General features: G+C 71.7%; 43 protein-coding genes and 1 pseudogene (2 of these 44 running past the window's edge). 8 read left to right on the top strand and 36 right to left on the bottom strand.

Annotation, left to right across the window (positions count from 1 at the left end; genetic code table 11):
• Positions 1–1,478: the 5' portion of a dihydroxyacetone kinase family protein gene (locus tag ACIBK8_RS02705; RefSeq protein ID WP_399039684.1), read on the bottom strand. 304 nt of this gene lie to the left of the window's left edge; the window shows 1,478 of its 1,782 coding nt (coding positions 1–1,478); it begins with the start codon at positions 1,476–1,478; the stop codon falls past the left edge of the window.
• Between the two features lie 301 nt (positions 1,479–1,779).
• Here ACIBK8_RS02705 and ACIBK8_RS02700 point away from each other — a divergent pair, with 301 nt between their 5' ends.
• Positions 1,780–3,069 carry an MFS transporter gene (locus tag ACIBK8_RS02700; RefSeq protein WP_399039683.1) on the top strand — a complete coding sequence of 430 codons (1,290 nt, stop codon included), beginning with the start codon at positions 1,780–1,782 and terminating at the stop codon, positions 3,067–3,069.
• Positions 3,070–3,428: 359 nt separating this feature from the next.
• On the opposite strand, the gene ACIBK8_RS02695 is transcribed toward ACIBK8_RS02700, so the two are convergent.
• The 3 genes from ACIBK8_RS02695 to ACIBK8_RS02685 form a co-directional block, all read right to left on the bottom strand.
• Positions 3,429–3,641 (bottom strand): acyl-CoA carboxylase epsilon subunit, encoded by a 213-nt coding sequence (locus tag ACIBK8_RS02695; RefSeq protein WP_393687581.1) that lies wholly within the window; start codon positions 3,639–3,641, stop codon positions 3,429–3,431.
• A 47-nt stretch (positions 3,642–3,688) separates the two neighbouring features.
• Complete coding sequence (locus ACIBK8_RS02690; RefSeq protein ID WP_399039682.1) at positions 3,689–5,272, bottom strand: acyl-CoA carboxylase subunit beta; 1,584 nt, start codon at positions 5,270–5,272, stop codon at positions 3,689–3,691.
• Between the two features lie 238 nt (positions 5,273–5,510).
• On the bottom strand, positions 5,511–7,928 hold the full coding sequence (locus ACIBK8_RS02685) for a polysaccharide lyase 8 family protein (protein WP_399039680.1): 2,418 nt from the start codon (positions 7,926–7,928) through the stop codon (positions 5,511–5,513).
• 196 nt (positions 7,929–8,124) lie between these two features.
• Here ACIBK8_RS02685 and ACIBK8_RS02680 point away from each other — a divergent pair, with 196 nt between their 5' ends.
• A complete protein-coding gene (locus ACIBK8_RS02680) occupies positions 8,125–8,751 on the top strand; it encodes a YceI family protein (protein ID WP_399039679.1) in 627 nt (208 codons plus the stop codon).
• Between the two features lie 87 nt (positions 8,752–8,838).
• Here the strand turns inward: ACIBK8_RS02680 and cimA are convergent, their stop codons facing one another.
• From cimA to ACIBK8_RS02640, 8 genes are all read right to left on the bottom strand, one after another.
• Positions 8,839–10,494, bottom strand: coding sequence for a citramalate synthase (gene cimA / locus ACIBK8_RS02675; protein WP_399039676.1), 1,656 nt, complete (start codon positions 10,492–10,494; stop codon positions 8,839–8,841).
• A 350-nt stretch (positions 10,495–10,844) separates the two neighbouring features.
• Positions 10,845–12,188 carry an MFS transporter gene (locus tag ACIBK8_RS02670; RefSeq protein WP_399039675.1) on the bottom strand — a complete coding sequence of 448 codons (1,344 nt, stop codon included), beginning with the start codon at positions 12,186–12,188 and terminating at the stop codon, positions 10,845–10,847.
• A gap of 106 nt (positions 12,189–12,294) precedes the next feature.
• Positions 12,295–12,912: a TetR/AcrR family transcriptional regulator gene (locus tag ACIBK8_RS02665; protein ID WP_399039674.1), complete on the bottom strand. Its 618-nt coding sequence runs from the start codon at positions 12,910–12,912 to the stop codon at positions 12,295–12,297.
• A 39-nt stretch (positions 12,913–12,951) separates the two neighbouring features.
• The gene (locus ACIBK8_RS02660; RefSeq protein ID WP_399039673.1) at positions 12,952–13,992 is read right to left on the bottom strand and encodes an agmatine/peptidylarginine deiminase; all 1,041 of its coding nucleotides are present in this window, start codon (positions 13,990–13,992) and stop codon (positions 12,952–12,954) included.
• A gap of 53 nt (positions 13,993–14,045) precedes the next feature.
• Positions 14,046–15,770 (bottom strand): urease subunit alpha, encoded by a 1,725-nt coding sequence (locus ACIBK8_RS02655; RefSeq protein WP_399039672.1) that lies wholly within the window; start codon positions 15,768–15,770, stop codon positions 14,046–14,048.
• A complete protein-coding gene (gene ureA / locus ACIBK8_RS02650) occupies positions 15,767–16,456 on the bottom strand; it encodes an urease subunit gamma (RefSeq protein ID WP_399039671.1) in 690 nt (229 codons plus the stop codon). Before ureA ends, ACIBK8_RS02655 begins: the two co-directional genes overlap by 4 nt.
• Positions 16,457–16,708: 252 nt before the next feature.
• Positions 16,709–17,794: a branched-chain amino acid aminotransferase gene (locus ACIBK8_RS02645; RefSeq protein ID WP_399039669.1), complete on the bottom strand. Its 1,086-nt coding sequence runs from the start codon at positions 17,792–17,794 to the stop codon at positions 16,709–16,711.
• A 353-nt stretch (positions 17,795–18,147) separates the two neighbouring features.
• Positions 18,148–19,188: a 3-isopropylmalate dehydrogenase gene (locus tag ACIBK8_RS02640; protein ID WP_399039667.1), complete on the bottom strand. Its 1,041-nt coding sequence runs from the start codon at positions 19,186–19,188 to the stop codon at positions 18,148–18,150.
• Between the two features lie 128 nt (positions 19,189–19,316).
• Between ACIBK8_RS02640 and ACIBK8_RS02635 the strand changes: the two genes are divergently transcribed.
• Positions 19,317–20,912: a fibronectin type III domain-containing protein gene (locus ACIBK8_RS02635; RefSeq protein WP_399039665.1), complete on the top strand. Its 1,596-nt coding sequence runs from the start codon at positions 19,317–19,319 to the stop codon at positions 20,910–20,912.
• Positions 20,913–20,922: 10 nt separating this feature from the next.
• Here the strand turns inward: ACIBK8_RS02635 and ACIBK8_RS02630 are convergent, their stop codons facing one another.
• The 6 genes from ACIBK8_RS02630 to ACIBK8_RS02605 all read right to left on the bottom strand — a co-directional run bounded on the left by ACIBK8_RS02630 (position 20,923) and on the right by ACIBK8_RS02605 (position 26,912).
• Entirely contained in the window at positions 20,923–21,963 is a 1,041-nt protein-coding gene (locus ACIBK8_RS02630; RefSeq protein WP_399039664.1) for an NAD(P)-dependent alcohol dehydrogenase, read from the bottom strand.
• 46 nt (positions 21,964–22,009) lie between these two features.
• Entirely contained in the window at positions 22,010–22,801 is a 792-nt protein-coding gene (locus ACIBK8_RS02625) for an SDR family NAD(P)-dependent oxidoreductase (protein ID WP_399039663.1), read from the bottom strand.
• A gap of 6 nt (positions 22,802–22,807) precedes the next feature.
• The gene (locus tag ACIBK8_RS02620; protein WP_399039662.1) at positions 22,808–23,500 is read right to left on the bottom strand and encodes a TetR family transcriptional regulator; all 693 of its coding nucleotides are present in this window, start codon (positions 23,498–23,500) and stop codon (positions 22,808–22,810) included.
• A 195-nt stretch (positions 23,501–23,695) separates the two neighbouring features.
• Positions 23,696–23,827: a hypothetical protein gene (locus ACIBK8_RS02615; protein WP_399039660.1), complete on the bottom strand. Its 132-nt coding sequence runs from the start codon at positions 23,825–23,827 to the stop codon at positions 23,696–23,698.
• A 387-nt stretch (positions 23,828–24,214) separates the two neighbouring features.
• Positions 24,215–25,846, bottom strand: coding sequence for an L-glutamate gamma-semialdehyde dehydrogenase (pruA, locus tag ACIBK8_RS02610; protein ID WP_399039659.1), 1,632 nt, complete (start codon positions 25,844–25,846; stop codon positions 24,215–24,217).
• Positions 25,847–25,985: 139 nt separating this feature from the next.
• Positions 25,986–26,912, bottom strand: coding sequence for a proline dehydrogenase family protein (locus tag ACIBK8_RS02605; protein ID WP_393682228.1), 927 nt, complete (start codon positions 26,910–26,912; stop codon positions 25,986–25,988).
• A gap of 254 nt (positions 26,913–27,166) precedes the next feature.
• On the opposite strand from ACIBK8_RS02605, the gene ACIBK8_RS02600 reads away from it, so the two are divergent.
• Complete coding sequence (locus tag ACIBK8_RS02600) at positions 27,167–28,510, top strand: PucR family transcriptional regulator (RefSeq protein WP_399039657.1); 1,344 nt, start codon at positions 27,167–27,169, stop codon at positions 28,508–28,510.
• Positions 28,511–28,594: 84 nt separating this feature from the next.
• Here the strand turns inward: ACIBK8_RS02600 and ACIBK8_RS02595 are convergent.
• Positions 28,595–30,117 (bottom strand): annotated as a pseudogene (locus ACIBK8_RS02595) (alpha/beta hydrolase).
• A 42-nt stretch (positions 30,118–30,159) separates the two neighbouring features.
• The gene (locus tag ACIBK8_RS02590) at positions 30,160–30,495 is read right to left on the bottom strand and encodes a DUF4190 domain-containing protein (protein ID WP_399039656.1); all 336 of its coding nucleotides are present in this window, start codon (positions 30,493–30,495) and stop codon (positions 30,160–30,162) included.
• Positions 30,496–30,678: 183 nt separating this feature from the next.
• On the opposite strand from ACIBK8_RS02590, the gene ACIBK8_RS02585 reads away from it, so the two are divergent.
• Both ACIBK8_RS02585 and ACIBK8_RS02580 read left to right on the top strand, forming a co-directional pair.
• Positions 30,679–31,908 (top strand): sensor histidine kinase, encoded by a 1,230-nt coding sequence (locus tag ACIBK8_RS02585; protein ID WP_399039655.1) that lies wholly within the window; start codon positions 30,679–30,681, stop codon positions 31,906–31,908.
• The gene (locus tag ACIBK8_RS02580) at positions 31,905–32,621 is read left to right on the top strand and encodes a response regulator (RefSeq protein WP_399039654.1); all 717 of its coding nucleotides are present in this window, start codon (positions 31,905–31,907) and stop codon (positions 32,619–32,621) included. Before ACIBK8_RS02585 ends, ACIBK8_RS02580 begins: the two co-directional genes overlap by 4 nt.
• Before the next feature lie 229 nt (positions 32,622–32,850).
• On the opposite strand, the gene ACIBK8_RS02575 is transcribed toward ACIBK8_RS02580, so the two are convergent.
• The 7 genes from ACIBK8_RS02575 to ACIBK8_RS02545 all read right to left on the bottom strand — a co-directional run bounded on the left by ACIBK8_RS02575 (position 32,851) and on the right by ACIBK8_RS02545 (position 44,069).
• Entirely contained in the window at positions 32,851–33,894 is a 1,044-nt protein-coding gene (locus tag ACIBK8_RS02575) for a PRC and DUF2382 domain-containing protein (protein ID WP_399039653.1), read from the bottom strand.
• 323 nt (positions 33,895–34,217) lie between these two features.
• Positions 34,218–35,810, bottom strand: coding sequence for a phosphoglycerate dehydrogenase (gene serA, locus ACIBK8_RS02570; RefSeq protein ID WP_393682241.1), 1,593 nt, complete (start codon positions 35,808–35,810; stop codon positions 34,218–34,220).
• A gap of 278 nt (positions 35,811–36,088) precedes the next feature.
• Positions 36,089–37,087: a ketol-acid reductoisomerase gene (gene ilvC, locus ACIBK8_RS02565; protein ID WP_393682243.1), complete on the bottom strand. Its 999-nt coding sequence runs from the start codon at positions 37,085–37,087 to the stop codon at positions 36,089–36,091.
• A gap of 148 nt (positions 37,088–37,235) precedes the next feature.
• Positions 37,236–37,760 carry an acetolactate synthase small subunit gene (ilvN, locus tag ACIBK8_RS02560; RefSeq protein ID WP_393682245.1) on the bottom strand — a complete coding sequence of 175 codons (525 nt, stop codon included), beginning with the start codon at positions 37,758–37,760 and terminating at the stop codon, positions 37,236–37,238.
• 44 nt (positions 37,761–37,804) lie between these two features.
• Positions 37,805–39,670 (bottom strand): acetolactate synthase large subunit, encoded by a 1,866-nt coding sequence (locus ACIBK8_RS02555; RefSeq protein ID WP_399039651.1) that lies wholly within the window; start codon positions 39,668–39,670, stop codon positions 37,805–37,807.
• 209 nt (positions 39,671–39,879) lie between these two features.
• Entirely contained in the window at positions 39,880–42,801 is a 2,922-nt protein-coding gene (locus tag ACIBK8_RS02550) for a putative bifunctional diguanylate cyclase/phosphodiesterase (RefSeq protein WP_399039649.1), read from the bottom strand.
• Positions 42,802–43,091: 290 nt separating this feature from the next.
• Positions 43,092–44,069, bottom strand: coding sequence for a 2-hydroxyacid dehydrogenase (locus ACIBK8_RS02545; RefSeq protein ID WP_399039648.1), 978 nt, complete (start codon positions 44,067–44,069; stop codon positions 43,092–43,094).
• Positions 44,070–44,157: 88 nt separating this feature from the next.
• Here ACIBK8_RS02545 and ACIBK8_RS02540 point away from each other — a divergent pair, with 88 nt between their 5' ends.
• Positions 44,158–45,189, top strand: a complete 1,032-nt coding sequence (locus ACIBK8_RS02540) for an aldo/keto reductase (RefSeq protein ID WP_399039647.1) — start codon at positions 44,158–44,160, stop codon at positions 45,187–45,189.
• Between the two features lie 117 nt (positions 45,190–45,306).
• Positions 45,307–46,467: a PQQ-dependent sugar dehydrogenase gene (locus ACIBK8_RS02535; RefSeq protein ID WP_399039646.1), complete on the top strand. Its 1,161-nt coding sequence runs from the start codon at positions 45,307–45,309 to the stop codon at positions 46,465–46,467.
• 100 nt (positions 46,468–46,567) lie between these two features.
• On the opposite strand, the gene ACIBK8_RS02530 is transcribed toward ACIBK8_RS02535, so the two are convergent.
• From ACIBK8_RS02530 to ligA, 9 genes are all read right to left on the bottom strand, one after another.
• Positions 46,568–47,224 carry a hypothetical protein gene (locus tag ACIBK8_RS02530; protein WP_399039645.1) on the bottom strand — a complete coding sequence of 219 codons (657 nt, stop codon included), beginning with the start codon at positions 47,222–47,224 and terminating at the stop codon, positions 46,568–46,570.
• Positions 47,225–47,358: 134 nt separating this feature from the next.
• The gene (locus ACIBK8_RS02525) at positions 47,359–49,473 is read right to left on the bottom strand and encodes a phosphocholine-specific phospholipase C (RefSeq protein ID WP_399039644.1); all 2,115 of its coding nucleotides are present in this window, start codon (positions 49,471–49,473) and stop codon (positions 47,359–47,361) included.
• Positions 49,474–49,687: 214 nt separating this feature from the next.
• The gene (locus tag ACIBK8_RS02520; RefSeq protein WP_399039643.1) at positions 49,688–50,587 is read right to left on the bottom strand and encodes a TIGR03620 family F420-dependent LLM class oxidoreductase; all 900 of its coding nucleotides are present in this window, start codon (positions 50,585–50,587) and stop codon (positions 49,688–49,690) included.
• A 181-nt stretch (positions 50,588–50,768) separates the two neighbouring features.
• Entirely contained in the window at positions 50,769–52,280 is a 1,512-nt protein-coding gene (gene gatB / locus ACIBK8_RS02515; protein WP_399039642.1) for an Asp-tRNA(Asn)/Glu-tRNA(Gln) amidotransferase subunit GatB, read from the bottom strand.
• A gap of 16 nt (positions 52,281–52,296) precedes the next feature.
• The gene (locus ACIBK8_RS02510; RefSeq protein ID WP_393683001.1) at positions 52,297–52,530 is read right to left on the bottom strand and encodes a hypothetical protein; all 234 of its coding nucleotides are present in this window, start codon (positions 52,528–52,530) and stop codon (positions 52,297–52,299) included.
• A gap of 5 nt (positions 52,531–52,535) precedes the next feature.
• Positions 52,536–54,029 carry an Asp-tRNA(Asn)/Glu-tRNA(Gln) amidotransferase subunit GatA gene (gene gatA, locus ACIBK8_RS02505; protein WP_399039641.1) on the bottom strand — a complete coding sequence of 498 codons (1,494 nt, stop codon included), beginning with the start codon at positions 54,027–54,029 and terminating at the stop codon, positions 52,536–52,538.
• Between the two features lie 5 nt (positions 54,030–54,034).
• Positions 54,035–54,331, bottom strand: coding sequence for an Asp-tRNA(Asn)/Glu-tRNA(Gln) amidotransferase subunit GatC (gene gatC / locus ACIBK8_RS02500; protein ID WP_345085978.1), 297 nt, complete (start codon positions 54,329–54,331; stop codon positions 54,035–54,037).
• A gap of 404 nt (positions 54,332–54,735) precedes the next feature.
• Positions 54,736–56,844: a putative bifunctional diguanylate cyclase/phosphodiesterase gene (locus ACIBK8_RS02495; RefSeq protein ID WP_399039640.1), complete on the bottom strand. Its 2,109-nt coding sequence runs from the start codon at positions 56,842–56,844 to the stop codon at positions 54,736–54,738.
• A gap of 156 nt (positions 56,845–57,000) precedes the next feature.
• Positions 57,001–57,671, bottom strand: the end of a protein-coding gene (gene ligA / locus ACIBK8_RS02490) for an NAD-dependent DNA ligase LigA (protein ID WP_399039639.1). The gene runs 1,546 nt beyond the window's last position; only the last 671 of its 2,217 coding nucleotides appear in the window; its start codon lies beyond the right edge, outside the window — the gene reads right to left on this strand; the stop codon is at positions 57,001–57,003.

Below are 57,671 nucleotides of genomic sequence, written 5' to 3'. Positions count from 1 at the left end.
TCGGCGAACAGCGCGGTGTCACAAGGCCGTTCGGCGTACGCGCCGCCCGGCCTGGCCGCGGCCTTGCACAGGACGGCGCCGGTCTCGGTGAGCAGCGCGCCGTACAGGGCGCCCGACGCGCCGCCTGACGCGTCGGCGAGGGCGAGGCCCGCGGTCATCAGGGCGCCGCCCGCCGCACGCGGGTCGCCCGGCGCTCCCGCCTCGGTCGCGCGGGCCGCGGCGACGGCGGCGCGCAGCCCGCGGACGATGCCGATGCCGTGGTCGCCGTCGCCCGCCACCGCGTCCAGCCTGCCCAGCTCGTCCTCGTTGGCGGCGACGAGGTCGAACGCGGCCTGGAGCGCGGCGGTCGCCGGCAGGTCGCTGTCACCGGCCGCTGTTTCCTGCGCCTCGGCCACGACGGCGGTGTCCGTGCGGTCGTCGTCGGCGGTCACGTGGGTGCCCGGCAGGCTGCGGAAGGCGGGGGTGTCGCAGGGGGCGTCGTACAGCTCGGTCAGTTCCTCGTCGAGGACCATCACCGACAGCGAGACGCCTGCCATGTCGAAGGAGGTGACGAACTCACCCACCTCGGGGCGGTGCGGCTGGAGTCCGGCGGCCCGCAGGCGCCGGTTGACCTGCCGGTAGACGACGAACATCTCCTCGTACTTGGTGCGGCCCAGGCCGTTGAGCAGGACGGCGACGCGGCCGGTGCCGCCTACGGGCCTGGGCAGTTCGTCGAGGAGGTTGTCGACCAGTTCGTCGGCGAGTTCGGCGGCGGTCAGGCTGCGGGTGGTGCGCAGGCCGGGCTCGCCGTGGATGCCCATGCCCAGTTCGGTGGTGCCGGCGTTGACGGTGAACAGCGGCTCCGCGGCGCCGGGGAGTGTGCAGCCGGCGAAGGCGGCGCCGAAGGTGCGGGTCATGGCGTTGGCGTGGGCGGCGGCCCGTGCGACGCCTTCGAGGTCGTCGCCGCGCTCGGCAGCCGCGCCCGCCACCTTGAAGACGAAGAAGTCGCCCGCCACCCCGCGGCGGTCACGGGACGGGTCGATCTCCTGGCCGTCGACCGGCGGCGGTCCGCTGGCGACGTCGTCGGTGACCAGCACCGTGCGGGTGTCGATGCCCTCGGCCGCGAGACGGCGGGCGGCGAGGCCGAAGTGCATGACGTCGCCCGCGTAGTTGCCGTAGCTGAGCAGCACACCGGCGCCGCTGTCGGCGGCCCGCGCGGTGCGGTAGACCTGTTCGGCGCTGGGGCTGGCGAAGACGTCGCCTATGGCCGCGGCGTCGGCGAGGCCGGGGCCGACCAGTCCGGCGAAAGCGGGGTAATGACCGGAACCGCCGCCGATGACGACGGCGACCTTACCTGTGCGGGGTGCGTGGCGCCCGACGACGCCGAAGGCGCCCGGCACCCGGCGGACCGTGCGCGCGTAGGCGTCGGCCAGTCCTTCCAGCCAGTCCTCACGGAAGGTCTCGGGGTGGTGTCCGAGGCCGGCGGGGGTGGTGGTCATCAGGGCACACTCCTTTTGTTTCGTGCCTGTTTGATTTAACACGCACATCACAGATTCGTCACCCCTTGCGGCGTAAATCTCACCACTGCTTGGGAGAATGGCCCGCAAAAATCCCTGGCATCACATCTTGCATGTGAAGTTCTCAGGATTCATGATGCTCGCATCACCCTTGTTCACGCCCGCGATACCGGAGCGTCACCGCACCCCCGCCTACCGCATCACAGCCCCCCGTCCCGACACCACCCCCTCCCCGACCCGCCGTCGGCCCCTGGCGACGGCACCTGCCCCACGGAGGCGCGACATGGCCCCACCACCCTTCCTCGACCGGATCGGCATCCCCAAGCCGCTGGTCTTCGGCTACATCGGCGTACTGCTGTTCATGGTGGGCGACGGCGTCGAGTCCGGCTTCATCGCGCCGTACATGGCCGATCACGGCGCGGGCACCGAGGTGCACGCCTCGTACGTGATCACCGCGTACGGCGTGACCGTGATGCTCGCGTCCTGGCTGTCCGGCGCGCTCTCCGACCTGTGGGGCCCGCGGCGGGTCATGCAACTCGGCCTGGCCGTCTGGGTCGTCTTCGACATCCTCTTCCTGACCCTGGCGCTCGGCCCGCAGAACTACACGCTGATGCTGGTCTTCTACGGTCTGCGCGGCTTCGGCTATCCGTTGTTCGCCTTCGGCTTCCTGGTCTGGATCACCGCCACCGCGCCGAAGGCCCGTATGGGCACCGCCGTCGGCTGGTTCTACGTCGCCTTCACCGGCGGTCTGCCCACCCTGGGCTCGCTCGTCGCCGGCGTCACCAACCCGATGTTCGGCCGCTTCGGCACGCTGTGGGTCGCGCTCGGCATCATCGCCATCGGCGGTGCGTTCTGCATGCTGGGCGTCCGTGAGCGCACCGGCTACTCGCGGCTGGCCCCGGCCGAGGTCCGGCCCGTGCAGTCGCTGCTCTCCAGCCTCTCGATCGCCTGGACGCACCCGAAGGTCGCCGTCGGCTGCGTCGTACGGATCATCAACACCGCGCCGGAGTTCGGGTTCCTGGTCTTTCTCCCCACCTTCTTCTCCAAGGAGTTGGGCTTCGGGGAGGGCCGCTGGCTGACCCTGCTCGCCGTCATCTACGGCACCAACGTCTTCTGCAACCTGCTCTTCGGCGTGATCGGCGACAAGATCGGCTGGCGTAAGACGATCGCGACCTTCGGCGGCGTCGGCTGTGCGGTCACGACGTTGACCCTGTACTTCGTGCCGAAGGCGGTCGGCAGCCACTACTGGGTCGCCATCGTCGTCGGCATGCTCTACGGCGTGACGCTGGCCGGGTTCGTGTCCATCTCCGCCCTCATCCCGGCGCTCGCCCCCGAGAACAAGGGCGGGGCGATGGCGCTGCTGAATCTGGGGGCGGGTGGGGCGGCCTTTGTCGGACCTGCCATCGTCAGCATTTTCCTGGGGCCGCTCGGGCCGTCCGGTGTCGTGATCATCTTCGCGGCGTTGTATGTCGTTGCTGCGCTGCTGACGCTGTATCTCAAGATTCCCGATGAGGGGGAAGGGGGCGCTGCGGAGCCGGGGCCGGGGGTGGCTGCGGAACCGGTGCGTGCCTGACGGGTCCTGGTCGGCCGGGGGGCGTGTGTACGGAGGTCCATCTGCCTTGTGCGGGTGGGCCTTCGGTGTGTGCGGGCGGTTGGTGGGGGTGGGGTGGGTCGGAGGGGCCGCACCGGGTCGTCTCCTCGACGCATGTGCCCTCGGCTACGTGTCAAGAATCCTGCCGGTGTTGGCACCTGTCGCTGCGGGGAGCGACCCGGTACGGCCCCTCCGACCCACCCGGGCCTCGTACGCGACTGACCGCCGGTGGACGGCCCCTGCGCCTCGCCCTTCGGGCCTCGTTGGCGGGTGCGGGTGGGAGGGAAGGACGAAGGCCCCGCGTCCTCAGGGGGTGCGGGGCCTTCGTGCGGGTGTGTGGGTCAGCGCTGCCAGCTGGTGGCGCCGTGGAAGCCGTACTGGCGCTCCAGGCGGCGCCAGCGGGCGGCGGTGGCGCGGGGGCCGGTCGGGGTGGTGGCCGGCTGGTGGGCGGCGCGGGCCAGGAGTACGGCGGTCAGGGCGGCGAGTTCTTCCTCGCTGGCCTGGCCCTTCTCCACGCGGATCGGGTCGTTCCTGAGAGTGTCGGCAGGGTTCACGTTCGTGTGTCTCCGTGGTCGCGGTGGGCGCAGTGCGGGTGCGGTGGCTACTGCGGCGGGTTGCCGTGCTTGCGGGCGGGCAGGTCCGCGTGCTTGGTGCGCAGCATGTCCAGGGAGCGGATGAGGGTGTGGCGGGTCTCGGCGGGGTCGATGACGTCGTCGACCAGGCCGCGCTCGGCCGCGTAGTACGGGTGCATCAGCTCGGACTTGTATTCCTTGACCATGCGCAACCGCATCGCCTCGGAGTCGTCGGCCTCGGCGATCTGCTTGCGGAAGATGACGTTGGCCGCGCCCTCCGCGCCCATCACCGCGATCTCGTTGGTGGGCCAGGCGTAGGTGAGGTCGGCGCCGATGGACTGCGAGTCCATGACGATGTAGGCGCCGCCGTACGCCTTGCGCAGCACGATGGAGATGCGCGGGACGGTGGCGTTGCAGTAGGCGTAGAGCAGCTTGGCGCCGTGCCGGATGATGCCGCCGTGCTCCTGGGAGACGCCGGGCAGGAAGCCGGGGACGTCCAGGAGGGTGATGATCGGGATGTTGAAGGCGTCGCAGAGCTGGACGAAGCGGGCCGACTTCTCGGACGCCTCGATGTCCAGGACGCCGGCCAGCGACTGCGGCTGGTTGGCGACGATGCCGACGACGCGGCCGTCCAGGCGGGCCAGCGAGCAGATGATGTTGGTCGCCCAGCGCTCGTGGACTTCGAGGTATTCGCCGTCGTCGACGATCTCCTCGATGACCTTGCGCATGTCGTAGGGGCGGTTGCCGTCGGCCGGGACGAGGTCCAGGAGGGCGTCGCCGCTGCGGTCGACGGGGTCCTCGCAGACGACCGACGGCGGGTTCTCGCGGTTGTTGGACGGCAGGAGGGAGAGGAGGTAGCGGACCTCTTCGAGGCAGGTCACCTCGTCGTCGTAGGCGAAGTGCGCGACACCGGAGGTCTCGGCGTGCACGTCGGCGCCGCCCAGGCCGTTCTGGGTGATCTCCTCGCCGGTGACGGCGCGGACGACGTCGGGTCCGGTGATGAACATCTGCGAGGTCTCGCGGACCATGAAGACGAAGTCCGTCAGCGCGGGGCTGTAGGCGGCGCCGCCCGCGCAGGGGCCGAGCATGACGGAGATCTGCGGGATGACGCCGGACGCCTTGGTGTTGCGCTGGAAGATGCCGCCGTAGCCGGCCAGGGCCGAGACGCCTTCCTGGATGCGGGCGCCGGCGCCGTCGTTCAGCGAGACCAGGGGCGCGCCGGCCTGGATGGCCATGTCCATGATCTTGTGGATCTTGGTGGCGTGGGCCTCGCCGAGCGCGCCGCCGAAGATGCGGAAGTCGTGGGCGTAGGTGAAGACCGTCCGCCCGTGGACGGTGCCCCAGCCGGTGATGACACCGTCGGTGTACGGCTTCTTGGACTCCAGCCCGAAGCCGGTCGCACGGTGCCGCCGCAGCGGCTCGACCTCGTTGAACGAACCCTCGTCCAGGAGCAGCTCGATCCGCTCCCGGGCGGTCAGCTTGCCCTTCGCACGCTGAGCTTCGGTGGCACGCTCGCTGGGGCCTCGCCGAACCTGCTCACGGATGGCGTGCAGCTCGGCGACGCGCCCGCGGGCGTCGGTCGCGCCGGCGGGCACATCTTCGACAGTGGTCATGTATCGACGGTACGTGGCTGAGGGCCCGGGGACCGATGTCGGTTTCTCACAACGTCGGGTGCGATTTGGTGGGCAGGCAGCACAGAAGTGGGAGGGAAGCGTCCTGTACGTGGGGGCGGGCACTCGTCCGATCGGGTGTGCCGGGGGCGTGTGGTCTGTATGGGGCCGACAAATCCGGGGATGGAGATGTGGTGGTCTCGCGGGTTGTGCGGGCGCCGTCGCCGGGTGGCCGGGGCGGTCAGGGCAGGGTGACGGTGCAGCTGTGGGTCGCGCAGGCGGTGCCGGGGGTGACCCGTAGCCGCAGGGTGCGGCCGGTGGCCAGTACCTCGACGGCCGGGTCGTGGGCGGGCACCGCGCGCACCGGGTGGTGCCAGGTGATCTCCAGCGGTGCGCCGGAACGGTCCGGGGCGGCGAGGTACAGGCGGGCGGAGCGGGCGTCGCCGCGGCGGGTTCCGCGCAGCAGGATGCTTGCCGGGCCGTCGGTGGTGAGCGGGCCCGCGTGGCCCGGCTGCCAGAAGTTGGCGGCGGTCAGGCCGAGGGTGGGGACGTGAATGGCCTGCTGGGCCCGTGAGTTGGCGAGGACGGTGAGCCAGTGGCGGTCGGCGGCGCGGGCTGCGGTGGCGTGCGGGGTGGCGCCGGGCATGAGGAGGTACGCGTAGCTCGCGTCGGCGGGGTCGGTGCCGTGGTCGTGCCAGAGGGTGAGGTAGCGGCGGGTGAGGGGGGCGGTGGACGAGCCGGTGTTGATGTCGTGCCAGGAACCGGTGCGGTCCTCGCGGAGGGTGTGCAGCGGGGCGCCGTCGGGGAAGACGTAGCCGCCGTGGCCGGCGAGGTGGGCCCAGCGGGCGGCGGGGAAGGTGACGGTGCGGCCGGTGCGGGGCGGCTGCACGCGGCCGTCGACGGTGAGGGTGGCCTGGGGGTCGGCGCCCAGTGCGCGGTTGTCGACGACGGTCTCGGCCGGGACGCCGTCCTGTGCGGTGATGCCGGCGCCGAGGCAGACGACGGTGTCGGCGAGGAAGAACCAGGATTTCCTGGCGGTGAGGGTGGAGGCGAGGCCGCGCAGGTGCTGTCCGACGGCCGCGTAGGTGCCGTCGGTGGTGCCGCCGACCCAGCGCACGTCCGGTTTCGGCTCGCCCCAGCCGCCGCCCTCGTCGTCGGCGAGGCGCTTGGTGGAGACGGTGGTGCCGGGCAGCCGGTAGGGGTCGACGGTGGGCCAGTACGCGTCGGTGTACTGGCCGCCGCCGAAGTCCGCGCCCCACCAGGAGAGCATTCCGGCGCCGGTGTGCCAGCCGCGGCGGTTCTCTCCGTTGCCGTTCTCGTAGTACGTGATGCGGTCGGACGCCATGGCCAGGCCGGCGGCCCAGCCGGGGCGGCGGTGGACGGCGCGGTCCATGGCGGGGAAGAGGCGGTGGCCGACGGGTTCGGGGGCGGCGGGGGCCGGGTCGTCGAGGGCGGCGGCGACGCGGGCGAGGTCGGCTACGGGGTACTGCGGGTCGCCGCGGACCGGCAGGGTGTGGTCCCGCTCGGCCCAGCCCTTGATCATGGCGTGCCAGCGGGTGCGCTCGGCGCGGCTCGCGGCCCGTCCGAGCAGCGCGATCGCAGCGATGAGGGCGTGCCCGTGGTAGTGGTCGCTGCGCGGTGTCCCGTGTGCGTCGCCGCGCGGGGCGCCGCGGCTGATGGCCCGGCCGTTGACCATGTCCATCATCAGGCCGTTGTACAGCAGCGGCGCGTACGCGTGCTCGACGCTGTCGATGACGAGTTGCCCTGCCGGGTCGGTGACCGCCCAGGGTGACCCGTCGAGCAGCGTGAACAGGCGGCCGATGCCGTCCAGCAGGACGTAGCCGTAGGTGCCGGAGTAGGCGACCCAGCTGTGCTGGATGAAGGAGCCGTCGGCGTAGAGGCCGTCGCCCTTGGTGACGTGGGGGAAGACCGGCGAGAGCGCGTCGCGGGCGAGGGCGAGCCGGTCGGGGTCGCGGCCGATGATGCCGCGGAGTGCGACGACGCGGCACAGGTCGACGCGGTTGGCGCCGGTGCTGGTGCCGGTGTAGTCGCCGAGCGCGGAGTCCGGGACGAAGTGGTGGACGGCGGCGAGGTAGCGGGCGCGGCGCCGGTCGGTGAGCGGGCTGCCCGCCGGGTGGTCGTCGAGGACGGCGACGGTGTCCAGGAGGAGCTTCGGGCTGCCGATCTGCCAGTCCCACCAGTTGCCGTAGGGGGTGGTGGCGGGGTGGTAGACGGTGGCGTCGATGTGGTCGAGTCCGGTGACGACGGCGGCGGCGAGACCGGCGTCGCCGGTGAGTCCCGTGCCGGGCTGGGCGTACGCCTGGGCCATGGTGTGCAGGCGGTCGTAGCTCGTGGTGATGCCGCTCGACGGGTCGAAGGGCAGGCCGGGCCAGAGCGTGGTGGCGGTGGGCCGCATCGTGGCGCGGAATCCGGCGGCGCGGGTGCCGGTCTCCTTCAGGGCCGTGGCGTACGGCTCGGCGGCGGGATCGAAGCCGGTGCCGAGGATGAGGCCGGTCCACCGGGCGCGCAGGGCGGCGAAGGGGTCGGCGGGTCCGGTGGATGCCGGGGTACGGGACGGGGCGCCGCCGGTGAGGCGCAGCGTGCCGCCGGTGGTGACGGCGAGGAATCCCCTGCGGGACCAGGTGGGCGGCTGGGGCACGGCCGGTCCTCTCGATGGCGTCAACTGTCCTGTGGCGCTGAGCACTTGAGAGTGTTGTGACGGTTTAGCACGGCATGTGGGGTGGGGACAACGGGCGCGCGGGGAGTGGCATCGACCAGAGAGGTTGAATGTTGAACTACATGGCGCTCAGGTGAATCTCGTTGAAGGTTAAACAAACTGTCTTTGAGGAGGAGCCATGGCTCTGTTCCACCGCAAGCGCCCCGAAGCCCCCGCCGCCGCAGGCACCGCAGCCCTCGTCGAGGCGGACCCCGCGCTCGCCGCGCTGACCGGCGACTACACCGTCGACCCCGCGCACAGCAGCATCGGCTTCACGGTCCGGCACGCCATGGTCACCAACGTCCGCGGCTCCTTCGGCGAGCACGAGGGCACGCTCCGCCTCGACGGCAGCGACCCGTCCCGCTCCACCGCGTCCCTGGACGTCAGGACCGCCGGCGTGGACACCGGCATCGCCGACCGCTACGCACACCTGCGCGGCGCCGACTTCTTCGACTCCGAGACCTTCCCGCTGATGACCTTCCGCTCCACGGCGGCCGAGCAGGTGGCGGGCGACCGCTTCCGGATCACCGGCGACCTGACCATCAAGGACGTCACCAGGCCGCTCACCATCGACCTGGAGTTCCACGGCGCGGCCACCGACGTCTACGGCGCCGAGCGGGTCGGCTTCGAGGGCCGCGCCGAGATCCTGCGCTCCGACTGGGGCCTGACCTGGAACGCCGCGCTGGAGACCGGCGGCGTGATGGTCAGCGACAAGGTCAAGCTCACCTTCGACATCTCCGCGGTCAAGGCGGCCCCCCAGGGCTGACCGGTCGCGGCACCGGACACCGCGGCCCCGCGCCGGCCCCTCCCCCGGGGGCCGTGGCGCGGGGCCGCGGTCGTGCCGTGTGGGTCGTTACTCCTGCGGCTGCACACCGGCCCGCAGCAGGCCGTAGGCGTAGGCGTCGTCGAGTGCCTGCCATGAAGCGGCGATGACGTTCTCCGCGACGCCGACGGTGGACCACTCGCCGTTGCCGTCGGTGGTGGAGATCAGGACGCGGGTGATCGATCCGGTGCCCTGACGGCCCTCCAGGATGCGGACCTTGTAGTCGACCAGCTCGATCCTGGCGAGCTGCGGGTAGATCCGCTCCAGGCCGACGCGCAGCGCCCGGTCCAGGGCGTTGACCGGGCCGTTGCCCTCGGCCGTCGCGACGATCCGCTCGCCCTTGGCCCACAGCTTCACGGTCGCCTCGTTGGCGTGGGTGCCGTCGGGGCGGTCCTCGACGATCGCCCGCCAGGACTCCACCCGGAAGAACTTCGCGGCCCGGCCCAGCGCGCCGTCCCGCTCCAGCTCGTCACGGAGCAGCAGCTCGAAGGAGGCGTCGGCGGCCTCGTAGGTGTAGCCCTGCGACTCGCGTTCCTTGACCCGCTCGACGACCCGGCCGACCAGCTCGCGGTCGCCGCCCAGGTCGATGCCCAGCTCCTTGCCCTTCAGCTCGATCGAGGCGCGGCCCGCCATGTCGGAGACCAGCATCCGCATGGTGTTGCCGACCAGCGCCGGGTCGATGTGCTGGTAGAGGTCCGGGTCGACCTTGATCGCCGAGGCGTGCAGACCGGCCTTGTGCGCGAAGGCGGAGACGCCGACGTAGGGCTGGTGGGTGGAGGGCGTGAGGTTGACGACCTCGGCGATGGCGTGCGAGATCCGGGTGGTCTCGGCGAGCTTGCCGGGCGGCAGGACGGCGCGGCCGTACTTCAGCTCCAGGGCGGCGACGACCGGGAAGAGGTTGGAGTTGCCGACCCGCTCGCCGTAGCCGTTGGCGGTGCACTGCACGTGGGTGGCGCCCGCGTCGACCGCGGCCAGGGTGTTGGCGACCGCGCAGCCGGTGTCGTCCTGGGCGTGGATGCCGAGGCGCGCACCGGTGTCCGCGAGGACGGTCCGCACCACCGCGGCGACCTGGGCGGGCAGCATGCCGCCGTTGGTGTCGCAGAGCACGACGACGTCGGCGCCCGCCTCGCTCGCGGTGCGCACGACCTGCTTGGCGTAGGCCGGGTCCAGCGCGTAGCCGTCGAAGAAGTGCTCGCAGTCGAGGAAGACCCGGCGGCCCTGGGCACGGAGATGGGCGACGGTGTCCGCGATCATCGCGAGGTTCTCGTCCGGCGTGGTGCGCAGCGCCAACTCCACGTGCCGCACATGGGACTTGGCGACCAGCGTGATGACCGGTGCCTGCGACTCCAGGAGGGCGGCGACCTGCGCGTCGTCCTCGACCCGCACACCGGCCTTGCGGGTGGCGCCGAAGGCGACGAGCTGCGCGTGCCGGAAGTCGATCTCCGTGCGGGCGCGCTGGAAGAACTCGGTGTCGCGGGGGTTGGCGCCGGGCCAGCCGCCCTCGATGAAGCCGACGCCGAAGTCGTCCAGGTGCCGGGCGATGGTGAGCTTGTCGGCGACGGTCAGGTTGATGCCCTCGCGCTGGGCACCGTCGCGCAGCGTCGTGTCGAACACATGGAAGTCGTCGGACGGCAGGCCGTTGGCCTCGGTGTCCTGGGACGATTCGGGTTCGGGTGCGTCCGTCATGCTGGTCTGAACTCCTGTCGGGATCTCGGTCTACCGGAATGACCGGCTCCACCGTCCCTCCATGTTCCCTCGCGCTCCCCTTCCGGCGGCAGGTGGGCCGGAAACGAAAAAACCTCTCGCGGGTGCGAGAGGTCTGCGCGCGGGTCTGGGACGACGGTGGCCGCGTCGTACTCGGTTCGTACGAGCGGTCACTGCGGACCGGCGCGCCTGCTGCCAATAATCATGGCCAACGAGAGCACGGCCGCAGTCTGGCACGGCCGGGGCTGCGCGGGGTAGCCGGTCTCACGATGCGGGCGGGCGGTGCCCCGGGCCGGCTGCGGGGGCGCCGGCCCGGGGCGTGAGGGAGAAGGTCAGCCGGCCGCCACCGCGCCCGTCTCCGTGCCGCCCGGTGCGCCGGCCCCTTCCTTGCCGTCGCCGTCCTTGCCGACCCGGTGCAGGTCGATGGTGCGGGTCTCGCGCATGCTGAGGTAGACGACCAGCGAGACGGCGGCGCAGCCGGCGACGTACCAGTAGTAGCCGGACTCGATGCCGCCCTTCTTGAACCACAGCGCGACGTATTCCGCGGTGCCGCCGAAGAGGGCGTTGGCGATGGCGTACGGCAGGGCGACGCCGAGCGCGCGGATGCCGGTGGGGAACAGTTCGGCCTTCACGCAGGCGTTGATCGAGGTGTAGCCGGTGACGACGACCAGCGCCAGCAGGGACAGGCCGAGGGCCGGCCAGAACGTCCCGGCGTGCCGCAGCAGAGTCATGATCGGCACGGTCAGGAAGGTCGAGCCGACGGCGAAGGTGATCAGCAGCGGACGCCGGCCGATCCGGTCGGACAGCTTGCCCGCCAGCGGCTGGAGGCACATGAAGACGAACAGCGCGCAGAAGCTGACCAGCGAGGCGGTCGACTTGTCCATCCCGGCGCTGTTGGACAGGTACTTGGTGAGGTAGGTCGTGTACGTGTAGTACGCGACGGTGCCGCCCATGGTGAGCGCGATGACGAGGAACGCCTCGCGCTTGTGGGCCAGCAGCGCCTTGAGGGTGCCGCGGTCGGGGTCGGCCGCCGTCTGGTCGTCCGCGGCGTAGACCTCGGTCTCCAGCATGGTGCGGCGCAGGTAGAAGACGATGGCGGCGCCCAGCGCTCCGATGATGAAGGGGATGCGCCAGGCCCAGCTGTGCAGCGCGTCGTCGGACAGGGTGCGCTGGAGCACGATCTGGAGGCCGAGGCCGAGCAGTTGGCCCGCGGTCATCGACACGTACTGGAAGCTGGAGGCGAAGCCGCGGCGGCCGGGCGCGGACGCCTCGGTGAGGTAGGTGGCGCTGGCCGCGTACTCGCCGCCCACCGACAGGCCCTGGAGCATCCTGGCGATGAGCAGGACCGCGACGCCGCCGTAGCCCGCGGTGCCGTACGTGGGGGCGATGGCGATCAGGATCGCGGATGCGGACATCAGGGTGACGGTCAGCGTGAGCGCCGCCTTGCGGCCCTTGCGGTCGCCGACCCGGCCCAGCACCCAGCCGCCGACCGGGCGCAGGAAGAAGCCGACGGCGAAGATCCCCATGGTGTTCATGAGGTTGGCGGTGTCATTTCCCTTCGGGAAGAACGCGTCCGCGAAGTACACCGCGAAGCTGGCGTAGACGAACCAGTCGAACCACTCGACCATGTTGCCGGCCGAGCCGACCCAGATCTTCTTCCATTGCTCTCGTCCCATAGCCGCTCACGGTCGCGGACGCGGGGGCCTTCGGCAAGAGCCGCCACCGCAACGATCACGCGTACTTGTGTGCTTTGAGGTCACGGGCCGCGGCCGTCGCCGGTGGTCAGCCCGTCGGCAGGGCCAGCGATTCGTCCAGGAAGTCCCTTACGTGGGCCTGCACTTGCTCCCGGTCGGTGCCGGGCAGGCCGACCACGAGGTGGGTGCCGAAGCCGTCGAGGAGGGCGCGGGTGCGGGTGGCGAAGCGTTCGGCGTCGACGGGCCTGAACGCGCCCTGCGAGATGCCTTCGACGACGAGGGCGGCCAGGTCGCGGTGCCAGGCGAGTTCGAGGTCGAGCTGGCGCTGGCGTGCCGCGTCGTCGGCGTTCCTGGAGCGGTTCCAGACCTCGAGCCACAGGGTCCAGCGCGGGTCGAGGTGACCGTCGGGGAGGTAGAGGTCGATCAGCGCGTCCAGCCGCTCGCGGGGCGGGACGCGGCGGGAGAGTGCGGCCCTGCGCTCCGCCCCGAGCTGCTCCTCGCTCCACTGGAGGGTCTGGAGCAGCAGCTCGTCCTTGGTGCCGAAGTAGTACAGGATGTGGCCGCTGCTCATGCCGACCTCCCGGCCCAGGCCCGCCATCGTCAGCCCGTCGAGCCCTTCCGCCGCGATGGTGGCCATCGCGGCGGCGAGCACCTGTTCGCGGGGCTGGCTGAGCCGCCGCCTCGGGCGGCGCGCGGGAGAGGGCACGGGGGCCTCCGGGGTCGGCTGGTGGTGCGGGCCTGGCTCTCAGACCTCGGGCTGTTGCTGGGTGATGCAGTGGATGCCGCCACCCGACGCAAAGATCGTACGGGCGTCGACCAGGGTCACGGTGCGGTCGGGGAAGAGCCCGCGGAAGATCGCGGCGGCCTGCTCGTCGCGCGGGTCGTCGAAGGCGCAGAGGACCACGCCGTCGTTGCAGAGGTAGTGGTTGATGTACGAGTGGTCGACGAAGGCGCCGTCCTCCTCGATGCCGGTGGGCGCGGGCACCTCGACGACCTCCAGGCGGCGGCCACGGGCGTCCGTCGCCTCCCGCAGCAGGGCGGCGATGTCCTGGCAGATGGCGTGGTCGGGGTGGCGGGGGTCGGGCTGGGTGTGCACGAGGACGGTGCCGGGGCGGGCGAAGGCGGCGACGATGTCGACGTGGCCGCGGGTGCCGAACCGCCCGTAGTCGGCGGCGAGTCCGCGCGGCAGCCAGATCGCCTTGGTGGTGCCCAGGTGCGCGTGGATCCCGGCCTCGACCGCCGCCTTGTCGTGGCCGGGGTTGCGGCCCGGGTCGAGCTGCACGGTCTCGGTGAGCAGCACGGTGCCCTCGCCGTCGACGTGCAGGCCGCCGCCCTCGTTGACCAGCGGTGAGCGGTACGTGCGGGCGCCGGCCAGGCCCGCGACGTACGAACCGATCTCCGCGTCGTGCTCCCAGCGGGCCCAGTCCTGGGCGCCCCAGCCGTTGAAGACCCAGTCGGTGGCGGCGAGCCTGCCGTTGCCGTCGGTGAGGAAGGTGGGGCCGATGTCGCGCATCCAGGCGTCGTCCAGGGGCTGTTCGACGACCTCGATGTCCGGGCCGAGCAGCGTGCGGGCGTGCGCGGCCCGGCCGGGGCCCGCGACGACGGTGACCGGCTCGAAGCGGCGTACGGCGCGGGCGACCGCGGCCCACGCCCGGCGGGCGTCGGCGAGCGCCCCGGCGCCCTCGTCGCCGAACGTGAAGTTGGCGCCCGGCCAGGCCATCCAGGTGCGCTCGTGCCTGGCCCACTCCGGGGGCATGCGGAAGCCGTCGGCGGCGGGGGTGTTCATGCGGGGGTCCTCACGGGTTCACGGTGACGGGGGTGGGGCGCGGGTCCTGCGGGTTACAGGAAGTACAGGCGGGAGAGCGACACGCTGTCGGCGGGCGCCGAGCGCATCGGGTCGCCGTCGAGGGTGACCAGACCGCTGCGGGCGTCCACCTGGACGTCGCCGACCCGGGAGTTGTGGACGAGGTCGCCGGGGCCGATGCCGCGGGTGCCGCGGACCGCGACCCGGCGGCGGCGGGTGGGCAGGCCGTCACCGCCCCCTTCGGCGGCGGCGCGGGAGACGAACGCGACGGAGATCTCCGCGGGGGTGGCGCCGTGCGCGCCGAACTGCGGGCCGAGCACCAGGGGTTCGCAGGTGTCGGTGGCGGCGTTGGGGTCGCCGGTGACGCCGTACGCGGGAAAGCCGGACTTCAGGACGAGCTGCGGCTTGGCGCCGAAGAACTGCGGCAGCCACAGCACGATGTCGGCCATCTTGCCGACCTCGATCGATCCGATCTCGTGCGAAAGGCCGTGGGCGATGGCGGGGTTGACGGTCAGCTTGGCGACGTAGCGCAGCACCCGGGCGTTGTCGTCGTGCGCGCCGTCCCCTGCCATCGGCCCCAGCTCGGCCTTCATCTTCCCGGCCATCGCGAAGGTGCGGCGTACGGTCTCCCCGGCCCGGCCCATGCCCTGGGCGTCGGACGAGGTGATGCCGATCGCGCCGAGGTCGTGCAGCACGTCCTCGGCGCCCATCGTGCCGGCGCGGATGCGGTCGCGGGCCATGGCGGCGTCGCCCGGCAGGTCGGTCTTGAGGTCGTGGACCGAGACGATCATGCCGTAGTGCTCGGCGACGGCGTCCCTGCCGAAGGGGAGGGTGGGGTTGGTGGAGGAACCGATGACGTTGGGGACGCCGGCCATCTTCAGGACGTTGGGGACGTGCCCGCCGCCGCAGCCCTCGATGTGGAAGGCGTGGATGGTGCGGCCTTCGAGCACCGCGAGGGTGTCCTCGACGGAGAGGCATTCGTTGAGGCCGTCGCTGTGCAGCGCCACCTGCACGTCGTGTTCCTCGGCGACCCGCAGGGCGGTGTCCAGCGCGCGGGTGTGCGCGCCCATGTCCTCGTGCACCTTGAAGCCGCAGGCGCCGCCCTCGGCCAGCGCCTCGACCAGCGGCGCCGCGCCGGATGACGAACCGCGGCCCAGGAAGCCGATGTTGACCGGCCAGGCGTCGAACGCGCCGAACGCGTGGCCCAGCGCCCAGGGTGAGTTGACGCCGACGCCCCAGACGGGCCCGAACTCCTGGCCGATGATCGTGGTGACGCCGGAGGCCAGGGAGGCTTCCATCACCCGCGGCGAGAGCAGGTGGACGTGGGTGTCGACGGCGCCCGCGGTGGCGATCATGCCCTCGCCTGAGACGATGGACGTGCCGGTGCCGACGACGACGTCCACGCCGTCGAGGGTGTCGGGGTTGCCGGCCCGCCCGATCGCGCTGATCCGGCCCTCGCGGATGCCGATGGACACCTTGCGGATGCCCTGTACCGCGTCGATGACCAGGACGTTGCTGATCACCACGTCGCAGGTCTCGCGGACGGCTGCGGCCTTGAGGTGCAGCCCGTCCCGCGCGGTCTTGCCGAAACCGGCCAGGAACTCGTCGCCCGGCTTCTGGGAGTCCGACTCGACGCGGACGACCAGGCCCGAGTCGCCGAGCACGACGCGGTCGCCGGCCCGCGGGCCGTGCACCGACGCGTACTCGTGGGGGTCGACGCCGCCGCTGACGGTCTTGGTGTGCGCGCAGTGCTCGCTCATGCCTGCTCCTCCGCTCCCAGGTAGCCGCAGGCGGCGGCCCGCCGCAGCGCTTCGGCCCTGGCGCCCGGCGCATCCAGCGGCCCGTCGACGAGACCGGCGAAGCCGATCGCGATCCGGTCGCCGCCGATGGGCACCAGGCCGACATCCGACGCGCCGCCGGGGTCGAACCGCACGGACGAGCCGGCCGGTACGCACAGCCGCATGCCGTAGGCGGCGGCGCGGTCGAACTCCAGCCGCGGGTTGGCCTCGAAGAAGTGGAAGTGCGAGGTGACGCTGACCGGCACGGTGGCGGTGTTGCGCACCGCGAGCCGCAGGGCCGGTTCGGGTTCGGGTCCTGCGGGCCCGGGGAGCACCGCGCCGGGCGCCCGCTCCCCCGCCCCGCCGCCGGGTATCGGGTCGGTGACCACCGCGAGCCGGGAGCCGTCGTCGAAGACCGCTTCCACATGCACCTCGGTGACCACATCGGCCACCCCCGGCAGGACGTCGTCGGGGCCGAGCACGCCGCGCGCGGCCTCGATGGCCTGCGCGAGGCGGCGCCCGTCCCGCGCCGCCTCGCAGACCGTGTCCGCGATCAGCGCGGTCGCCTCGGGCACGTTCAGCCGCAGCCCCCTGGAGCGGCGGGCCCGCGCCAGTTCGGCCGCGCCGAACAGCAGCAGCCGGTCGCGTTCCGTCGGGGTCAGCCGCATCCTTCGCACCTCCAGCTCGTTTAGAGCAGCACTCTAACGGGCGCAGGGCAATGCGGGAAGGTGTCGACCAGAGATACTCCATAGGTCACATTGAGCGTTGCTCTAATTCGTGGGCGGTCGGTTGCCGCCTCTCCCCACCACCCGCACGAGCGCACCGGATCCCGTCCACGAGACGACCGGCGAACAGCAGGACGCGGGGCCGCCACCGGTCGGTCGGTGGCGGCCCCGCGTCCTGTCGTCGGGTGTCCCGGCTCAGCCGAGGGGGTGCATCCAGCCGTGCGGGTCGGCGGCGGCGCCGGTCTGGATGTCGAGCAGCGCCCTGCGGAGCTTCATGGTGACCTCGCCGGGCTCACCGTCGGCCACGTCCCAGGAGGCGCGGGCGGACTTCACCGAGCCGACGGGGGTGATGACGGCGGCGGTGCCGCAGGCGAACACCTCGGTCAGCGAGCCGTCAGCGGCTGCCGCCTTCCAGTCGTCGACCGAGATCCGGCCCTCGGCGACCTCGTAGCCCAGGTCGGCGGCGATGGTCAGCAGCGAGGCGCGGGTGATGCCGGGCAGCAGCGAACCGGTCAGCTCCGGGGTGACGATGCGGTTCCCGTACACGAAGTACAGGTTCATCCCGCCCATCTCCTCGATCCAGCGGCGCTCCAGCGCGTCCAGCCAGACCACCTGGTCACAGCCCTGCTCGGCGGCCTGCGCCTGGGCGACCAGGGACGCGGCGTAGTTGCCGCCGGTCTTGGCGGCGCCGGTGCCGCCCGGGACGGCGCGGACGTACTCCTCGGAGAGCCACACCGAGACCGGCTTGACGCCACCGGAGAAGTACGCGCCGGCCGGCGAGGCGATGACGAGGAAGAGGTATTCGTTGGCCGGCTTGACGCCCAGGCCCACCTCGGTGGCGATCATGAAGGGCCGCAGGTAGAGGGACTCCTCGCCGCTGGCCGGCACCCACGCCTTGTCCTGGGTGACCAGCGCGTCGCAGGCCGCGACGAAGGTGTCGACGGGCAGCTCGGGCATGCCCAGGCGGCGTGCGGAGTCCTGGAAACGGCGGGCGTTGGCGTCCGGCCTGAAGGTGGCGACGGAACCGTCGGGCTGGCGGTACGCCTTGAGACCCTCGAAGATCGTCTGCGCGTAGTGCAGGGTCATGTTCGCCGGGTCGATGGAGAGCGGCGCGTACGGCACCAGCTGGGCGTCGTGCCAGCCGCGGCCCTCCGTCCACTTGATCGTCACCATGTGGTCGGTGAAGTGCCGGCCGAACCCGGGGGCCTTCAGGAGCTGTTCCCGCTCGGTGTCGGACAGCGGGTTCGATGAGGGCTTGAGCTCGATCGTGGGCGTCGTCATGAATGCATGTCCTTCACTGCGTGTTCCGATACCGCGGGCCACCGTCCGGCCCTCCATGAGGAGGCCGACGGCCCGAGGGGTGCCCCGGAGTTGCGGCACCGGTGCGGTTGATGCGCCGCGCGCATACGGGAACCCGGGGCCGCCCCGCGTCACCGGGACATCCAGGGTTCTCCGTGGGCGGCGGCCCACGTCCGATTATCGCTCGCGAGTATCCGCGGACGGAATCGTGCGTGCGGTCCGGTTCCGATGGTCCCACCGAAACCGGAAGGGGTACATGTGTGCCCAAACACACGCAGCGCCGGGCCTCGGCGGCCCGGCGCTGTGCGTACTGCTGGTCAGATACGGCGCGGGGGTCAGCCCGCTACGCGTGCGGCGAGCGCGTCACCGATCTCGTCGGTGCTGCGCGCGTCCCCGTCGCGGGCCTCCAGGTCGGCGGCGACGGCCTCCTCGATGCGGGCGGCCTGCGCGTCGAAGCCGAGGTGGCGCAGCAGCAGGGAGACGGAGAGGATCGTCGCCGTCGGGTCGGCCTTGCCGGTGCCCGCGATGTCCGGCGCGGAGCCGTGCACCGGCTCGAACATCGAGGGGAACTCGCCGGTCGGGTTGATGTTCCCGGAGGCGGCGAGGCCGATGCCGCCGGTGACGGCCGCGGCGAGGTCGGTGAGGATGTCGCCGAAGAGGTTGTCGGTGACGATGACGTCGAACCGCTCGGGCTGCGTGACGAAGAAGATCGTCGCGGCGTCGACGTGCAGGTAGTCGGTGGTGACCTCGGGGTACTCCTGGCCGACCTTGTCGAAGATGTTCTTCCACATGTGCCCTGCGTAGACCAGGACGTTGTTCTTGTGGACCAGCGTCAGCTTCTTGCGGGGACGGGAGTCGGCCCGCTCGTACGCGTCCCGCACCACCCGCTCGACGCCGTAGGCGGTGTTGAGGCTGACCTCGGTGGCGACCTCGGCCGGGGTGCCGGTGCGCAGGCTGCCGCCGTTGCCGGTGTACGGGCCTTCGGTGCCCTCGCGGACCACGACGAAGTCGATGTCGGGGCGGCCGGCCAGCGGCGTCGCGGTGTTGGGGAAGAGCTTCGACGGACGCAGGTTCACGAAGTGGTCGAAGGCGAAGCGGAGCTTGAGCAGCAGTCCGCGCTCCAGCACGCCGGAGGGTACGGACGGGTCGCCGATCGCGCCGAGGAGGATCGCGTCGTGCTGCTTGAGCGCGTCCAGTTCCTCGTCGGGGAGGGTGTCGCCGGTCGCGTGCCATCGCTTGGCACCAAGGTCGTACTCCTTGGTTTCCAGCTTGACGTCCTGCGGGAGGACCGCGGTCAGGACCTTGAGGCCCTGGGCCACGACTTCCTGGCCGATACCGTCACCGGGGATCACTGCGAGGCGAATGCTGCGAGACATGCCTGGACCCTACTCTCCGTCCCATCCGTTGACACGTGGCGTCCGGCATACGGACACATGGGGATCCGGTCAACCGCCGTTCACCCCCAGGACCCGCTCCGGACGGCCGGCGCTGGGACCTTTTCGCCATGACTGGAGACCACCGGGCAGCCCCCCTGCCCTCGCACACCCCCCGCGTCGGCATACCCGAGCAGCTCGCGGCCCGGATGAGCATGCCGGAACAGCACGCATACCTCCGCACCAAGCTCACCCGCCGCGGGCTGCTGCGCAGTTCGGCGGCGACCGCGGGGGTCGTCGCCGGTTCCGGGCTGCTGGCGGGATCCGCCCAGGCCGCGCCCTCCCCCACCCTGCTGACCTCGCACGCCGCGAGCCACGTCGACGGTTCGCTGGTCGCGCCGTTCGGCCGGCACCTGGCGTTCGGGGCCGACCCCACGACGCAGATGCGGGTGGGCTGGCAGGTGCCGTTCGCGGTCCGCCGCCCGTACCTGCGGGTCGGCCACAAGCCCTGGGACCTGGGGCGCAAGATCCAGGCCGAGGTGCGCGACCTGCACACCCCGTCGCTGTCGGCGAAGCTGCCCGCCGTCCAGCAGTACTACCTGCACGCGGCGCTCGACGGCCTGCGCCCGGGGACGACGTACTACTACGGCGTCGGCCACGACGGCTTCGACCCGGCCGACCCGCGGCACTTCTCCACCGTCGGCACCTTCCGCACCGCCCCGGCCCGCGCCGAGACCTTCGTCTTCACCGCCTTCGGCGACCAGGGCGTCAGCTACCACGCGCTCGCCAACGACCAGTTGATCCTGGGCCAGAACCCGGCGTTCCACCTGCACGCGGGCGACATCTGCTACGCCGACCCGGACGGCCAGGGCTCCGAGCACGACACCTACGACGCGCGGGTGTGGGACCAGTTCCTGGCGCAGACCGAGTCGGTCGCCAAGTCCGTGCCGTGGATGGTGACGACCGGCAACCACGACATGGAAGCCTGGTACTCACCCCACGGCTACGGCGGCCAGAACGCCCGCTGGACCCTGCCTGGCAACGGCCCCGACGCCCAACACGCGCCCGGCGTCTACTCGTTCACCTACGGCAACACCGCGGTCGTCGCGCTGGACGCCAACGACGTCTCGTACGAGATCCCCGCCAACCAGGGCTACACCGACGGCAAGCAGACCCGCTGGCTGGACCGCCGCCTCGGCGAACTGCGCGCCGCCGACGGCATCGACTTCATCGTCGTCTTCTTCCACCACTGCGCCTTCTCCACCACCAACTCGCACGCGTCGGACGGCGGGGTGCGCGACGCCTGGCTGCCGCTCTTCGAGAAGCACCAGGTGGACCTCGTCGTCAACGGCCACAACCACGTCTACGAGCGGACCGACGCCCTCAAGGGCGGCCGGGTGTCCAAGCGGGTACCGGTCGGCGAGCGGGTCGACGCCACCCGCGACGGCATCGTCTACGTCACCGCGGGCGGCGCGGGCCGTGCGCTCTACGACTTCCCGGTGCCCGACAGCTACGAGGGCCACGTGAAGGACCTCGACTCGGTGGACACCTACCACTGGACGAAGGACCGGGCGAAGGCCAAGGACACCGTGGAGTGGTCGCGGGTGCGCTACACCGGCTTCTCCTTCATCGCCGTCGAGGTCTCACCCGGCCACCGTCCGACGATGAAGGTCACCGCGCTCGCCGAAACCGGCGAGCGCATCGACCACTTCGAGGTGACCCGGTAGCGCGCGGGCCTCAGCTCCAGGGGAGGATCACGGCCCGGCCGTTGATCTCCCCCGCGTGCAGCCGCTCGTAGGCCAGCGGCGCCTCGTCGATGCCGTACGTCTCGACGTGCACATCGACCGCACCGGCCCGCGCCAGGGCCAGCACCTCGCCCAGCTCGGTGCGGCTGCCCCAGTACGGCGAGCAGACCGCGACCTCGTGCGCCAGGGCGCCGAAGCCCACCGGCAGGGCGCCGCCGCCGAGCCCGACGATGGTCACGTCCGCCTCGGCGGCGGCCATCGCCCCGGCGGCGGCGACCGTCGGCGGGGCACCCACGCAGTCCAGGACCAGCTGCGCGCCGAGGCCGCCGGTCAGTTCACGGACCGCCGCCGCGGCGCCCGCGTCGGAGAGCACCGCGTCGTGCGCGCCCACCTCGCGGGCCAGCGCCAGCTTCTCCTCGGTGACGTCCAGCGCGATGACCCGGACCGCGGTCATGGCCCGCAGCAGCTGGATCGCGACGTGGCCGAGCCCGCCGGTGCCGATGACGACGGCCGTGGCGCCCGGCACCAGCTTCGGCAGCGAGCGCTTGATGGCGTGATACGGCGTCAGACCGGCGTCGGTCAGCGGCACCGCGGCCACCGGGTCGAGCCCGCCGAGCGGCACCAGATGCCGCGGGTCGTCGACGACCATGTACTGCGCCATCGCGCCGGGCGCGCCCAGTCCCGGCGGGAAGATGCCCAGGTCGGCGGCGCGCCGGCAGTAGTTCTCCTTGCCCTCGGCGCAGGCCGGGCAGGTGCCGCAGCCCCACGGCCCGTAGACCGCGACCGCGTCGCCGACGGCCAGCCCCGTGACCCCCGCGCCGAGCGCCGCGACCGTGCCCACGCCTTCGTGGCCGAGGGTCAGCGGCAGCGGGAAGCGCAGCGCGTCGGCCGGCATGCTCATCACGGCGATGTCGGAGTGGCACACCCCGGCCGCCGTCATCCGGAGCAGCACCTGACCGGGACCGGCTTCGGGCTCGGGGACGGTGACGACCTGCGGGGTGGCGCCGATCTCGCGGTACTGGACTGCCTTCATGGGTGTGCTCTTTTCTCGATGCCCCGAGTGGTGGTGTGGCGGCGGGTCAGCGGGCGGCGTAGCCACCATCGACGAGGTGATAGCTGCCGTTGATGAACGACGCGCGGTCGGACAGCAGGAACGCGGTCAGCTCGGCGACCTCGTCGGCCGTGCCGAGCCGGCCCGCCGGGTGCAGCGCGACGAGCTGCGCACGGTGCTCGGGATCGGCGTCGCGCAGCAGCGGGGTGTCGATGAAGCCGGGCCCCGCCGCGTTGATCCGGATGCCCTGGCCTGCGTATTCCAGTGCGGCCGTCTTGGTCAGGCCGACCACCCCGTGCTTCGCGGCGACGTACGCGGGCGACCCGGCGAAGCCGTTGGTGCCCAGGATCGACGCCATGTTGACGATGGCGCCGCCGCCCGCGGCGGCCATCACCGGCAGTTCGTGGCGCAGCGAGTGGAAGACGCCGTTGAGGTTGGTGTCGATGACGCGGCGGAAGGCGTCCGGGTCGTACGCACCGGTGGCTGCCACCGGGCCGCTGATCCCCGCGTTGTTGACGGCCAGATCGAGGCTGCCGTAGGTGTCGGTGGTGAAGCGGACGGCGCGGGCGACGGACTCCGCGTCGGTGACGTCCACCGCGACGGCCGCGGCGCGGGCGCCGTCGGCGGCCAGTTCACCGGCGGCGGCGCGGGCGCCTGCTTCGTTGAAGTCCGCCAGGACGACGGCGGCACCGCCGCGCACCAGCCGGCGGGCGACGGCCAGGCCAATGCCGGAGGCACCGCCGGTGACCAGTGCGACCCGTCCGGCGAACTCGTCCGCGACGACGGCGGGGGCGGGGGTGGAGCTGTGGTCGTGCGACATACGTACTCAGATCCCTTGAGGCGATACGGGAGCCTGATCGGGCGGCTCCCCGGGGTGCGCCGCGGGTGCGGCGGACGGTGACGCGTCGGCCAGCGCGGCGAAGGCGCGCTCGACGAGGCCGGGCAGGGCGGCGAGTTGACCGCCCCTGACCCAGGCGTGCTGCGCGGCGACGAGGGCACCGGCACCGGCTCCGACGAGCACGGCGGGGCGCAGGTCCACCACGGGATCCACGCCCAGCCGGCCTGCCAGGATGCGGACCGATTCCTCCTGCGCGGCGACGCGGGTGTGCTGGAGCGCGGCGTACAGCGTCGGCTCGCGCTCGGCGAGCGTCAGCAGGTCGAAGACGTGCGGCCGGCGGTGCCAGGCGGGCTCGTCCTCGTCGGTGAGCCAGTCCAGTACGGCGGCGCGGTAGGCGACCAGCGGCGGCTCGGCGGCCGGGCGGGCGCGCAGCGCGTCGTTGATCCGCTCGGCGTCGGCGCGGATGCAGTCGGCGACGGCCTCTTCCTTGCCGGTGAAATACCGGCTGAAGGTCCGCCGCGCGACATCGGCGCGCTCAGCGATGTCCTCGACGCTCACCTCGCGCAGCCCGCGGTCGAGCACCAGCTCAAGGGCGGCCCGCGCGAGGGTGTCGCGGGTACGGCGTGACCTGCGGGCCCGACGGTCGGGCCGCGCTTCGGTCCCGGTGCGTTCCGCGCTCATACCTGCACGGTACACCCACCATGTCCCAATGGGACACATGTCCCGATGGGACACCCCTCACACAAGACCGCCCTCGGCACACCCCGCCCCACGGACTCCGCCGCCGCTGCGCGCACACGGCGGCAGCGGCGGCGGTACGGGCGGCAACGGCCCGCTCGAATCAGTGCTCAGGGATCAGCGCTCAGGGGTCAGGGATCAGTGCCCGGTGGCCCCGCCGTTGTCCCGGCGGTCGAGGGCCCGCTGGAGCGCGGCAGCGGCGTTCTTACGGTCGGCTTCGTTGGTCCTGCGAGCGGAGTGACGGGTCCTGCGGACGGCAGTCTCGGCCATGATTCACGTCTCCAATGCCAAAGCCCCGAGAAGGAGGATTGCGTCGATCCAGGAACGGCCGGAAGGGGCGGGGGCCTTGTGCCACAGGGGTCACCTGCACGCGTGCACGGGCCGCATCCACCGTCGCTCGATAGAGCGATACGTTCGGCTCCTACAACGCTAGGACAGTGCAGCCGTGATGTCTGCACAATTACTTGGGCTTCCTACTATCTGAGACGGGTGCCCCCCGCGGCTGCGCGATGCGGTCCCGTAACGCCCGACCGCCCCCGGCCGGTCGGGCCAGGGGCGGTCGGTGCGGTGGATACCGCGGGCGCCGGTGCGCGGGGGGAGGTCACGGCCGGCGCCCGCCGGGGTGTGCGGATGGGCACGTCCCGGCGTCGGGGGTGGTCAGCCCATGTGCGGGTAGCGGTAGTCCGTCGGGGCGACCATCGTCTCCTTGATGGCGCGCGGGGACATCCAGCGCAGCAGGTTGAACTTCGAGCCCGCCTTGTCGTTGGTGCCCGATGCCCGGCCGCCGCCGAAGGGCTGCTGGCCGACGATGGAACCGGTCGGCCGGTCGTTGACGTAGAAGTTGCCGGCCGCGAAGCGGAGCTTCTCGGAGACCTCGGCGACGACCTGCCGGTCCTTGGCGAGGACGGCGCCGGTCAGCGCGTAGGCCGACGCGGACTCCATCTGCTCGACGGTCTTGTCGAAGTCGGCGTCCTCGTAGACGTGGACGGCGATGATCGGGCCGAAGTACTCGGTCTTGAAGACCTCGTTCTCCGGGTCCGAGCAGGCGATGACGGTCGGGCGGACGAAGTAGCCCACCGAGTCGTCGTACGTGCCGCCGGCCACGATCTCGCAGGTCGGGTCGGCCTTGGCGCGGTCGATGGCGGCCTTGTTCTTGGCGAACGAGCGGTCGTCGATGACGGCGCCGATGAAGTGCGACAGGTCGGTGACGTCACCCATCGTCAGGCCGTCGACCTCGGCGGCCAGCTCGTCCTTGAAGCCGTTCTCCCAGGTGGAGCGGGCGACGTAGGCGCGGGACGCGGCGGAGCACTTCTGGCCCTGGTACTCGAAGGCGCCACGGGTGATGGCGGTCTTCAGGATCGCCGGGTCGGCGGTCGGGTGGGCGACGATGAAGTCCTTGCCGCCGGTCTCGCCGACCAGCCGCGGGTAGGAGCGGTAGCCGGTGATGTTCTCGCCGACGGCCTTCCACAGGTGCTGGAAGGTGGCGGTCGAGCCGGTGAAGTGGATGCCGGCCAGCTCCGGGTGCGGCAGCGCGACCTCGGAGACCGCCTTGCCGTCACCGGTGACGAGGTTGATGACGCCCTTGGGCAGGCCCGCCTCCTCCAGGAGTTCCATCAGCAGGATCGCCGAGTGGGTCTGGGTCGGGGAGGGCTTCCAGACGACCACGTTGCCCATCAGGGCCGGGGCGGTCGGCAGGTTGCCGGCGATGGCGGTGAAGTTGAAGGGCGTGATCGCGTAGACGAAGCCCTCCAGCGGGCGGTGGTCCAGGCGGTTCCAGACACCGTTCGGCTGCATGGGGGGCTGCTCCTGGAGCAGCTCACGCGCGAAGTGCACGTTGAAGCGCCAGAAGTCCACCAGCTCGCAGGGCGCGTCGATCTCGGCCTGCTGGGCGGTCTTGGACTGGCCGAGCATCGTGGAGGCGGCGATGGTCTCGCGCCAGGGGCCCGACAGCAGGTCCGCGGCCTTGAGCAGGATCGCGGCGCGGTCGTCGAAGGACATCGCGCGCCAAGCAGGGGCGGCGGCCAGGGCGGCGTCGACGGCCTCCTGGGCGTCGGCCTCGGTGGCGTTGGCGTAGGTGCCGATCACGGCCTTGTGGTTGTGCGGCTGCACGACGTCGAAGCGCTCGCCGCCGCCCATCCGCTTGACGCCGTTGATGGTCATCGGCAGCTCGACGGGGTTGCCGGCGAGCTCCTTGAGCTTGGTCTCAAGGCGGGCGCGCTCCGGGGAGCCGGGGGCGTAGCCGTGCACCGGCTCGTTGTACGGGGCGGGGACGTGGGTCACAGCGTCCATAGCGGCCGTGTCTCCTTCGAATTCGACGTCGGTTTCACAATGTTCCAGCGGCGCGCCGCTGAGGGTGGGCGGCGCGGGCGCTGCTTTCGGGGAGCTACCCCCCGCCTCAAGCATCCACCCGCGCGGCCCGATCGGGCCATCAGCCCTTGGAGGCGAGCGACCTGAGGAAGAACGCCATGTTCGCGGGGCGCTCGGCGAGGCGCCGCATGAAGTATCCGTACCAGTCGGTGCCGTACGGGATGTAGACGCGCATGCGGTGGCCCTCGGCGACGAGCCGCTGCTGCTCGGCCTCCCGGATGCCGTAGAGCATCTGGAACTCGAAGTCGCCGGGCTTGCGGCCGTTGCGGCGGGCCAGGTCCTGGCCGATGGCGACCATCCGCGGGTCGTGCGAGCCGATCATGGGGTAGCCCTCGCCCGCCATGAGGATCTTCAGGCAGCGCACATACGCCTTGTCGACCTCGCGCTTGTCCTGGAAGGCGACGGTCGCGGGCTCCTTGTAGGCGCCCTTGACGAGCCGCACGCGGGAGCCTTCACCGGCCAGTGCGTGGCAGTCGTCCTCCGTACGGAAGAGGTAGGACTGGACGACCGCTCCCGTCTGGGGGAACCGCTCGCGCAGGTCGGCGAGGATCGCGAGGGTGGAGTCGACGGTGGTGTGGTCCTCCATGTCGAGGGTCACGGTCGTACCGGCCGCAGCTGCGGCCTCCACCACGGGCGTGACGTTCTTGAGCGCCAGCTCGTGGCCGCCGGACAGTGCCTGCCCGAAGGCGGAGAGCTTGACGGACATCTCGGCGCGCTCGCCGAGCCCCTGCGCACCGAGCGCCTCGGTGAGCTGGAGGTAGGCGTCGCGGTTGCGCAGCGCCTCGGCCGGGTCGGTGATGTCCTCGCCGAGGTGGTCGAGAGTGACCTCCATTCCCCGCTCGGCCAGGGACCGTACGACGGCCATCGACTGGTCGAGCCGTTCACCGGCGACGAATCGATCGACCACCGGGCGGGTGATCGGAGCGGCCGCAACGATGCGGCGGATGCTGTCGCTGCGCGCGGCGGCGAGGAGCACAGGACCCAGCATGGGGCACCTCCACGATTCAGGATGACAAATGCCGGGCGGGCGCCGGTGGGGCGGGCGCAACGGCAAGATGAGCCACCTGAAACTTAAGGATCTCGTCACCTTTCAGCCATCGACAGCTGTCACGCCTTGGTGGCCCGTATCTCAGACACTTGTATGAGAATGAAGGGTGACGACAACACCACTGTGGCCGCGGATGATGAAGTGCCGCCAGGGACAGTGGTGGCGTACACAACAGGAAAGGGGACGACCGGCGGATGCGGGGCGACTACCAGCAGCTTGTGGACGAGATCTCAGCGGCGCTCGGAGCGCCTGCGACCTTGGAGGATCGCGACTTCGGGCTGATCGCGTTCGGCGCTCACGAGGGCGACGACGACCTCGTCATGGATCCCGTGCGCACCCGGTCGATCCTCCAACGCCGCTCGTCGTCCGCGGTGAGAGCCTGGTTCGAGGCGTTCGGCATCGCCCGCGCCAAGAGCGCTCTGCGCATCCCTCCGGACCCCGCGGCGGGCGTGTTCAAAGGCCGGATCTGTCTGCCGGTGCGCCACCGCGGCATCGTGCACGGCTATGTGTGGCTGCTGGACGACGGTCACCTCACCCACCTCGAACTGGGCGGTCATGACACGCCCCCCGACCCGCGCATCGAGCAGGCCATGGAGACCGCGGCCCGGATCGGCGCCCTGCTCGCCGACGAGGCACGGGCCGGCTCCGAACTGGGCGACCTGCTGCGCGAGGTGCTGCTCGCCGGGCCCGCAGGCCGGCCGGCCGCCGCGGTCCTGCTCCGCGACGCGCTGCGCGACACCCTGCGGTTCAGCACGGGCATGCCGCTGACCCTGGTCGCCGTGCTGCCGTGGGACACCCCCGAAACCGACGCGGCGCCGCCGCCGAGCCTGCCGGGACTGCTGGCGGCCTGCGCGCTCCAGCCCGGCGGGGCGGCGGGCGGCTCAGGCGAGTCCGCCACCGTCCCCGCGCAGGCCGGGGCGTCCGGCACCGGCCCGCCGCGCGCCGCGCCACCGGTCCCCGCGCTGGCCGCCCTGGTACGGCTGCGGTCTCCCGGTGCGCTCGGGCCCGCCCACACGGTGGCCGAACATCTGCTGCGGTCCCCGCGCGCGGGCGCCGCCGCCCCGGCCGCCGCAGGCCGCAGGCCCGTCCGCACCTCCCCCGCCTCCCCCGCCGACGGCTCCCAGCTACGCCCCGGCGCGGCCGGAATCGCCTCCGGCACACAGGAGTTGACCGGGCTCCCGGCGATCTGGCGGGAGGCCCTGGACGCCGCCCGCGCGGCCCGCGCCGAGCCGCGCTTCGGGCCGGTCGCCGAGTGGACGGCGCTGGGCTCGTACCGTCTGCTGACCTCGCTGCCCGCCGGCGTGACCGACGCCGCGGTCCGCCCGCTGCTGGCGCCCGCGCACGCCGAACTGGCCCGCACCGTCGAGGCGTTCCTCGACTGCGCGGGCCAGGCGGGCCGCACCGCGCAGGCCCTGGGCATCCACCGCCAGACGCTCTACTACCGCCTGGGCCGGGTGGAGAAGCTCACCGGCCTCGACCTCGACGAGGGCGAGGACCGCCTGCTGCTGCACATGTCCCTGAAGGCCGCCCGGCTGTGATGTCCCTCTAGGGCCTGGGGCCTGCCCTCCGGGCAGACGACGGGAGTTCGACGACAGGACCTGGAGCGTGCGGGTTTCCGCCCCCTACCCGGCAGGCGCTCGGCAGGTCATGTCCTTCGCCGGGAGCCTGCCCGTGGTCAGGTAGACCGTGGCGCTGTTGTCCGCGCAGGAGTTGGTGCCGTTGACGATGTGCCCCTCTCCGCCGGCGACGGTGACCATCCGGGATCCGCGCAGGGCCCGGTGCATGGCCCGGCCGCCGGCCGGGGGCGTGGCAGGATCCCACTCGTTCTGCAGGATGAGCGCACGGACCCTGTTGGCCACTGTTGTCCTGGGTTCGCTGCCCGGCTTCCAGAAGGCACACGGCTTGATGTGGGAATCGAAGTCGCCGGACAGCGGATACCTGGCCCTGTCGCGGATCGCGTCGCGGCGGTACTGCTCGGGGTCGCGCGGCCACGACGTGCGGGTGTCGGCGCAGAGGACGGCCCAGGCGCTCGCGGCCTCATTGTCCGAGGGGACGTCGCGGGCTGACGTCGGCCGTCGGGGGCTCGGGACCTGCTCGGGCGTGCCGGACGGATCCGGCTTCCGGCCGTCGGCCGCCTTCTTCAGCTCGGCGACCCAGGTGGCGGCCTGCTGAACGCGGGAGAACATGGCGCGCCGAGCGCGGATGGTGTCACCGGTGAAGAGCGTCCCGCCGTGGTCGATGGGCGTGCGGTCGGCCCGGGCGACGAGGTCCCAGAACGTCTTGCGGACCTCGGCCGGGGTGTGGCCCAGTGCGTACGTCGCGTGCCGCCTGGCAGTCCATTGGGTCCATCGTGTGAAGGCGGGCTCGGCCCTCTGCGCCATCGCCCGGAACATGCCCCGCCCGTACCGCGCGGGGTCGGCCGCACTGTCAAGCACGAACCGGTCGGTCCGCCGGGGAACATCTGCGTGTAGACGGCGCCGAGGTAGGTGCCGTAGGAGAACCCCAGGTAGGAGATCTTCTTCTCCCCGAGCACGGCACGGATGACGTCCATGTCGCGAGCGGTGTTGCGGGTGGTGAGGTGGCGCAGCCTGTCGCCTTCCCTGGCCCGGCACTTGGCGGCCACCGTACGGGCCCACTTCACGTCCTGCGCGAAGGTCCCGGTCGTGTACGGGCGCTCCAGGTCCTGTTCGCCGGCGGTCAGACCGCAGCTGACGGGCGAACTCCGCCCGACGCCCCTCGGGTCGAACCCGATGAGGTCGTACCGCCTCTTCACTTCCTCGGGGAATTCCGCTTCCCCGCTGACGGGCAAATCCAGGCCGGGACCGCCGGGGCCGCCGGGATTGAGCAGCAGAACACCGCGACGTTCCTGTGCACTGCTCGCCTTGAGCCGGGATATCGCGAGGTCCGTCTTCCTGCCTCCGGGATTGCCGTAGTCCAGCGGCACCTTGAGTGTCGCGCACTGATAGGTGGCGGGGTTCTTCGCATCGCAGCGCTGCCACCGCGGCGTCTGTTGCGTGTACTGCCGCAGCGGATTCTTGGCCGCGGAGGCATCGGATCCGGAAGGGGCCGTTACCGGCGTAAGTACCGAAAGGAAAGCCGCCACGGCGCCGACGGCCAGGAGAGAGGCAATTCTTGTGTTCCGCACAGTGATGCTCGTCCTTGCTGGGGAGAAGTCGCCGGTCGCCGGTCAATTCCCGGTGAACTGCTGGTGGACGCAGTGCGTGTACTGCTGGAAACTGTCGGGCCGATAGCACTCCTGCGTCTTGTCGGCGTACCGGACGAAGAAGACGGCGACCAGGACGGACACCACGATCGCGAGGGCCGATGTCACCACGCCGGTGCGGGCCTTGCCCCCGCCGGTACCGGTCCGCTTGGCCGTCATCAGGGCGACGATGCCCAGGATCAGGCCGATGACCCCGAACAGGCCGCCGATGAAGAAGACCGACGTGCTCAAGCCGATGACGCCGAGCACCATGGCGGCCCCGGCCGGGCCGTTGGCCGATGCCGTGTGACGCGGCGGCATCTCCATTCCTCGCGTGATTCCTTGCGTGATTCCTTGCGTGTTCATCGAACGTCCTCCGGTCAACTGTTCAGGGCACGATCCTGGCTTCCGGCATCGCGGATGCGCATCGCGGTAAGGCGGGAGAAAGTGCTCCCTCCATCGAGGGAGGCCATCGGTGAACTGCCCGGTCATACTGGGGCGACAATGATCAGGGGACTCCGGCCGCTGCTGCGCGGCTCCACATATGCGGGCATGCTGTTCGCCTGTTGCGGCGCGTTGGCGAGCCTTCCGCTGCTGCCTTTCGCCCTGCTGCCGGCACTGGCGTGGCCGTCCGCTCCCTATGGAGTGCAGGCCGTCCTGGTCCTCCTGGTCTGGGCCGCACTGATCGGCCTGGCCGGTCTTGCCCGCGCCACGCGGCGGGTACTGATCGCGTTCGCCCGCCACCTTCTGAGGGTGCCGTTGCCGGCCCCTGCCGCCGTGCCGTCCGGCGCCGACCGCCGGCGGACTCCCCTCTGGCTGCTGCTGCACGTGACGCTGGGGTGGGCGGGGGCGCTGACGAGCGGCGTGCTGGTCCTCATGGGGATCGCCCTCCCCGGGAACTGGCTCGGTGCCGAAGCCGGGCTGAGTCTGTTCGGCCGGTCGCTGCGGTCCGACGGCGGATGGCAGAGCTGGGTGATGGCGCTCTGCTGCCTGCTGCTCGCTGCGGTCGTGTGCGTGGTGGTGACGGGCGTGCTGCGGTGGCTGGCGCCGAGGCTCCTGGGTCCTTCGTCGGCCGAGCGGCTCGCGCTGCTGGCCGAGCGGGAGCAGCGCCTTGCCGAACGCAACAGGCTGGCCCACGAGTTGCACGACTCGATCGGGCACACGCTGACCGCGACCACGATCCAGGCGGCGGTCGCGGGCGAGGTGCTGTCCGCCGACCCGGGGGCGGCGCGGGCCGCGCTGCGCAGCATCGAGGAGTCGGCCAGGGCCGCGCTTGAGGACCTGGATTACGTACTGGGCGTACTGCGCGAGGAGACGGCGGAGACGGCACCGACCCGGACCCTGGCCGACCTGCCCGAGCTGCTCGACCGGTTGCGGCACGCGGGCGCGGTCCTTGAGGTGGATCTTTCCGGCGAGTTGGCGCAGGTGCAGGGGACGCTCTCCCGGGCCGCGTACCGGATTCTGCAGGAGGGTCTGACGAACGCGCTGCGGCACGGGACGGGCGGTCCGGTCGGGGTCCGGGTGGCGGCCCTGCCGGACCGGCTTGAGCTCGGTGTGGTCAACGGGGCGGGCGCGGGCATGCGTACGGGCGCGGGTGTCTTCCGGACGTCCGGGCACGGCCTGCCCGGCCTCGCCGAGCGCGTGCGGCTGCTGCACGGTGAGATCGAGGTCGGCCCGGACGGACCGCGGCACTGGCGGTTGGCGGTCCGGCTGCCGGTACGGGTACCGGCATGACCGGCCCTGACGCGAGCGCGGCCGTCACGACCGGGTCCGGCCCCGCCGGCGCCCCCGTCACCCTCTTGATCGCGGACGACGACGAGGTGACCCGCAGCGGTCTGCGCACCTTGCTCGCGGCGCAGCCGGGGATCGCGGTGGTCGGGGAGGCCGCCGACGGCGTCGAGGCGGTCGAGCAGGCGCGGCGGCTGCGCCCTGACGTGGTCCTGATGGATGTGCGGATGCCGCGTCGCAACGGCATCGAGGCCACCCGGCAGCTCCTTGCCGAGTCCGGGTCGGCCGAACCGCCGAAGGTCGTGGTGATCACCACCTTCGAGAACGACGGCTACGTCACTGCGGCGCTCAGCGCGGGGGCCGGTGGGTTCGTGCTCAAGCGGCTTCCGGTCCGGCAGATCGCCGAGGCGGTACGTGTGGTGGCGGCGGGGGAGGCGATCCTCTTCCCATCGGCCCTGCGCCGGATGGTCGCCGCCCGCCCGCTGGGCTCCGCCGAGGCGTTGCCGAAGGCGGCGCTGACGGAGCGGGAGGAGGAAGTGCTGCGGCTGATGGCCACCGGCCTGTCCAACCCGGAGATCGCGCAGTCGCTCATGGTGAGCCTGGAGACGGTGAAGACGCACGTCGGGAACGTGCTGACCAAGCTCGGTGCGCAGAACCGGACCCACGCGGTGGTGATCGCGTACGAATCAGGTCTGGTGGTGCCGGGGTTCACCGGCTGACGCGCAACACGGCCCGCGCGACCGCCACCGGCTCAGGTACCGCCCGGTCCGAGCGGTGTCTCCGGAATGGCGGACGCGCTACCCGTCGGGGCGGAACCCGTAAGGGCCCGGCCTCCGCGGGCGGGCGGGAGGCCGGGCCGGTCGCGGTGCGGGGCGGGCGCCGACGGGCCGGGGCGGGCGGCGGGCGGCCGGATCAGGGGCCTCCGCCGCTCCCCCCCGGGGCGGCGGGTCACCGGCGCCGGTCAGGACCCGGGCCCTTCCGCTCGCCCTTACGGGCCGTCGTACCGTCGTCGAACTCCAGCTGCTCCTTGCGGATCTCGATGTTGACCTCCTTCTGCTCCGTGACCCGCTCGGTCTCCAGCCGCACCCGTTCCACCGGCACGGTCTTCTTGCTGACCACGGCCTGTTCCTCGTGCAGGACGACCTCGACCTCGCCGTCACTGATGCGCGGCGGGGTCCGGCCGCTCATCCGCTCGTCGTCGGTGATCCGCTCGCGGACCATCCGCACCTCTTCGTGGCTGACCGGAACCGTGCGGTGCACGTCCTCGGTGACCACGCGCTTGCGCAGGTGGGCACGGCCGCTCTCGCGCTCCTCGGTGCCGATCTGCATCTGCTCCTCGGAGAGCACGATCTCGGGGACCTGTTCCCTGGCCCCCTTGGTGCCCGTGCGCTCGTCGTCGCCCCGGCCGCGTGACATCGCCATCCCGCCGGCCCCCGCCCCGGCCAGCGGCCGGTCGGTGCGTTCCTTGTGGAGCGATCCGGCGCCCTCGGCCATCGCCCGGTCGCGGTCGCCGGCCGGCGTACGGGCCCGCCGCGCGTCGGCTCCGGTGCCGGCCGCGGCCATCCCCGCGGCGCCGCCGGCCGCCATGCCGGTGCCCGTCATCCCTGCGTTGCCGGTGCCCGCCGGGCTGCCGGTGTCGGCGCCCTGCACGGTGCCGGCCGCCGGGTTACCCGGCCGGGTCAGCCCGTAGTGGCGGTACAGCTCATCCTCCTCGGACGGATCGAGATGCCCGTCGGCATCGATCCGCGGTGCCTCCTTGATCGTTTCCTTGGTGTGCGGAACGTGCAGTTCGTCGTCCACCCGCCGCGCCCCGGCAAGCGGTACGAAGGTCTCCTTCATCCCGAAGAGGCCGGTCCGCACGGTGATCCACTCGGGAATGTTGGTGGCGTCGTCACGGTAGACCTGCTGGACCGAGCCCACCTTGGCGCCCTCCGAATCGACCACGTTCAGCCCGGTCAGATCCTGCGGGGTGTCACCCAGAGGTGCATTCATGGCGTCTTCTCCTTCCGCCCGCGCCGGCAGGGCACGCGCAGTTCCCATTGCGCGACGCGAACACGCACGCAGCGAGTCGGGAGCGAAGGAAAACAGCGGCTCCGACGGGCCCCGGACGGTATTGACGGCGCTCGGCCCCTCCCCACCCACTACGCCATTCGAGTGAAGGGTGCGGAGGTCTCCGGGGCCGGTCCTTCACCCGGCCGGGTGCGGGCCATTCGTCTGGCTCTCGCGGCGCCACGCGCACCCGCAGCGCACGGCAACGGGCCCGGACCCCGCCGAAGCGGTGTCCGGGCCCGTGTGAGCTGCGGAAATCCGGTGGATCAGTCGGCGAGATTGACCGCGCGCACCGAGGTCGCGCCGATCTCGTCGGAGATCTCGGCGAGCACACCGGCCGGGATGGTGTCGTCGACGGTCAGCGCAACCAGGGCCTCGCCGCCCACGTCGGCCCGCGAGACCTGCATGCCGCCGATGTTGATGCCCGCCTCGCCCAGGATCCGGCCGACGGTGCCGACGACTCCGGGGCGGTCGCCGTAGCGCAGGAACGCCATGTGGTCGGCGAGCGCCAGGTCGATGGAGTGCTCCCCGACCGCGACGATCTTCTGGGCGTTCTTGTTGCCCGACAGGGTGCCGGAGATCGAGACCTCCTCGCCGTCGGCGAGGGTGCCGCGCACCGTCACGACGTTGCGGTGCTCGGCCGACTCGCTGCTGGTCGTCAGCCGCACCTCGACGCCGCGCTCCTGCGCGAACAGCGGCGCGTTGACGTAGGACACCGTCTCGGCGACGACGTCCTCGAACACGCCCTTGAGCGCGGAGAGTTCCAGCACCTTGACGTCGTGCTGGGTGATCTCGCCGTACACCTCGACGTCGAGCCGCAGCGCGACCTCACCGGCCAGCGCGGTGAAGATCCGGCCCAGGCGCTCGGCCAGCGGCAGCCCCGGCTTGACGTCCTCGGCGATCACGCCGCCCTGCACGTTGACCGCGTCCGGCACCAGCTCACCGGCCAGCGCGAGCCGCACCGACCTGGCGACCGCGATACCGGCCTTCTCCTGCGCCTCACCCGTCGACGCACCGAGGTGCGGGGTGGCCACGACCTGGTCGAACTCGAACAGCGGCGAGTCGGTGCACGGCTCGGACGCGTAGACGTCGAGGCCCGCGCCTGCCACCCGGCCCTCCTTGAGCGCGCTGGCCAGCGCGACCTCGTCGACGATCCCGCCGCGGGCGGCGTTGACGATCCGGACCGACGGCTTCACCTTGTGCAGCGCGTCGTCACCGATCAGGCCGACCGTCTCGGGCGTCTTGGGCAGGTGCACGGTGATGAAGTCGGAGACCGCGAGCAGCTCGTCGAGGGTGAGGAGCTTGACGCCCATCTGCGCGGCGCGGGCCGGCTGGACGTAGGGGTCGTAGGCGACGACCTTCATGCCGAAGGCCGACATCCGCTGCGCGACCAGGACGCCGATCCGGCCGAGGCCGACCACGCCGAGGGTCTTCTCGCTCAGCTCGACACCGGTGTACTTGCTCCGCTTCCACTCGCCGTTCTTCAGGGCGGTGTTGGCCTGCGGGATGTTGCGGGCGGTGGCGACCAGCAGGCCGCAGGCCAGCTCGGCGGCGGTGACGATGTTGGAGGTCGGGGCGTTGACGACCATCACACCCGCCTTGGTGGCGGCGGAGACGTCGACGTTGTCCAGGCCCACGCCGGCGCGGGCGACGACCTTCAGCTTCTTCGCGGCGGCGATCGCCTCGGCGTCGATCTTCGTGGCGCTGCGCACGAGGACGGCGTCCACCTCGGCGATGACGGGGAGCAGTTCGGCGCGGTCCGCGCCGTTGCAGTGCCGGATCTCGAAGTCGGGGCCGAGGGCGTCGACGGTGGCGGGCGAGAGTTCTTCGGCGATCAGTACGACAGGTTTCGAGCTCACGTGGTCTTCAGTCCTCACTAGTCCTTCGCGGACGACCGTCCCGACGGCCGAAGGCGGTGAAGGGGGCAGCCGCGTGGAAGACGCACGACGCTGTGAGCCTGACGCGCTTGTGCCTGGCAGTGTAGTGGCGGCCCTGGGCGTCGCTGTGCCGAAGCGTAAGGATCACCCGTGCGTGGTTCTACGCGGTGGACAAGGCGACGCCGCCGTATCGGTGGACGGGCCGCGGCCGGACGGACGAAAGGGCCGCGGACAGTGCCGCGGCCCTCGTCCGACGGGTGTTACGCCTCGTCGTCGACCCAGCTCATCAGCTTGCGCAGCTGCTTGCCCGTGGTCTCCAGGAGGTGGTTCTCGTCGGCCTTCTTGTACTCGTTGTACTTCGGCAGGCCGGCGTTGTACTCCGCCATCCAGTTGTTGGCGAAGGTGCCGTCCTGGATCTCGGCGAGCACCTTCTTCATCTCGGCCTTGGTGTTCTCGTTCACGATCCGCGGGCCGGTGACGTAGTCGCCCCACTCGGCGGTCTCCGAGATCGACCAGCGCATCTTCTCCAGGCCGCCCTCGTACATGAGGTCCACGATCAGCTTCAGCTCGTGCAGGCACTCGAAGTACGCGATCTCGGGCTGGTAGCCCGCCTCGACCAGCGTCTCGAAACCGGCCTTGACCAGCGCCGACGCACCGCCGCACAGCACGGCCTGCTCGCCGAAGAGGTCGGTCTCGGTCTCCTCGGTGAAGGTCGTCTTGATGACGCCGGCGCGGGTGCCGCCGATGCCCTTGGCGTACGCGAGCGCCAGCGCGAAGGCGCTGCCGGACGCGTCCTGCTCGACGGCCGCGATGCAGGGCACGCCGCGGCCTTCCTCGTACTGACGGCGCACCAGGTGGCCGGGGCCCTTGGGGGCGACCATGCAGACGTCGACGCCCTCGGGGGCCTTGATGAAGCCGTAACGGATGTTCAGGCCGTGGCCGAAGAACAGCGCGTCGCCGTCCTTGAGGTTGTCCTTGATGGACTCCTCGTAGACCTTCGCCTGGATCGGGTCCGGCACCAGGATCATGATGACGTCGGCCTCGGCCGCCGCCTCGGCGGGTGTGACCACCCGCAGGCCCTGCTCCTCGGCCTTCGCCTTGGACTTGGAACCCTCGTGCAGACCGACGCGCACGTCGACACCAGAGTCACGCAGGGACAGCGCGTGGGCATGGCCCTGGCTTCCGTACCCGATGACCGCGACCTTGCGGTTCTGGATGATGGACAGGTCGGCATCGTCGTCGTAGAACAGCTCGGCCACTTCGGGTATCTCCTTGGATCTAGCTGGTTGCCCACACAGTACGTCGGGCGGGGTGGGGAAGGTTCGCGGGTCTCGCCATGCGAGCGGCGAGGGCGGCGCCGTGCCGCTCGGGGCGCGGCGCCGTGCGGTCCGCCGGGGACCGCGGGGGTCAGGCCGTACGGTCCAGCGCGCGCAGCGAGCGGTCCGTGATGGACCGGGCGCCACGCCCTATGGCGATGGTGCCGGACTGCACCAGCTCCTTGATGCCGAACGGCTCCAGCATCTTGAGCATCGCCTCCAGCTTGTCGCTGGATCCGGTGGCCTCGACGGTGACCGCCTCCGGGGAGACGTCGACGGTCTTGGCACGGAAGAGCTGGACGATCTCGACGATCTGCGAGCGGGTCTCGTTGTCCGCGCGGACCTTGACGAGGACCAACTCCCGCTGGATCGCGTGCCCCTGCTCCAACTCGACGATCTTCAGCACGTTGACGAGCTTGTTGAGCTGCTTGGTGACCTGTTCGAGCGGCAGCGATTCGACGCTGACCACGATGGTGATGCGGGAGATGTCGGGGTGTTCGGTGACACCGACCGCGAGCGAGTCGATGTTGAAACCGCGCCGGGAGAACAGGGCGGCGATCCGCGCCAGGATGCCGGGGGTGTTCTCCACCAGGACGGAGAGCGTGTGCTTGGACATGGTCGGTCTTCTCTCTTCTTCCGTGCGTCCGTGACGTCCTGGGCTCAGTCGTCGTCGTGGTCGCCGAAGTCGGGACGCACGCCCCGGGCGGCCATGACCTCGTCGTTGGAGGTGCCGGCGGCCACCATCGGCCAGACCTGGGCGTCCTCGTGGACGATGAAGTCGACCACCACCGGGCGGTCGTTGATGGCGTTGGCCTTGGCGATGACGGCGTCCAGCTCGGCCGGGTCCTCACAGCGCAGCGCGACGCAGCCCATCGCCTCGGACAGCTTCACGAAGTCGGGGATGCGGGTGCCGCGGGGCTTCTCGCCGCCCGCCTCCTCGCCGGGGCCGCTGTGCAGCACGGTGTTGGAGTAACGCTGGTTGTAGAAGAGCGTCTGCCACTGGCGGACCATGCCCAGCGCACCGTTGTTGATGATCGCGACCTTGATCGGGATGTTGTTCAGCGCGCAGGTGACCAGCTCCTGATTGGTCATCTGGAAGCAGCCGTCGCCGTCGATCGCCCACACCGTGCGGTCCGGCTTCCCCGCCTTGGCGCCCATCGCCGCCGGGACGGCGTAGCCCATCGTGCCGGCGCCGCCGGAGTTGAGCCACGTCGAGGGCTGTTCGTAGTCGATGAAGTGGGCGGCCCACATCTGGTGCTGGCCCACACCCGCCGCGTAGATGGTGCCTTCGGGGGCCAGCTTGCCGAGCCGCTCGATGACCTGCTGCGGCGAGAGGCTGCCGTCGTCGGGCAGGTCGTAGCCCAACGGGTAGGTCTCGCGCCAGCGGTTGAGGTCCTTCCACCAGGCGCGGTAGTCACCCTTGTGGCCTGCGTCGTGCTCCGCCTGGACCGCGACGATCAGGTCGGCGATGACCTCACGGGCGTCACCCACGATCGGCACGTCCGCCATCCGGTTCTTGCCGATCTCCGCCGGGTCGATGTCCGCGTGCACGACCTTGGCGTACGGGGCGAAGGAGTCCAGCTTGCCGGTGACACGGTCGTCGAAGCGGGCGCCGAGGGTGATCAGCAGGTCCGACTTCTGGAGGGCGGTGACGGCGGTGACCGCGCCGTGCATGCCGGGCATGCCGACGTGCTGGGGGTGGTTGTCGGGGAAGGAGCCGAGCGCCATCAAGGTGGTGGTGACGGGCGCGCCGGTCAGCTCGGCGAGCACCTTCAGCTCGGCGGTGGCACCGGACTTCATGACCCCGCCGCCGACGTACAGCACCGGCCGCTTGGACTCCACGATCAGCCGGGCGGCCTCGCGGATCTGCTTGGCGTGCGGCTTGGTCACCGGGCGGTAGCCGGGCAGTTCGGTGTGCGGCGGCCAGCTGAAGGTGGTCTTCGACTGGAGGGCGTCCTTGGCGATGTCAACCAGGACAGGACCCGGGCGGCCCGTGGACGCGATGTGGAACGCCTCCGCGATCGTCCGCGGGATCTCCAGCGGGTCGGTCACCAGGAAGTTGTGCTTGGTGATCGGCATCGTGATGCCGCAGATGTCCGCCTCCTGGAAGGCGTCCGTGCCGATGGCTGCCGAGGCGACCTGCCCGGTGATGGCGACCAGCGGGACGGAGTCCATGTGCGCGTCGGCGATCGGCGTGACGAGATTGGTGGCACCCGGCCCGGAGGTCGCCATGCACACCCCGACCTTGCCGGTGGCCTGCGCGTACCCGGTGGCGGCGTGCCCCGCACCCTGCTCGTGGCGCACCAGGACGTGCCGGACCTTCGAGGAATCCATCATCGGGTCGTACGCCGGAAGGATCGCACCGCCGGGAATGCCGAACACGGTGTCGGCCCCGACCTCCTCCAGCGAACGAATGAGGGACTGCGCACCCGTGACGTGCTCGACGGCGGCGGTCGGCTGCGGTCCGCCGGAGTGACGGGTCCGCGGCTGCGGATGGTGGGCCCCCGGGGCGGCCTGCTCGGTCATCTGCGTCTCTTCTCGAAGCTGAGGGTTTTGGCGGGATTTGTGAGGTTGCGATGCAACAAAAAACCCCTCGTGCCGGGAGGCAAGCGAGGGGAGCGCGTCGGGTGCGTTCAAGTGGGCTTCTTCGATGCCCAGCTTCAGCCGACGCGCTTTCCAAGTACGAGAATTCGGGTGCGCATGGCACTGACCCTCCCCCCGGCGCCACATGAGTGTCAAGTGGGTGGGACGGAGGTCTCACTATTTGGGCGCAGCGGGGGATGGACCAGGGCATCGGGGCCGGCCAGACCGCCGTGCCGCACCGGCAGCCTGCTGCCCGAGAGCACCACGGCACGCCCCTCTCCCGACAGGGCCGGCAGCGGGTAGGAGTCGCGCGTCAGGGCCCGCCGCAGCCGGTGCTCGTCGAGCGGCCCGGAGAAGGCCACGCCCTGGCCGTGCGTGCAGCCCATGGCGCGCAGCGCGAGGACCTGTTCGGGCAGGTCGACGCCGTCGGCGACCGACTGCATCCCGAGATCGGACGCGATCCGCAGCAGGCCGGAAGTGATCTTGTGCAGCCGGGCGGATTCGACTACGCCGTCGACGAGACCACGGTCCAGGCGGAGCACGTCGATGGGCAGCCGGCGCAGGGCGCTGATGGCGGCGTACCCGCTCCCGAAGCCGTCGAGCGCGATCCGTACGCCGGCCCGCCGCAGGGCGACCAGGCGGCGCTCCAGTTCGTCGAGCGGGATCCTCGGGTCGCTGTCGGACAGCTCCAGGACGAGGGCGCCCGAGGGCAGGGCGTGCCGGGCGAGCAGGGACTCGATGCTCTTGGGCGGCAGCGCGCGGTCCAGCAGACGGCGGGCGGAGAGGCGGACCGCGACCGGGACCTGATGGCCGGCGCGGTGCCTGGCCGCGGCCTGTTCGACGGCCGCTTCGAGCTGCCAGCGGCACAGCTCGGCGGTGCGGTCCCCCTCCTCGGCGGTCCGGCCGCGGTCGCCGACCCGCAGGAATTCGGCCGGGGTGAACAGGATGCCCTGGACGGAGCGCCATCGGGTGTGCGCGGCGACGGCGGTGACCCGGCCGGTGGCCAGCTCGACCACGGGCTGGTGCAGCAGCGTGAACTCGCCTTCGTGCAGCGCGGTGCGGAGCTTGGTGGCGAGTTCGGCGCGGCGGGCCACCTCGGCCTGCATCTGCGGCGCGTACAGCTCGACCCGGCCCTTGCCCGCCTGCTTGGCGCGGTACATGGCGAGGTCGGCGTTGCGCATCAGCCCGGCCGGGGTGACGCCGGGCTCGGCGAAGGCCACGCCGATGCTCGCGGCGACCCTGACGTCCCGGCCGTCGATGCGGTAGGGCTCGGAGAGCTTGATGCGCAGCCGGTCGGCGATCTCGTGGATCCGGAACTCGCGGGCCGACGGGTCGCAGGTTCCGTCGCCCGTGATCAGCGCGGCGAATTCGTCGCCCCCGAGCCTGGCCGCTATGTCACCGGCACGCACCGAATCGCCGAGCCGCTTGGCCGCCTGGATCAGCAGCTCGTCGCCGGCCTGGTGCCCGATGGTGTCGTTGACCTGCTTGAAGCCGTCGAGGTCGATGTAGAGCACGGCGGTGTCGTGGTCGCCGGCCCGGCGGCCGGTGAGCGCCTTGCTGACGCGTTCGGTGAACAGGGCGCGGTTGGGCAGGTCCGTGAGCGCGTCGTGCGAGGCGTTGTGCTGGAGCTGGGCCTGGAGGCGGACGCGCTCGGTGACGTCACGGGAGTTGAAGATCAGGCCGCCGTGGTGGCGGTTGACCGTGGACTCGACGTTCAGCCAGCCGTCGCCTCCGGAGCGCCGCGCACCGGCACGGAAACGGCACTCGATACGGGTGGTGGGCTCGACGTCCGGTGGGGCGGCGAGGAATCTGCGGACCTCGTGGACGACGCGTCCCAGGTCCTCGGGGTGGATCAGGGAGGCGAGTTCGGAGCCGACCAGTTCCTCCGCGTCGCGGCCGTAGACCCCGGCCGCCGCCGGGCTGACGTAGCGCAGCACACCGGTGGGCGCGGCGATCATGATGACGTCGCTCGACCCCTGGACCAGGGAGCGGAAGTGGTTCTCCTTCTGGGCCAGTTCCTGGGTCAGCGTGAGGTTGTCGAGCAGCATGATGCCCTGGCGTACGACCAGGGCGAGTACGACGGTGCAGCCGGTGAAGAGCACGACGTGGTCGAGGCGGTGGCCGTCCAGGACGTTGGTGAGGATGCCCAGGGTGCACACGCCGGCGGCGAGATACGGGGCCAGCGCGGCCAGCGAGCCCGCGATCGGGCGGCCTGCGGGGGTCTGGGGCCTGCGGGCCTGGCGGGTGGCGCGGTCGTCGCCGCCGAGGTCGCCGGGCGCGCGCCGGATGACCCAGGGCGCGTAGGCGAGGAGTATCGACCCGGCGAACCAGCCGGCGTCCAGGATCTGGCCCGAGCGGTAGTGCTCGCGCAGCAGCGGTGAGGTGAAGAGGGCGTCGCACAGCACCGTCAACGCCAGGGCGGCGATGGCGGTGTTGACGGCCGAGCGGTGCACGGACGCCCGCCGGAAGTGCAGTGCGAGCACCATGCTGACCAGCACGATGTCCAGCAGCGGGTAGGCCAGCGCCAGCGCGCACTGGGCGACGCTGCGGCCCGGGAAGTGGGCGGTGTGCGCGAGGGCCAGGCTCCAGGACAGGGTGAGCAGCGAGCCGCCGATCAGCCAGGCGTCCAGGGCGAGACAGATCCAGCCGGCTTTGGTCACCGGCCGTTTGGCGAGCACCAGGAGGCCGATGATCGCGGGTGGAGCGAACAGCAGGAAGCAGAAGTCCGCCAGGGAGGGGCTGGGGACCGCGGTCCCCTGCACGACTTCGTACCAGCCCCATACGCCGTTGCCGAAGGCGGCCATCCCCGAGGAGCCGGCGAAGAGTACCCATGCGGGGCGGAGGCGGGTGTCGCGCTTGCGGGCGTACAGGCCGCAGGAGACGGCCGCCACCAGCGCGGCGAAGCTGAGGCCGAAGTCACCCATGAACTTGGCGACTTGGGGAGACCCCCAGCCGAGGGCGGCGCCCACGGCGTAACCGCCGCAGATCCCCGCGAGTGCGATCTGCGGCACCAGGCTCGGCGGTCCGCCCGCCTGGACCGGCGGCCGGGAGAGCACCGCGCCCGGGGCGCTCACCGGGCCCTCCCGTGCACACCGGCGTGGTGGCGACGTGGTCGGCACATCGGGGGCTGTCGCCATATCCCCCTCGGTGCTCGTGGATCGCGCGTCTCGCGATTCGTCCATCGGCCGTACATCGCCGTCGCCCCCCTCGAGTTCCGGATCCTTCGCGGGCGCCGCCGGCTCTGCGACGCCGTCCACGACCGGGACGATACACCAGAACGGTCACTCAGGGACATAGCACTTCTACGGAGCGTGACGATGGCGGTGTTTGTGCACACTCCGTGCATTCGTACGGACCCGTAGCGCTACGCGCAAGCATTCCGGTCGGATGTGGCGACCACGTTCCGTATCGGCTCCCCGGCGGCGAAAAGCCGCAACTGGTCCCGCAGAAGGCGCTTCGCGCGGGGCAGGAAGGCAGAGCTGGGGCCCCCGACGTGTGGAGTGATGAGCACGCCGGGAGCGTGCCACAGAGGGTGTCCGGCGGGCAGAGGTTCCGGATCGGTGACGTCGAGCGCCGCACGCAGCCGTCCCGAGGTCAGCTCGGCGAGCAGCGCGTCCGTGTCGACGACCCGGCCGCGTGCGATGTTCACCAGCAATGCGCCGTCCTTCATGCGCGCCAGGAAATCACGTCCGACCAGGCCACGGGTCTCGTCGGTGAGCGGAGTGGCCAGCACCACCACATCGGCGTCGGGCAAGAGGGCGGACAGGGCGGACAGTGGATGCACTGGACCGCGCACGGTCTCACGGGCGGTGCGCGCGATGCGTGTGACCCGCGCGCACTCGAAGGGAGTGAGCCGGTCCTCGATGGCACTGCCGATCGACCCATACCCCACAATGAGGACGGATTTGTCGGCGAGCGCGGGCCGGAAGGCCGGCTGCCACTCCCCCGCGTCCTGGGCGCGCACGAAGTCGGGCACACCGCGCAGTGCCGCCAGGATCAGGGTCAGGGCCAGCTCCGCCGTGCTGGCGTCGTGCAGTCCGCGGGCGTTGCACAGCTGGGTGCCGGGCGGCAGTTGGGGCAGCGCGGGCAGCATGTGCTCGACCCCCGCGGTCAGGGTCTGCACCACACGGACCCGGGTCATCAGCGGCAGTGGCCGCAGTGACGGTTCTGCACCCTTCATATAGGGGACGGCGTAGAACGCGCACCGGGCGGGATCGGCCGGGTAGTCGGGACCGGCGTCCCAGTGGACGTAGTGCAGTCCTTCGGGAAGGCCCTCGATCTCGTCGGGCGGGATCGGAAGCCATACGTCCATCGCGTCGGTGCGCGGGTCTGCGGTTGCCATGGCCCGAGGCTATGCGAAGAGACGTTCACTTCAGACGTTAGTTTGGTCTGGCCCTTGACCGGGGGCGAGGGGACGGAGGCACGACCAGGTGGAGCGCAGGACAATCGGTGCGGCGGCCCTCGAAGTGGGCGCAATCGGGCTCGGCTGCATGCCGATGAACTGGGGGTACACCGAGTCGCAGCGGAGCTTGGACGGCTCGTTGCGGGCCGTGCACGCCGCGCTCGACCGGGGGTGCAGCCTGCTGGACACCGCCGACATGTACGGGCCGTTCACCAACGAGCTGCTGGTGGGCCGGGCGCTCAAGGAACGGCGGGCGGACGCCTTCGTCTCGACCAAGTGCGGGCTGCTGGCCGGCGAGCAGCACATCGTGGCCAACGGCAGACCCGGCTATGTGAAACGGGCCTGTGACGCCTCGCTGCGCCGGCTGCGGACCGACCGGATCGATCTCTACCAGCTGCACCGCGCCGATCCCGAGGTCCCGATAGAGGAGACCTGGGGCGCGATGGCGGAACTGGTGGCCGCCGGCAAGGTGCGCTCGCTGGGGCTGTGCGCCGTGGGCGCCCGCGCGCTGCGGCCGACCCGCGCCGACCGGCAGGCGGCGGGCGCCGGGCGGCGCTTCCGGTCGCGGACGCACGACGGGACGCTGCGCCAACTGGAGCGCATCCAGCAGGTCTTCCCGGTCAGCAGCGTGCAGGCGGAGCTGTCGGTGTGGTCGCCCGACGCGCTGGAGGAGCTGCTGCCGTGGTGCGAGTCGCGCGGTGTCGGATTCCTGGCGGCGATGCCGCTGGGCAACGGCTACCTGACCGGCACCCTCACCCCGGGGCAGGGCTTCGAGCCGGAGGACCTGCGGGCCAGGCACCCGCGGTTCACCGCCGAGATGATGGCGGCGAACCAGCCTGTGGTGGCCGGGCTGCGCCGGGTGGGTGCGCGGCACGGCGCGACACCGGGCCAGGTCGCGCTGGCGTGGGTGCTGGCGCAGGGGCGGCACGTGGTGCCGGTGCCGGGGACGAAGAAGGAGCGCTGGGCCGCGCAGAACGCCAAGGCCGCCGACCTGGTGCTGGATCGCGCCGACCTGGTGGAGATCGCCTCGCTGCCGCCGGCCCGTGGGTCGTGGTACTGACCCGGGCCTGTCCGATGGGTGTCCGCGGCGACACCGCCCCCGCCGGCCCGCGGCGTCCGGCGTCGGCGCGCGCGATGTGGTGTCCTTGTCCCGCTCCGCCGACGAGAGGACCCTGCCGTGCAACACCGTTCCCTGACCGTCGTGTTGACCGCGGCTTCGCTGCTGCTGGCGGCGGGCTGCTCCGCCGGCGGCGCGCAGCCCGGCAAGGACGGCCCTTCTCCCGGCGCGAAGGGCTCCGCGCGTCCGGGCCCTTCGTCGTCCGCGCCGCCCGCCACAGGATCGGTGCAGGTGACCGGCACCCTGGCCACCGGCCTCGACTCGCCCTGGGGCGTGGCCCTGCTGCCGGGCGGCGACCTGCTGGTCGGCTCCCGGGACACCGGCCGGATCTACCGGATCGCCGCTGACGACGGCAGGAAGACCGCACTGGGCTCGGTTCCGGGGGTGTCACCGGGCGGCGAAGGGGGCCTGCTGGGGCTCGCGGTGTCCGCCACGTTCGGCGCCGACCACCAGGTCTACGCGTATTTCACCACCGAGTCCGACAACCGCATCGCCCGCATGATCTACGACGCGAAGCGGCCCGCTGGCGACCAACTGGGCGCGCCCGACACCGTCTTGCGGGGCATCCCCAAGGGCCACATCCACAACGGCGGCCGGATCGCGTTCGGCCCGGACAAGATGCTCTACGCCGGTACCGGCGAGACCGGCGACAAGGGGCTCGCCCAGGACAAGGAGTCGCCGGCCGGCAAGATCCTGCGGATGACGCCGGACGGCGAGCCCGTGCACGGCAACCCCGAGGCGGATTCGGTGGTGTACGACTACGGTCACCGCAATGTCCAGGGTCTCGCCTGGGACGGCCACGACCGGCTGTGGGCCTCGGAGTTCGGGCAGGACACCTGGGACGAGCTGAACCTCATCGCGTCGGGCCGCAACTACGGCTGGCCGGAGCGGGAGGGGAAGGCCGATGGCGGTGCGGGCGGCTCCGGTTTCACGGATCCGGTCGCGCAATGGAAGACGTCGGACGCCTCGCCCAGCGGCATCGCGTACGCCAAGGGCTCGGTCTGGATGGCGGGGCTGCGCGGCGAACGGCTGTGGCGGATCCCGCTGGACGGGACGAAGCCGGTGGCGGCGCCGCGGGCCTTCCTGAAGGGCACGTACGGGCGGCTGCGGACCGTGGTGGCCGCGGAGGACGGGTCGTTGTGGCTGGTCACGGGCAACACCGACGGGCGGGGCGAGCCGCACAAGGGCGACGACCGGATTCTGCACCTGAAGGTGACCTGAGCACTCCGGCGGGAGGGCCTGGGCCGCCGCGGACACGGCCGAGGCCCGCCGGGCGAGCCGGCGGGCCTTGGCTGCGGAGCGGTTGACGGGCCTGCGGTCCTCAGGACCCCGGCGCCGCGGGGGCCTTGGGGAGGCTGGGCAGGCTCGCCAGGACGTCGAAGTACATCCCGGCGGAGATGAGGATGCCCAGGACGCCGAGTGCCAGGCCGCCCCAGGCGACGGCGCGCATCCAGGCGGCGCGCGGGCGGTTGAGCAGCACGGCGCCGCCGATGATCACGGCGAGCAGCGCGAACAGGCCGTTGACCAGGGCGGTGGTGTGCCAGGGCGCACCGTAGACGGTGGCGATCTGGTCGGTGGCCTTGCCCGACTGGAGCTTGATCTGGCCGAGCAGGGTCTGCCGTTCGGCCAGCAGCGTGCCGAGCCAGGTGCCGGTGACGGAGGCGAGGCCGAGCCCGGCGGCGACGACCGCGCCCGCGCCGAACCCGACACCGGCGGTGGGCTTCACCGGGGCGGTGTCGTCAAGGGCGTCCTCGTCGTCGTGCGCGGTCACGTCCGCACCGTCGTCGAGGCCGTCGAGGCCGCTGTCCTCGTCGTGTCCGGCCGCCGCGGCGGGCTCCTCTGTCCCCTTCTCGGTGGCGGCGCCGGTGTCCGGCTCTGCGGTGGTCTTCCCCTCCGCGTCCGTGGCGGCCTCGGCCGGCACGGACGGGTCGTCGGTTCGCGTTGCGGCGCGCTCGTCGGTCGTCCTGGTCGTTCCCATGTGCGCGACCGTAGGGGTCGCGTCTGAGAGTCGGATGAGAGAGGGACGGCGCGGGGGCGCGTGGCGGCGGCGGGCGGCGGGCGCGCGCCGGCCGGCCGCTGTCCCGCCGCTGGTCAGCCGCGCGCCCGCCCGGTTCAGCCGGTGACCGACTCCGTGCCGTTCTCGATGTGTCCCATGAGGCGGCGGCGGAAGGAGGTGTCCTCGGCGGCGGTGAGGGCGAGGTCGTACCAGCCGTGCGCGTCCGCCGCCGGGTGCGCGACGGTGCGGGTGCCGCCGGCCTTCACCTTCAGGGTGCGCGGCGCGGCGTCCCCGTAGGCGAGCGGGGCGAGGGTGACGGTGAGGTCGGCCGCGCCGCCGTTGACGACGGTCAGGTGGATCTCCCTGCGGTCCGCGTCGATGCGGGTACGGACCTGGGCACCGGCCGCCGCGCCCGTGCCGTGGCCGGCGAACTCCCGCCGGAAGCCGTTCGGTCCGGTGACGGTGAAACGGTACGCCCCGTCCTTGACCGGCACGTCCCAGCTCCCGGTGCCGGTCACGTCGCGGTGCTGCGGCGTCTCGTACTCCCCGGCGTACGGGTGGAGTGCGAAGTGGGCGGAGGCGGCGCCGCGGTTGCGCACCGCCATCCGGAAAAGGGCGGCGCCCGCGTCGAGACCGCCGTCGGCGTCCGGCTGGTAGGGCAGCGGCCTGGCCGGGCGGTTGCCGTGCTCCTGCTGGGGCAGCGCCTGGTCGGCCGGCGGGCGCGGCGCCCAGCGGCCGCTGAACGGCGGGATCGCGCCCGGCCGTTCCACCGACGGCTGCCGGCGCCCGCGCGAGAAGTCGAACGCGCCGGTGAGGTCGCCGCAGACGGTCCGCCGCCAGGCGCTGATGTTGGGCTCCCGCACCCCTGTCCACCGTTCCAGGAAGCGGGTGATCGAGGTGTGGTCGAAGAGCTGCGAGCAGGCGTAACCGCCGACCGTCCAGGGCGAGATGACGATCATCGGCACCCGCATGCCCAGGCCCGTCGGCTTCCCGTCCCAGAACTCGCCGTCGGTCCCGGCGGGCGGCACCGGCGGCGGTACGTGGTCGAAGAAGCCGTCGTTCTCGTCGTAGGTGAGGAACAGCGCGGTGTGCCGCCAGACGTCCGGGTTCTTGCCGAGTGCGTCCAGCACCTTGTAGACGATGGTGGCGCTCTCGACCGGCGACGAGGAGCCGGGGTGTTCGGAATCGGCGGCCGACGGCACGATGTACGACACCTCGGGCAGCTTGCCGCTCGCCACGTCGGCGGCGAAGGCGGTGGCCGTGGTGTCGGGCTCGCCGCGCCGCAGCGCCCGCTCGAACAGGCTGCGGTCCGCGCGCCCGAGCGCCTTGACGCCGTCCTCCAGCAGCCCCAGCAGCCGGGTGCGTTCGTCCGCCGCGGCGCCCGCCACCTTGCCGTAGAAGGCGGTCATGTTCGACACGCCGCCGACCTTCGCCAGCGCCTTCTTCGCGACCGCCTTGAAGCTGGCGTAGAACTCCAGGTTGTTGTCGGTGAAGTTGTCCCACTCCTGGTAGACCCGCCAGCTGTGGCCGGCCTTCTCCAGCCGCTCGGGGTAGGTCGTCCAGGTGTAGCCGGTGTGGGTGTCCTCCTCGTACGCGTCGTTGCCGACCGCGCGCTTGCCGGTGCCGGGTTCGAAGCCGGTCCAGCCGCTGACCAGGTGGTTGCGGTTGGGGCTCGTGGAGGAGTGGATCGACGAGTGGTAGGCGTCGCAGACGGTGAAGGTGTCGGCGAGTTCGTAGTGCAGGGGGACGTCCTGCCGGTCGTAGTGGGCCATGGTGGCGGCGGTCTTGGCGGTGACCCAGTTGTTCATCCAGCCGCCGTTCCACGCCTTGGAACCGCCGTCCCATTCGTGGTTGAGCGCCCCTATGTACTGGAGGTCCTTGTTCTGCGCGGCGGCGGCCGTGCGGACCGGGAAGGGCAGGACGGTGCCGATCCCCAGCGCCCCTGGCTGCTCGTAGACGGTGCGCCCGCCGGGCAGTTCGACGGCGTTGCGGTCGGCGAAGCCGCGTACCCCGCGCAGCATGCCGAAGTAGTGGTCGAAGGAACGGTTCTCCTGCATCAGCACGACGACGTGCCTGATGTCACGCATGTCGCCCGCGCCACGAGCGGGCCGTGCCGCGTCGGCGGCCAGCGCCTCCTGAAGCGACGGCGGCAGCAGCGATCCGGCGACCGCCGCCCCCGCCGCGGCGGCGCCAACTCCCAGTACCCGCCTGCGAGATACCTCCGATGTCACGCCCGACCTCCCAGTCGACAGTCAATGGTCTTCGGTCAGCCCATTGAGATGGTGCGACGGGGACGGTAGTGGACGGCTGTGACGGGCGATAGGTATCGAGGTGACAACTTTGGGAACACGTGACCGGGCCGGAGACCGCCGGACGGTGGGAACCGCCGACGGGGTGCCGTGCGCGGCACGCCCGACGGCGGTCCGCCGCCCCCGGCGGGGCGGGTCAGCCTTCCCGCAACGCCGGTGCCAGCTCCCGCAGTTGCTCAAGCCCCAGGCCGTCGGCGGCGATCGGCTGGACGGACACGTGGTCGGCGCCCGCGTCGTGGTGCTCCTGGACGCGGCGCCGGATCGCGTCGACGTCGCCCCAGGCCACGATCGCGTCCACCAGCCGGTCGCTGCCGCCGTTCGCGAAGTCCTCGTCACCGAATCCGAACCGGCGCAGATTGCCGGTGTAGTTCGGCAGCTCCAGGTAGAACCGCGTGTGCTGGGCACGGGCCAGCGAACGGGCCTTCTCCGGGTCGGTCTCCAGGAGTACGGCCTGTTCGGGGGCGAGCAGCGGGCCCGCGCCGAGGACCTCACGGGCGCGGGCGGTGTGCTCCGTGGTCACGAAGTACGGGTGGGCGCCGGCCGCCCGCGCCGCCGCCAGCTCCAGCATCTTCGGGCCGAGCGCGGCCAGCACCCGGGCCGGGGCCGGATCCACGGCCGGGCCGACGTACGGGGCGGCGTCCATCGCGTCGAGGTACGCGCGGACGGCCGCGAGCGGCTTGGCGTAGGTGTGCCCGCGCTGGTCGACCAGCGGCGCGTGGCTCGCGCCCAGACCGAGCAGGAAGCGCCCGTCGTACGCCGCGGCCAGGTTGTGCGCGGCGGCGGACGCGGCCGACGCGTCACGGACCCAGATGTTGGCGATGCCGGTGGCGACCGTGATCCGCTCGGTGGCGGACAGCAGCAGCGCGGCCTGGCTGATCGCCTCCGACCCCGGGCCCTCACCGAACCACAGGGCGCCGTAGCCGAGTTGCTCGATCTCGGCGGCGGCCTCCCTGGCCTGTGCCGCCGACACGCGGCTGAGGCCGCCGTGCCAGACACCGATCCGGCCGATCCGCGAAGCAAGAGCGTGCTGCTGCACCGTTCCTCCACTGTCCGAAGTGTGGTGGCCCCGCCCGCGTCCGCGGCAGGGCCTCTCCCCCGATCACAGCACGGGCACCCGCCCCGGGCATTCCCGCCCGGCCGGTACGGACGGACGGAACGCGGAAGCGGCCGTCCTCCCGGAGGAGAACGGCCGCTTCCGTGGTGCTTCCCGGCTGTGCTCAGCCTTCCGTCACGCCGAGGCGCTCCAGGATGAGTTCACGGACCCGGGCCGCGTCGGCCTGGCCGCGGGTGGCCTTCATGACCGCGCCGACCAGCGCACCGGCCGCCGCGACCTTGCCGCCGCGGATCTTGTCGGCGATGGCGGCGTTGCCCGCGATGGCCTCGTCGACGGCGGTGCCCAGGGCGCCCTCGTCGGAGACGACCTTCAGGCCGCGCTTCTCGACGACGGTGTCCGGGTCGCCCTCGCCGGCCAGCACACCCTCGATGGCCTGGCGGGCCAGCTTGTCGTTGAGGGAGCCGTCGGCGACCAGCGCGGCCACCCTGGCGACCTGCACCGGGGTGATCGGCAGGGCGGCGAGGTCCACGCCGTCCTCGTTGGCGCGGCGGGCCAGTTCGCCCATCCACCACTTGCGGGCGGATGCGGAGTCCGCGCCCGCGTCGGTCGTGGCGACGATCAGGTCGACCGCACCGGCGTTGAGGATCGACTGCATGTCGTGCTCGGAGACGCCCCACTCCTCGCGCAGGCGGTTGCGGCGCAGTCGCGGCAGCTCAGGCAGCGCGGCCCGCAGTTCCTCGACCCACTCGCGCGAGGGGGCCACCGGCACCAGGTCCGGCTCGGGGAAGTAGCGGTAGTCCTCGGCGTTGTCCTTGATGCGGCCGGCCGTCGTCGAGCCGTCCTCTTCGTGGAAGTGCCGGGTCTCCTGGACGATGGTGCCGCCGGAGGAGAGCACCGCGGCGTGCCGCTGGATCTCGAACCGGGCGGCCCGCTCCACCGAACGCAGCGAGTTGACGTTCTTCGTCTCCGAGCGGGTACCGAGCTTCTCGGTGCCGTTCGGGCGCAGCGAGAGGTTCACGTCGCAGCGCATCTGGCCCATCTCCATGCGGGCCTCGGAGACACCCAGCGCCTTGATCAGCTCGCGCAGTTCGGCGACGTACGCCTTGGCGACCTCGGGGGCCCGCTCGCCGGCGCCCTCGATCGGCTTGGTGACGATCTCGATCAGCGGGATGCCGGCGCGGTTGTAGTCCAGGAGGGAGTGCGAGGCGCCGTGGATACGGCCGGTCGCGCCGCCGACGTGGGTGGACTTGCCGGTGTCCTCCTCCATGTGGGCGCGCTCGATCTGCACCCGGAAGACCTCGCCGTCCTCCAGCTGTACGTCGAGGTAGCCGTCGAAGGCGATCGGCTCGTCGTACTGGGAGGTCTGGAAGTTCTTCGGCATGTCCGGATAGAAGTAGTTCTTCCGGGCGAAGCGGCACCATTCGGCGATGGAGCAGTTCAGCGCCAGGCCGATCTTGATGGCCGACTCGACGCCGATCGCGTTGACGACCGGGAGCGAGCCGGGCAGGCCCAGGCAGGTGGGGCAGGTCTGCGCGTTGGCGTCGGCGCCCAGCGTGGTCGCACACCCGCAGAACATCTTGGTCTTGGTGCCGAGCTCGACATGGACCTCCAGGCCCATGACGGGGTCGTACGCCGCGAGAGCGTCCTCGTACGACACCAGGTCAGTGACAGTCACGGTGAAACTTTCCCTCTCAGCCCAGCAGGACGTCGTCGTCGCCCAGGCGCTTCAGTTCGCGGTAGAGGATCGCCAGGCCGGTGACGATCGCCGCGGCGGAGACACCCGCGTCGATCAGTCGCAGCGTGTCGTTCTCCTGGCGTGCCATCTTCGCCTGCTTGAAGACGCTGAGGGCGCCGAACGCGGTGGTGCCGATCGACAGGTAGACGCCGGACTTGGACTTCTTGAAGTTCTTGGCCTTCTTGGTCATTGCGCTCACAGTGACGGTGCCTCCTCCAGCAGCGGGTGCCCCCACTTTTCCACGAAGGCCGCCTCGACGGCGGAGCCGACCTGGTAGAGCCGGTCGTCCTTCATGGCGGGGGCGATGATCTGCAGTCCGACGGGCAGGCCGTCCTCCGGTGCCAGGCCGCAGGGCAGCGACATGGCGGAGTTGCCCGCCAGGTTCGACGGGATCGTGCACAGGTCGGCGAGGTACATCGCCATCGGGTCGTCCGCGCGCTCACCGATCGGGAAGGCGGTGGTGGGCGTCGTCGGCGAGACGATGACGTCGACCGTCTCGAAGGACTTCTCGAAGTCCTGCGTGATCAGGGTGCGGACCTTCTGCGCCGAGCCGTAGTAGGCGTCGTAGTAGCCGGAGCTGAGCGCGTAGGTGCCGAGGATGATGCGGCGCTTGACCTCGTCGCCGAAGCCGGCCTCGCGGGTGAGGGCGGTGACGTCCTCGGCGGACTTCGTGCCGTCGTCGCCGACCCGCAGGCCGTAGCGCATGGCGTCGAAGCGGGCGAGGTTGGACGAGCACTCGGACGGCGCGATCAGGTAGTACGCGGAGAGCGCCAGGTCGAAGGACGGGCAGTCCAGCTCGACGATCTCGGCGCCGAGGCTCTTGAGCAGCTCGACGGACTCGTCGAACCGCTGGAGCACGCCCGGCTGGTAACCGTCACCGCGGAACTGCTTGACGACGCCGACCCGCATCCCGGCGACGGAGCCACCCCGCGCCGCCTCGACGACGGCCGGGACCGGCGCGTCGATGGAGGTGGAGTCCAGCTCGTCGTGGCCGGCGATCACCTCGTGCAGCAGCGCCGCGTCCAGGACCGTACGGGCGCAGGGCCCGCCCTGGTCGAGGGAGGAGGAGAAGGCGACCATGCCGTAGCGGGAGACGCCGCCGTAGGTGGGCTTGACGCCGACCGTGCCGGTGACGGCGGCGGGCTGGCGGATGGAGCCGCCGGTGTCCGTGCCGATGGCGAGCGGCGCCTGGTAGGAGGCGAGGGCCGCGGAGGAGCCGCCGCCGGAGCCGCCGGGGATCTTGGTGAGGTCCCAGGGGTTGCCGGTCGGGCCGTAGGCGCTGTTCTCGGTCGACGACCCCATGGCGAACTCGTCCATGTTGGTCTTGCCGAGGATGACGACGTCGGCGGCCTTGAGGCGCTTGGTCAGCGTCGCGTCGTACGGCGGGATCCAGCCTTCGAGGATCTTCGAGCCGACGGTGGTGGGCATGTCCTGCGTCGTGAAGATGTCCTTCAGCGCGAGCGGGACACCGGCCAGCGGGCCGAGCTTCTCGCCGCGGGCCTTCTTCTCGTCGACGGCACGGGCCTGGGCCAGCGCGCCTTCGCGGTCGACGTGGAGGTAGGCGTTCACCTTCTCGTCGACGGCCTCGATGCGGGCCAGGTGGGCCTCGGTCACCTCGACGGCGGTCAGCTCGCCGGACGCGATCTTCGCCGCGATCTCGGCGGCGGTGAGCTTGATCAGGTCTGCCATGTCGGTCACTCCTCCCCCAGGATCTGCGGCACCTTGAAACGCTGCTGCTCCTGGGCCGGGGCGCCGGACAGCGCCTGCTCGGGGGTCAGCGACGGACGGACCTCGTCCGCCCGCATGACGTTGGTCAGGGGCAGCGGGTGGGAGGTCGGCGGGACGTCTTGGTCGGCGACCTCGGAGACGCGGGCGACCGCGCCAATGATGTCGTCGAGCTGTCCGGCGAAGTGGTCGAGCTCTTCGTCCTTCAGCTCCAGACGTGCCAGCCGGGCGAGGTGAGAGACCTCCTCGCGCGTGATGCCAGGCATGCAGCGATCCTCTGCTGGTTCTCGGAGTCCTACGTGGGTTTGTACGGCCCAATCCTATGGCGTACGCGAAAGGAATCGCGCAGGGCTTTCCCGGGGGCTCCGCGGGCCCGGCGGGAGAGGCCGGAACCGCCCTGCGGGGCGCCCGGATCCGCCGGGGGCTCCCCGGGCCCGTCAGGGGGTACCGGTGTGCGGTGGCTCCTCACGGACGTCGCCGGTGCCCGGGGGATCCGCGCCGTCGTCGCCGGCCGCCGGGGTGTCGGCGCCGGGCCGCTGCTGAGTGTCGTCGGACGTCTCCGCGGAGCGGGGCGCGGCCTCGGGGGCGCTCGGCGGCCGGGGTGCGCCGGGCGGCAGCTGGTTTCTGGGGGTGCGATCGGAGCGGGGACACGGGACGGCCGGAGGCCGGGTCAGTTCAGGACCTGTCCCGAAGGGCGTTCAGCTGCCTTCTCCGCCGCCAGGGCGGCCGTCTCCGATTCGCGGTGCCAGCCGTGCTCCCCGCGGGCGCGGAGCCAGGCCGTGGTCTCGTCCGGCGGCATCGCCGCCGCCACCAGCCAGCCCTGGACGGCGTCACAGCCGAGGTCGCGCAGCCGCTCCCAGGTCTCGTCGTCCTCGACTCCCTCGGCGACCACCAGCAGGCCGAGGGAGTGGGCGAGGTCGAGGGTGCAGCGGACGATCTCGGCGTCCTCGTTGTCGACCGCGAGGCGGGCCACGAAGGACCGGTCGATCTTCAGCTCGCTGACCGGCAGCCGGCGCAGGTGGACCAGGGAGGAGTAGCCGGTGCCGAAGTCGTCGAGGGACATCTTCACGCCGTGGCCGGTCAGTCCGGCGAGGGTGTCGGCGGCTCGCTGCGGGTCCTCCAGCAGGACGTGCTCGGTTATCTCCAGTTGGAGGGCTCCGGGTGGGACGCGGTGCCGGGCCAGGCGGGCGGCGACGGCGCCGGCGAAGCCCGGGGAGTGGACGTCGCGCGGCGAGACGTTCACCGCGACCGGCACCTCCAGGCCCATGGCGCGCCAGCGTGCCACCTGGGCGAGCGCGGTCTCCAGGACGTACTCGGTCAGGCGGGGCATCAGGCCGGAGGACTCGGCGATGGCGATGAACTCGTCGGGTGGCACTCTCCCGCGGTCCGGGTGCACCCAGCGCACCAGCGCCTCCAGGCCCGCGACGTGGCCGTCGAAGCCGACCTTGGGCTGGTAGTGCAGTTCGACGTCGCCCGCGTCCAGGGCGCGGCGCAGGTCGCCCAACAGGCCGAGGCGGTCGGGGGTGTTGCCGTCCCGCTTGGCTTCGTAGACCTCGACGCCGCTGCGGTCCCGCTTGGCCTGGTACATGGCGACGTCGGCCCGGCGCAGCAGTCCCTCGGCGTCCAGCGCGTGGTCCGGGAAGACGGCGACCCCCGCGCTCGCTTCGAGCACGAGGGTCAGGCCGTCGAGGTCGAGGGGTGACCCCAGGGCGGCGACGAGATTGCGGGCCACCCGCTGGGCGCTGGTGAGCGAGTCGGCGGTGGGCAGCAGCACCGCGAACTCGTCACCGCCGAGCCGGGCGGCCTCCGCGCCCCGGGGCAGGGCGTGCCGGAGGCGGTCGGCGATCTGCAACAGCAGGCGGTCGCCCGCGAGATGGCCCAGGGTGTCGTTGACCGAGCGGAAGCGGTCGAGGTCGATGAGGACCAGCGCGGAGCGGGCGCCGATGCGTTCCGCCTCGTCCAGCGCGGACCAGGTGCGCTCCAGGAGCCACTGGCGGTTGGGGAGTCCGGTCAGCGGGTCGCGCAGCTGCTCCTCGGCGCGGGCGCGGGCGATCCACAGGGTGGAGTCGAGGGCGATGAGCGGCACCGCGAACATCGGCAGCAGCAGCGGCGCGTGGACGGCGGTGACCGCGATCAGCGGGGCGATGCCCACCAGCGCGACGCCGACCAGTACCTGGCGGGTCATGGCGGTGCGGGTGATGGTGGGCAGTCCGCCGTTGCGCGGGAGCACCGAGCACCACAACAGGGCGCGGGTGACGAGGAGATACCCGGCCGCCGCCGCGAGCACCTCGGGGAGCACGCCGAGGTCCCAGGTCTGCGGCTGCCAGGGGTGGCGGACGGTGGGCACCGTGTCGAACGCGGCGAGGCAGAGCGCGGCGGCGGCGATGCCCAGCAGGTCCACCGCGCCGTGCACCACCGCCTGCCGCCAGCGGTGCCGGCGGGCCGCGCCGACGAGGACGACGACGGCGAGGCTCACCAGGACCGCGGGCATCAGGCCGTAGAGGAGTACGACGGCGAGGGCGAGGGCGGCTCCGGAGCCCGTGCCGCCCCACCAGCGGTCCCGGCCGAGGGCGACCAGGTGGCCGACGATGATGCCGGTGAGGACGGCCAGCGACCAGCCGGATGTGCCCGCGGGGAAGAGTGCTTCGCCTTCGCTCAGGGTCCTGATCACCGCGATGACGAGCGCGAGGCCCGCCACGACGACGAAGGCCGCGGGCAGCGCAGGCACGACAACCCGGCGGAGCCGCGGCGCCGGAGCGGCGCTGTCGGTCGGTTTCATTCCGATCCCTCTCACAGCCGGCTGTGCCCGCACCACGGCAGGCGCACTCCTCAACAGTAGGCCGCGAAGGGCCACCGCGGGCAGCGATCGGCCGCGGTTGCCCGAATGCGACCTGGCCACCCGGATCTCTCTGCTATGCGCCGAAGGGGTGACATCTCACTCTTCCTCAGGTGGCGTGACCGCTACCGCTCGTGCCGCGTCAGGACCCTGTTCCAGCAGCACCGCGAAGCCGTCGTCGTCGAGTACCGGGACCTTCAGCTGCATGGCCTTGTCGTACTTGGAGCCGGGGTTGTCCCCGACCACCACGAATCCGGTCTTCTTGGAAACGGAACCGGTCACCTTCGCCCCGAGTCTCTGCAGGGCCTCTTTCGCGCCATCTCTGGTGTGTGACTGAAGTGTTCCCGTTACGACGACGGTGACGCCTTCCAGCAGCCTCGGGCCTTCGTCACCGGAGTCTTCCTCCTCCATCCGGACACCGGCGGCCCGCCATTTCTCGATGATCTGCTGGTGCCATTCGTCGGCGAACCACTGCTTGACGGAGGTGGCGATGGTGGCGGCGACGCCGTCCACGGCGGCGAGTTCCTCCTCGCTCGCGTCCCGGATGCGGTCGATCGACCGGAATTCGCGGGCCAGTGCCTCGGCGGCCACCGGGCCGACGTGGCGGATCGACAGTCCGGTGATGATCCGGGCCAGCGGGCGTTCCTTGGCCGCCTGGATGTTCTCCAGCATGGCGAGGGCGTTCTTCTTCGGCTCGCCCTTCTGGTTGGCGAAGAAGGTGACGACTTTCTCCTCGCCGGTCTCCGGGTCGCGCTTGGGCAGACCGGAAT

This window comes from Streptomyces sp. NPDC050161 (assembly GCF_044460025.1).
Classification (GTDB): Bacteria; Actinomycetota; Actinomycetes; order Streptomycetales; family Streptomycetaceae; genus Streptomyces.
The sequence above is the reverse complement of the archived record's forward strand: the minus strand, read 5'-3'. Positions and strand labels throughout refer to the sequence as shown.

Excerpts from the sequence above, each read along its gene's own strand:
- ACIBK8_RS02530 (WP_399039645.1), bottom strand. The coding sequence starts at position 47,224 with ATGGGAACGACCAGGACGACCGACGAGCGCGCCGCAACGCGAACCGAC.
- cimA (WP_399039676.1), bottom strand. The coding sequence starts at position 10,494 with ATGACGGACGCACCCGAACCCGAATCGTCCCAGGACACCGAGGCCAAC.
- ACIBK8_RS02625 (WP_399039663.1), bottom strand. The coding sequence starts at position 22,801 with ATGTCGCACGACCACAGCTCCACCCCCGCCCCCGCCGTCGTCGCGGAC.
- gatA (WP_399039641.1), bottom strand. The coding sequence starts at position 54,029 with ATGGCAGACCTGATCAAGCTCACCGCCGCCGAGATCGCGGCGAAGATC.
- ACIBK8_RS02700 (WP_399039683.1), top strand. The coding sequence starts at position 1,780 with ATGGCCCCACCACCCTTCCTCGACCGGATCGGCATCCCCAAGCCGCTG.
- ACIBK8_RS02670 (WP_399039675.1), bottom strand. The coding sequence starts at position 12,188 with ATGGGACGAGAGCAATGGAAGAAGATCTGGGTCGGCTCGGCCGGCAAC.
- ACIBK8_RS02590 (WP_399039656.1), bottom strand. The coding sequence starts at position 30,495 with ATGCCGCCGCGTCACACGGCATCGGCCAACGGCCCGGCCGGGGCCGCC.
- ACIBK8_RS02615 (WP_399039660.1), bottom strand. The coding sequence starts at position 23,827 with ATGGCCGAGACTGCCGTCCGCAGGACCCGTCACTCCGCTCGCAGGACC.
- ilvN (WP_393682245.1), bottom strand. The coding sequence starts at position 37,760 with ATGTCCAAGCACACGCTCTCCGTCCTGGTGGAGAACACCCCCGGCATC.
- ACIBK8_RS02575 (WP_399039653.1), bottom strand. The coding sequence starts at position 33,894 with ATGAATGCACCTCTGGGTGACACCCCGCAGGATCTGACCGGGCTGAAC.
- ACIBK8_RS02585 (WP_399039655.1), top strand. The coding sequence starts at position 30,679 with ATGATCAGGGGACTCCGGCCGCTGCTGCGCGGCTCCACATATGCGGGC.
- ACIBK8_RS02690 (WP_399039682.1), bottom strand. The coding sequence starts at position 5,272 with ATGACCACTGTCGAAGATGTGCCCGCCGGCGCGACCGACGCCCGCGGG.
- ACIBK8_RS02640 (WP_399039667.1), bottom strand. The coding sequence starts at position 19,188 with ATGTCTCGCAGCATTCGCCTCGCAGTGATCCCCGGTGACGGTATCGGC.
- ACIBK8_RS02555 (WP_399039651.1), bottom strand. The coding sequence starts at position 39,670 with ATGACCGAGCAGGCCGCCCCGGGGGCCCACCATCCGCAGCCGCGGACC.
- ACIBK8_RS02655 (WP_399039672.1), bottom strand. The coding sequence starts at position 15,770 with ATGAGCGAGCACTGCGCGCACACCAAGACCGTCAGCGGCGGCGTCGAC.
- ACIBK8_RS02620 (WP_399039662.1), bottom strand. The coding sequence starts at position 23,500 with ATGAGCGCGGAACGCACCGGGACCGAAGCGCGGCCCGACCGTCGGGCC.
- ACIBK8_RS02580 (WP_399039654.1), top strand. The coding sequence starts at position 31,905 with ATGACCGGCCCTGACGCGAGCGCGGCCGTCACGACCGGGTCCGGCCCC.
- ACIBK8_RS02510 (WP_393683001.1), bottom strand. The coding sequence starts at position 52,530 with ATGACCAAGAAGGCCAAGAACTTCAAGAAGTCCAAGTCCGGCGTCTAC.
- pruA (WP_399039659.1), bottom strand. The coding sequence starts at position 25,846 with ATGGACGCTGTGACCCACGTCCCCGCCCCGTACAACGAGCCGGTGCAC.
- ureA (WP_399039671.1), bottom strand. The coding sequence starts at position 16,456 with ATGCGGCTGACCCCGACGGAACGCGACCGGCTGCTGCTGTTCGGCGCG.
- ACIBK8_RS02645 (WP_399039669.1), bottom strand. The coding sequence starts at position 17,794 with ATGACGACGCCCACGATCGAGCTCAAGCCCTCATCGAACCCGCTGTCC.
- ACIBK8_RS02680 (WP_399039679.1), top strand. The coding sequence starts at position 8,125 with ATGGCTCTGTTCCACCGCAAGCGCCCCGAAGCCCCCGCCGCCGCAGGC.
- ACIBK8_RS02635 (WP_399039665.1), top strand. The coding sequence starts at position 19,317 with ATGACTGGAGACCACCGGGCAGCCCCCCTGCCCTCGCACACCCCCCGC.
- gatC (WP_345085978.1), bottom strand. The coding sequence starts at position 54,331 with ATGCCTGGCATCACGCGCGAGGAGGTCTCTCACCTCGCCCGGCTGGCA.
- ACIBK8_RS02605 (WP_393682228.1), bottom strand. The coding sequence starts at position 26,912 with ATGCTGGGTCCTGTGCTCCTCGCCGCCGCGCGCAGCGACAGCATCCGC.
- ACIBK8_RS02495 (WP_399039640.1), bottom strand. The coding sequence starts at position 56,844 with ATGAAACCGACCGACAGCGCCGCTCCGGCGCCGCGGCTCCGCCGGGTT.
- ACIBK8_RS02630 (WP_399039664.1), bottom strand. The coding sequence starts at position 21,963 with ATGAAGGCAGTCCAGTACCGCGAGATCGGCGCCACCCCGCAGGTCGTC.
- ACIBK8_RS02660 (WP_399039673.1), bottom strand. The coding sequence starts at position 13,992 with ATGAACACCCCCGCCGCCGACGGCTTCCGCATGCCCCCGGAGTGGGCC.
- ACIBK8_RS02545 (WP_399039648.1), bottom strand. The coding sequence starts at position 44,069 with ATGGCAACCGCAGACCCGCGCACCGACGCGATGGACGTATGGCTTCCG.
- ACIBK8_RS02600 (WP_399039657.1), top strand. The coding sequence starts at position 27,167 with ATGCGGGGCGACTACCAGCAGCTTGTGGACGAGATCTCAGCGGCGCTC.